Source organism: Paraburkholderia sp. WC7.3g, from assembly GCF_050436345.1.
Classification (GTDB): Bacteria; Pseudomonadota; Gammaproteobacteria; order Burkholderiales; family Burkholderiaceae; genus Paraburkholderia; species Paraburkholderia podalyriae.
Window position 1 is genome coordinate 4177598 of the sequence record NZ_JBNDMA010000002.1, and the last position, 53940, is coordinate 4231537.

General features: G+C 64.0%; 48 protein-coding genes and 1 tRNA gene (1 of these 49 running past the window's edge). 17 read left to right on the top strand and 32 right to left on the bottom strand.

The window, feature by feature from the left end:
* Together OKW43_RS30870 and OKW43_RS30875 are read right to left on the bottom strand one after the other, a co-directional pair.
* Positions 1 to 282, bottom strand: partial view of a PP0621 family protein gene (locus OKW43_RS30870; protein WP_429451605.1) — the 5' portion only. 27 nt of this gene lie to the left of the window's left edge; only the first 282 of its 309 coding nucleotides appear in the window; its start codon is at positions 280 to 282; its stop codon lies off the left edge, out of view.
* A gap of 10 nt (positions 283 to 292) precedes the next feature.
* The gene (locus tag OKW43_RS30875; protein WP_429451607.1) at positions 293 to 1216 is read right to left on the bottom strand and encodes a cytochrome C assembly family protein; all 924 of its coding nucleotides are present in this window, start codon (positions 1214 to 1216) and stop codon (positions 293 to 295) included.
* Between the two features lie 79 nt (positions 1217 to 1295).
* Between OKW43_RS30875 and ffh the strand changes: the two genes are divergently transcribed.
* On the top strand, positions 1296 to 2663 hold the full coding sequence (ffh, locus tag OKW43_RS30880; protein WP_187636721.1) for a signal recognition particle protein: 1368 nt from the start codon (positions 1296 to 1298) through the stop codon (positions 2661 to 2663).
* Positions 2664 to 2821: 158 nt separating this feature from the next.
* Positions 2822 to 3373, top strand: a complete 552-nt coding sequence (locus tag OKW43_RS30885) for a hypoxanthine-guanine phosphoribosyltransferase (RefSeq protein ID WP_187636722.1) — start codon at positions 2822 to 2824, stop codon at positions 3371 to 3373.
* Positions 3374 to 3463: 90 nt separating this feature from the next.
* Here the strand turns inward: OKW43_RS30885 and OKW43_RS30890 are convergent, their stop codons facing one another.
* Both OKW43_RS30890 and OKW43_RS30895 read right to left on the bottom strand, forming a co-directional pair.
* A complete protein-coding gene (locus tag OKW43_RS30890) occupies positions 3464 to 4063 on the bottom strand; it encodes a MarC family protein (RefSeq protein ID WP_187636723.1) in 600 nt (199 codons plus the stop codon).
* Positions 4064 to 4075: 12 nt separating this feature from the next.
* Complete coding sequence (locus OKW43_RS30895) at positions 4076 to 5812, bottom strand: proline--tRNA ligase (RefSeq protein ID WP_187636724.1); 1737 nt, start codon at positions 5810 to 5812, stop codon at positions 4076 to 4078.
* 305 nt (positions 5813 to 6117) lie between these two features.
* On the opposite strand from OKW43_RS30895, the gene OKW43_RS30900 reads away from it, so the two are divergent.
* Together OKW43_RS30900 and OKW43_RS30905 are read left to right on the top strand one after the other, a co-directional pair.
* Positions 6118 to 6867: an RNA pyrophosphohydrolase gene (locus OKW43_RS30900; protein WP_187636725.1), complete on the top strand. Its 750-nt coding sequence runs from the start codon at positions 6118 to 6120 to the stop codon at positions 6865 to 6867.
* Between the two features lie 76 nt (positions 6868 to 6943).
* Positions 6944 to 7501 (top strand): CNP1-like family protein, encoded by a 558-nt coding sequence (locus OKW43_RS30905; RefSeq protein WP_429451611.1) that lies wholly within the window; start codon positions 6944 to 6946, stop codon positions 7499 to 7501.
* A 131-nt stretch (positions 7502 to 7632) separates the two neighbouring features.
* Here the strand turns inward: OKW43_RS30905 and proB are convergent, their stop codons facing one another.
* The 4 genes from proB to rplU all read right to left on the bottom strand — a co-directional run bounded on the left by proB (position 7633) and on the right by rplU (position 10775).
* Positions 7633 to 8751: a glutamate 5-kinase gene (proB, locus tag OKW43_RS30910; protein ID WP_187636727.1), complete on the bottom strand. Its 1119-nt coding sequence runs from the start codon at positions 8749 to 8751 to the stop codon at positions 7633 to 7635.
* A 68-nt stretch (positions 8752 to 8819) separates the two neighbouring features.
* Complete coding sequence (cgtA, locus tag OKW43_RS30915; protein WP_187636728.1) at positions 8820 to 9941, bottom strand: Obg family GTPase CgtA; 1122 nt, start codon at positions 9939 to 9941, stop codon at positions 8820 to 8822.
* A 236-nt stretch (positions 9942 to 10177) separates the two neighbouring features.
* Positions 10178 to 10438 (bottom strand): 50S ribosomal protein L27, encoded by a 261-nt coding sequence (gene rpmA, locus OKW43_RS30920; RefSeq protein ID WP_008923994.1) that lies wholly within the window; start codon positions 10436 to 10438, stop codon positions 10178 to 10180.
* A gap of 25 nt (positions 10439 to 10463) precedes the next feature.
* Positions 10464 to 10775: a 50S ribosomal protein L21 gene (gene rplU / locus OKW43_RS30925; protein ID WP_007180329.1), complete on the bottom strand. Its 312-nt coding sequence runs from the start codon at positions 10773 to 10775 to the stop codon at positions 10464 to 10466.
* Positions 10776 to 11058: 283 nt separating this feature from the next.
* Here rplU and OKW43_RS30930 point away from each other — a divergent pair, with 283 nt between their 5' ends.
* The 9 genes from OKW43_RS30930 to OKW43_RS30970 all read left to right on the top strand — a co-directional run bounded on the left by OKW43_RS30930 (position 11059) and on the right by OKW43_RS30970 (position 19232).
* Complete coding sequence (locus OKW43_RS30930) at positions 11059 to 12051, top strand: polyprenyl synthetase family protein (protein ID WP_187636729.1); 993 nt, start codon at positions 11059 to 11061, stop codon at positions 12049 to 12051.
* 49 nt (positions 12052 to 12100) lie between these two features.
* Positions 12101 to 12177, top strand: a tRNA-Pro gene (locus OKW43_RS30935).
* A 221-nt stretch (positions 12178 to 12398) separates the two neighbouring features.
* On the top strand, positions 12399 to 13697 hold the full coding sequence (locus OKW43_RS30940; RefSeq protein ID WP_187636730.1) for an HlyC/CorC family transporter: 1299 nt from the start codon (positions 12399 to 12401) through the stop codon (positions 13695 to 13697).
* A gap of 147 nt (positions 13698 to 13844) precedes the next feature.
* Positions 13845 to 15101, top strand: coding sequence for a GspE/PulE family protein (locus OKW43_RS30945; protein WP_429451614.1), 1257 nt, complete (start codon positions 13845 to 13847; stop codon positions 15099 to 15101).
* Complete coding sequence (locus OKW43_RS30950) at positions 15098 to 16336, top strand: type II secretion system F family protein (protein ID WP_187636732.1); 1239 nt, start codon at positions 15098 to 15100, stop codon at positions 16334 to 16336. The genes OKW43_RS30945 and OKW43_RS30950 overlap by 4 nt, the downstream gene beginning before the upstream one ends.
* A 27-nt stretch (positions 16337 to 16363) precedes the next feature.
* A complete protein-coding gene (locus OKW43_RS30955) occupies positions 16364 to 17305 on the top strand; it encodes a prepilin peptidase (RefSeq protein ID WP_187636733.1) in 942 nt (313 codons plus the stop codon).
* 3 nt (positions 17306 to 17308) lie between these two features.
* Positions 17309 to 17923, top strand: coding sequence for a dephospho-CoA kinase (gene coaE, locus OKW43_RS30960; RefSeq protein ID WP_429451617.1), 615 nt, complete (start codon positions 17309 to 17311; stop codon positions 17921 to 17923).
* A gap of 226 nt (positions 17924 to 18149) precedes the next feature.
* Positions 18150 to 18905 carry a cell division protein ZapD gene (zapD, locus tag OKW43_RS30965; protein WP_187636735.1) on the top strand — a complete coding sequence of 252 codons (756 nt, stop codon included), beginning with the start codon at positions 18150 to 18152 and terminating at the stop codon, positions 18903 to 18905.
* A 123-nt stretch (positions 18906 to 19028) separates the two neighbouring features.
* A complete protein-coding gene (locus OKW43_RS30970) occupies positions 19029 to 19232 on the top strand; it encodes a DNA gyrase inhibitor YacG (protein WP_187636736.1) in 204 nt (67 codons plus the stop codon).
* Positions 19233 to 19319: 87 nt separating this feature from the next.
* Here the strand turns inward: OKW43_RS30970 and mutT are convergent, their stop codons facing one another.
* From mutT to secA, 4 genes are all read right to left on the bottom strand, one after another.
* A complete protein-coding gene (gene mutT / locus OKW43_RS30975; protein ID WP_187636737.1) occupies positions 19320 to 19754 on the bottom strand; it encodes an 8-oxo-dGTP diphosphatase MutT in 435 nt (144 codons plus the stop codon).
* On the bottom strand, positions 19751 to 20620 hold the full coding sequence (locus tag OKW43_RS30980; protein WP_184022871.1) for an ATP-binding protein: 870 nt from the start codon (positions 20618 to 20620) through the stop codon (positions 19751 to 19753). Before OKW43_RS30980 ends, mutT begins: the two co-directional genes overlap by 4 nt.
* Before the next feature lie 37 nt (positions 20621 to 20657).
* Positions 20658 to 21899: a bifunctional glutamate N-acetyltransferase/amino-acid acetyltransferase ArgJ gene (argJ, locus tag OKW43_RS30985; RefSeq protein ID WP_187636738.1), complete on the bottom strand. Its 1242-nt coding sequence runs from the start codon at positions 21897 to 21899 to the stop codon at positions 20658 to 20660.
* Between the two features lie 153 nt (positions 21900 to 22052).
* Positions 22053 to 24875 carry a preprotein translocase subunit SecA gene (gene secA, locus OKW43_RS30990; RefSeq protein WP_429451620.1) on the bottom strand — a complete coding sequence of 941 codons (2823 nt, stop codon included), beginning with the start codon at positions 24873 to 24875 and terminating at the stop codon, positions 22053 to 22055.
* Positions 24876 to 25160: 285 nt separating this feature from the next.
* Here secA and OKW43_RS30995 point away from each other — a divergent pair, with 285 nt between their 5' ends.
* Positions 25161 to 25643 carry a DciA family protein gene (locus OKW43_RS30995; RefSeq protein WP_187636741.1) on the top strand — a complete coding sequence of 161 codons (483 nt, stop codon included), beginning with the start codon at positions 25161 to 25163 and terminating at the stop codon, positions 25641 to 25643.
* 60 nt (positions 25644 to 25703) lie between these two features.
* On the opposite strand, the gene lpxC is transcribed toward OKW43_RS30995, so the two are convergent.
* From lpxC to coq7, 18 genes are all read right to left on the bottom strand, one after another.
* Positions 25704 to 26621, bottom strand: coding sequence for a UDP-3-O-acyl-N-acetylglucosamine deacetylase (gene lpxC, locus OKW43_RS31000; protein ID WP_187636742.1), 918 nt, complete (start codon positions 26619 to 26621; stop codon positions 25704 to 25706).
* A 285-nt stretch (positions 26622 to 26906) separates the two neighbouring features.
* On the bottom strand, positions 26907 to 27410 hold the full coding sequence (locus tag OKW43_RS31005; RefSeq protein ID WP_187636743.1) for a peroxiredoxin: 504 nt from the start codon (positions 27408 to 27410) through the stop codon (positions 26907 to 26909).
* Between the two features lie 259 nt (positions 27411 to 27669).
* On the bottom strand, positions 27670 to 28872 hold the full coding sequence (gene ftsZ / locus OKW43_RS31010) for a cell division protein FtsZ (RefSeq protein WP_184006597.1): 1203 nt from the start codon (positions 28870 to 28872) through the stop codon (positions 27670 to 27672).
* A 116-nt stretch (positions 28873 to 28988) separates the two neighbouring features.
* A complete protein-coding gene (gene ftsA / locus OKW43_RS31015) occupies positions 28989 to 30221 on the bottom strand; it encodes a cell division protein FtsA (protein ID WP_008921172.1) in 1233 nt (410 codons plus the stop codon).
* A 27-nt stretch (positions 30222 to 30248) separates the two neighbouring features.
* Positions 30249 to 31001, bottom strand: a complete 753-nt coding sequence (locus OKW43_RS31020) for a cell division protein FtsQ/DivIB (protein WP_187636744.1) — start codon at positions 30999 to 31001, stop codon at positions 30249 to 30251.
* Positions 31002 to 31024: 23 nt separating this feature from the next.
* The gene (locus OKW43_RS31025) at positions 31025 to 31972 is read right to left on the bottom strand and encodes a D-alanine--D-alanine ligase (RefSeq protein ID WP_376776422.1); all 948 of its coding nucleotides are present in this window, start codon (positions 31970 to 31972) and stop codon (positions 31025 to 31027) included.
* Between the two features lie 7 nt (positions 31973 to 31979).
* Positions 31980 to 33383 carry a UDP-N-acetylmuramate--L-alanine ligase gene (gene murC, locus OKW43_RS31030; RefSeq protein WP_429451624.1) on the bottom strand — a complete coding sequence of 468 codons (1404 nt, stop codon included), beginning with the start codon at positions 33381 to 33383 and terminating at the stop codon, positions 31980 to 31982.
* Positions 33380 to 34504 carry an undecaprenyldiphospho-muramoylpentapeptide beta-N-acetylglucosaminyltransferase gene (murG, locus tag OKW43_RS31035; protein ID WP_429451626.1) on the bottom strand — a complete coding sequence of 375 codons (1125 nt, stop codon included), beginning with the start codon at positions 34502 to 34504 and terminating at the stop codon, positions 33380 to 33382. Before murG ends, murC begins: the two co-directional genes overlap by 4 nt.
* The gene (ftsW, locus tag OKW43_RS31040) at positions 34501 to 35766 is read right to left on the bottom strand and encodes a putative lipid II flippase FtsW (RefSeq protein WP_187636748.1); all 1266 of its coding nucleotides are present in this window, start codon (positions 35764 to 35766) and stop codon (positions 34501 to 34503) included. Before ftsW ends, murG begins: the two co-directional genes overlap by 4 nt.
* Entirely contained in the window at positions 35763 to 37274 is a 1512-nt protein-coding gene (gene murD / locus OKW43_RS31045; protein WP_187636749.1) for a UDP-N-acetylmuramoyl-L-alanine--D-glutamate ligase, read from the bottom strand. Before murD ends, ftsW begins: the two co-directional genes overlap by 4 nt.
* 25 nt (positions 37275 to 37299) lie before the next feature.
* Positions 37300 to 38469, bottom strand: a complete 1170-nt coding sequence (gene mraY / locus OKW43_RS31050) for a phospho-N-acetylmuramoyl-pentapeptide-transferase (protein WP_187636750.1) — start codon at positions 38467 to 38469, stop codon at positions 37300 to 37302.
* Positions 38470 to 38484: 15 nt separating this feature from the next.
* The gene (locus tag OKW43_RS31055; RefSeq protein WP_429451629.1) at positions 38485 to 39897 is read right to left on the bottom strand and encodes a UDP-N-acetylmuramoyl-tripeptide--D-alanyl-D-alanine ligase; all 1413 of its coding nucleotides are present in this window, start codon (positions 39895 to 39897) and stop codon (positions 38485 to 38487) included.
* Positions 39894 to 41456: a UDP-N-acetylmuramoyl-L-alanyl-D-glutamate--2,6-diaminopimelate ligase gene (locus tag OKW43_RS31060; RefSeq protein ID WP_429451631.1), complete on the bottom strand. Its 1563-nt coding sequence runs from the start codon at positions 41454 to 41456 to the stop codon at positions 39894 to 39896. Before OKW43_RS31060 ends, OKW43_RS31055 begins: the two co-directional genes overlap by 4 nt.
* Positions 41453 to 43318 (bottom strand): peptidoglycan D,D-transpeptidase FtsI family protein, encoded by a 1866-nt coding sequence (locus OKW43_RS31065; RefSeq protein ID WP_187636753.1) that lies wholly within the window; start codon positions 43316 to 43318, stop codon positions 41453 to 41455. Before OKW43_RS31065 ends, OKW43_RS31060 begins: the two co-directional genes overlap by 4 nt.
* Positions 43315 to 43665, bottom strand: coding sequence for a cell division protein FtsL (ftsL, locus tag OKW43_RS31070; RefSeq protein WP_429451633.1), 351 nt, complete (start codon positions 43663 to 43665; stop codon positions 43315 to 43317). Before ftsL ends, OKW43_RS31065 begins: the two co-directional genes overlap by 4 nt.
* Entirely contained in the window at positions 43662 to 44615 is a 954-nt protein-coding gene (rsmH, locus tag OKW43_RS31075; RefSeq protein ID WP_429451635.1) for a 16S rRNA (cytosine(1402)-N(4))-methyltransferase RsmH, read from the bottom strand. Before rsmH ends, ftsL begins: the two co-directional genes overlap by 4 nt.
* Before the next feature lie 15 nt (positions 44616 to 44630).
* A complete protein-coding gene (gene mraZ / locus OKW43_RS31080; RefSeq protein ID WP_013090620.1) occupies positions 44631 to 45059 on the bottom strand; it encodes a division/cell wall cluster transcriptional repressor MraZ in 429 nt (142 codons plus the stop codon).
* 458 nt (positions 45060 to 45517) lie between these two features.
* Positions 45518 to 46156 carry a 2-polyprenyl-3-methyl-6-methoxy-1,4-benzoquinone monooxygenase gene (coq7, locus tag OKW43_RS31085; RefSeq protein WP_187636756.1) on the bottom strand — a complete coding sequence of 213 codons (639 nt, stop codon included), beginning with the start codon at positions 46154 to 46156 and terminating at the stop codon, positions 45518 to 45520.
* A 304-nt stretch (positions 46157 to 46460) separates the two neighbouring features.
* On the opposite strand from coq7, the gene OKW43_RS31090 reads away from it, so the two are divergent.
* On the top strand, positions 46461 to 47630 hold the full coding sequence (locus OKW43_RS31090; RefSeq protein WP_187636757.1) for a porin: 1170 nt from the start codon (positions 46461 to 46463) through the stop codon (positions 47628 to 47630).
* Between the two features lie 125 nt (positions 47631 to 47755).
* Here the strand turns inward: OKW43_RS31090 and OKW43_RS31095 are convergent, their stop codons facing one another.
* On the bottom strand, positions 47756 to 49429 hold the full coding sequence (locus OKW43_RS31095) for a long-chain fatty acid--CoA ligase (protein ID WP_429451638.1): 1674 nt from the start codon (positions 49427 to 49429) through the stop codon (positions 47756 to 47758).
* 149 nt (positions 49430 to 49578) lie between these two features.
* On the bottom strand, positions 49579 to 51657 hold the full coding sequence (locus tag OKW43_RS31100; RefSeq protein WP_429451640.1) for a molybdopterin-containing oxidoreductase family protein: 2079 nt from the start codon (positions 51655 to 51657) through the stop codon (positions 49579 to 49581).
* A gap of 187 nt (positions 51658 to 51844) precedes the next feature.
* Here OKW43_RS31100 and OKW43_RS31105 point away from each other — a divergent pair, with 187 nt between their 5' ends.
* Entirely contained in the window at positions 51845 to 53041 is a 1197-nt protein-coding gene (locus tag OKW43_RS31105; RefSeq protein WP_187636760.1) for a M20 aminoacylase family protein, read from the top strand.
* Positions 53042 to 53371: 330 nt separating this feature from the next.
* Complete coding sequence (locus OKW43_RS31110) at positions 53372 to 53833, top strand: hypothetical protein (protein WP_429451830.1); 462 nt, start codon at positions 53372 to 53374, stop codon at positions 53831 to 53833.
* Positions 53834 to 53940 lie beyond the last annotated feature (107 nt).

A 53940-nucleotide genomic window follows, 5' to 3' on the forward strand; every position in this document is an offset into this window, starting at 1 on the left:
CGCGCCGTGGCGCTGTGCGTGCGCGGCGCAGCAGAACGCCTGCCCGGCGACGCTGACCGAGTCGCTCTGCGGCGCATGCACGCCGCACTCGACGCAGCGGATCATCGGCTCGGCAAGCTGCGGCTGCCCGTTCGACGCATGCGCGCCGCCATTCGCGGCGCCGGCACCGTTAGCGCCACGGGCACCGGTGCGTTGCGCGGTGTGTGCGTCGTGGCGGCGCAGCGCCTTCACGAGCCATTGACCGACAATGAACAGCAGAATCAGCAAAAAGATTTGTCGCATGGGGACACGCTCACACTACAGGCCGGTGCAACAGCACCTCGAAAACAAAACGGCTGCCGACGTACGCGAGCAACAGCGCGACGAACGAGGCCAGCACCCAGCGCAATGCCGCACGGCCGCGCCAGCCGGACACCTTGCGCGCGGTCAGTAGCGCGCCGAACATCACCCACGAAAGAATCGCGAAGACGGTCTTGTGATCGAGCCGCAACGCGCGGTCGATCAACTGCTCGCTGAACAGGATGCCCGACAGCAGCGTCAGCGTGAGCAGCACGAAGCCGGCGCCGATCAGACGGAACAGCAGCTTCTCGAGCGTGAGCAGCGGCGGCAGCGTGTCGAGCCAGCTCGACCACCAGCCGTTGCCCGCCGCCGCGTGGCGCTGCACGAGAGCACCGCGCATCGCATGCAAGCGCCGCTCGACCGCCAGCATCAGCACCGCGTGCAGTGCCGCGATCGCGAACAGACCGTATGCGATATTCGCGATCAGGAAATGCAGCTTGAACATCGGCGCGGCCGCATACGGCAGCACGCGCACGCCGCCGAACGCGAGCGGCAGCAGCGAGGCGACGCACGCGAGCGGCAACACCAGCAGCCGCAAGCCGTCGAGCGGGAAGAAGAAACTCTCGATCCAGTAAATGCCGGCGCCGAGCCAGAACATCGCCGACAGCGCGAACGCGAAACCGAACACCATCGCGTTCTGCGGGAAGATCGTGGTATGCAGCAGCACGCCGTGAGCGAGCAGCGCGACGAACAGCAGCGCGCGCCCTGGCGCGCTCACGCCGGAGGCCACCGAAGCGCCCGCGCCGGCGGCATGAGCGGGCAGCGGCGGCACGCTCTCGAGCAGCGGCCGCGCAGCCGCGTGCCGATGCGAGCGCCAGCCGGCCACGGAAAGGCCGCCATAGAGAAGCGCGGTGAGGGCATACAGTACAATATCCATATTCGAAGTTTACACTAGGGCCCTGCTCCGCGACGTCTTGCGCTTCGCGCGCTGCGCGGGCTCACGTTCATCGCTCCCCATGCTCGACAATCTGACTCAACGGATGGCGCGCGTCGTCAAGACGCTGCGCGGCGAAGCCCGGCTCACCGAGGCGAACACCCAGGAAATGCTGCGCGAAGTGCGTCTCGCACTGCTCGAGGCCGACGTGGCGCTGCCCGTCGTGCGCGAGTTCATCGCGAAGGTCAAGGAGAAGGCGCTCGGCGAGGAAGTGATCTCCAGCCTGTCGCCGGGTCAGGCGCTCGTCGGCGTCGTGCAGCGCGAGCTGACCGCGGTGATCGGCGGCGATTACGAAGGCAAGGCCTCCGAGCTCAATCTCGCCGTCACACCGCCCGCAGTCATCCTGATGGCGGGCCTGCAGGGCGCCGGCAAAACCACCACGGTCGGCAAGCTCGCAAAACTGCTGCGCGAGAAGTACAAGAAGAAGGTGCTGACCGTTTCCTGCGACGTCTATCGTCCCGCCGCTATCGCGCAGCTGAAAACGGTGACCGAGCAGGTCGGCGCGGACTTCTTCCCGTCGGAGCCGAACCAGAAGCCGGTCGACATCGCGCGCGCTGCGCTCGACTGGGCCAAGCGCCACTATCACGACGTGCTGCTCGTCGACACGGCCGGCCGTCTCGGTATCGACGAAGCGATGATGAATGAAATCGCCGCGCTGCACGCCGAGCTGAAGCCGGCCGAAACGCTGTTCGTCGTCGACGCGATGCTCGGCCAGGACGCGGTCAACACCGCGAAGGCGTTCAGCGACGCGCTGCCGCTCACCGGCGTCGTGCTGACCAAGCTCGACGGTGATTCGCGCGGTGGCGCGGCGCTGTCGGTGCGTCACGTGACGGGCAAACCGGTCAAGTTCGTGGGTGTCGCCGAAAAACTCGACGGCCTCGAAGTGTTTCACCCGGACCGCATGGCGAGCCGGATTCTCGGCATGGGCGACATTCTCGCGCTGGTCGAGGAAGCGCAGCGTGGCGTCGACGTGCAGGCCGCGCAGAAGCTCGCCGACAAGGTCAAGAAAGGCGGCGACTTCGATCTCAACGATTTCCGCGCGCAACTCACGCAAATGAAGGGTATGGGCGGCCTGTCGTCGCTGATGGACAAGCTGCCCGCGCAGTTCCAGCAGGCCGCGGCCGGCGCCGACATGAGCCAGGCCGAGAAGCAGATGCGCCGCATGGAAGGCATCATCAACTCGATGACGCCGGCGGAGCGCGCCAAGCCCGAACTGATCAAGGCGACCCGCAAGCGCCGCATCGCCGCGGGTGCGGGCGTGCAGGTGCAGGAAGTCAACCGCATGCTGAACCAGTACGAACAGATGCGCACGATGATGAAGAAGCTCAAGGGCGGCAACCTGCAGAAGATGATGCGCGGCATGAAAGGCATGATGCCCGGCATGCGCTAAGCTGGATGGGAACGGCGCTCGCGCGCGCCGATGCGCGGCGCGGCTGACTTCGGCATCGTGCGGGTTTATTCTGTAGCGCATCGCGTCGCCTCTCGCAGGAATGTCCCCCGGGATGTTGCCTCCCACACCATGTATACAGTTACCGTCCGTCAGACGTCATGAACCGCGAAGAAGCCCTCCATATTTTTCAACGCTCCGAAGAGATCGTTTCGGCCTCGGACGTCACTGCGTCGATCGCCCGCATGGCGGCCGCCATCCGCGACGAGATCAGCGAGGACTTCCCGCTCGTTCTGTCGGTGATGGGCGGCGCCGCGGTATTCACCGGCATGCTGCTGCCGCACCTCGACTTCCCGCTCGAGTTCGACTACATCCACCTGACGCGCTACCGCAATACGACGAAGGGCAGCAACGAGATGCAATGGCGCGTCGCGCCGGCCGAGGCGGTCAAGGATCGTGTGGTGCTCGTGCTCGACGACATCCTCGACGAAGGTGAGACGATGGCCGCGATCCGCGACCGCATTCTCGCGATGGGCGCGAAGCGCTTCCTGTCCGCGGTGCTGTGCGAGAAGATCATTCCGAAGGCGAAGCCGCTGCGCCCCGATTACTGCGGCTTCGAAGTGCCGGACCGGTACGTGTTCGGCTGCGGGATGGATGCGAAAGGCTACTGGCGCAACCTGCCGACCATTCGGGCGCTGACCGAGGGGGCGTGAGCGGCGCATCCGCGAACCGGCGAAAAAAAGCAGCCTGGATGGCTGCTTTTTATTGCTGCGACGATGGCAACTCGCAAGCCGACTCCCGCTTCACAGCTTGTGCACGAAAGAGCGGATACCACCGAGCATCATCTCGACCGAAATCGCGACGAGTACGAGGCCCATCAGCCGCTCGAACGCCGCCATCACCCGTTCACCGAGCCGCGCCTGAATGCGCTCGGCGAGCATCAGCACGATCGCGCAGATGATCATCGTGACGGTCAACGCGCCGACCCACTCGAATGTCTTGCCCGGCGCCTGCGAGGTCAGCAGCATGACCGTTGCGAGCGCCGACGGGCCCGCCAGCGCCGGAATCGCCAGCGGCACGATCAGCGGCTCGCCGCCGCGCGCGTCGCCGCCGAACGGACCGTCCGGATGCGGAAACACCATCCGCAGCGCGATCAGAAACAGCACGATGCCGCCGCCGATCCGCAGCGACTGGTCACTCAGGCTCATCATGCGCAGAAAGCTCTGCCCGAGCACCATGAACACCAGCAGGATCGCAAACGCGATCGCGACCTCGCGCAGGATCACGATCGTGCGCCGCTCCGGCGACACACCCCGCAGACAGCTGACGAAGATCGGGATGTTGCCGAGCGGATCGGTGATCAGGATCAGCAGCACGGTCGCGGACAGGAAGGTGTACTCCACTGCCCGCTCCGCTTAGTTCGCGAGCGCCGCGCGCACTTTGACGATCACCGTCTGCGCGGCGTCCGCGACCGGCAGCAGCGTCGCTTCGGCATCGCGGCGGCCCTGATACTCAATCTTGCCGTCCTTCAGACCGCGGTCGCCGATCACCAGTCGATGCGGCACGCCGATCAGTTCCCAGTCGGCGAACATCACGCCCGGACGCTCGCCGCGATCGTCGAGGATCACGTCGATGCCGGCCGCGACTAGCTCCGCGTACAGCTTGTCGGCCTGCTCGCGCACCGCGTCGCTGCGGTCGTAGCCCATCGGGCACAGCACGACTTCAAACGGCGCGATCGACTCCGGCCAGATGATGCCCTTGTCGTCGAAATTCTGTTCGATCGCGGCGCCGAGAATACGCGTGACGCCGATGCCGTAGCAGCCCATTTCCATCGGCCGCGGCTTGCCGGTTTCGTCGAGGCAGGTCGCGTTCATCGCTTCCGAGTACTTGGTGCCGAGCTGGAACACGTGGCCCACTTCGATGCCGCGGCAGATGTCGAGCACTCCTTTGCCGTCCGGCGACGGATCGCCCTTCTTCACGTTGCGGATGTCGGCGACGACCGGCTCCGGCAGGTCGCGGCCCCAGTTCACACCGGTAATGTGATAGTCGACCTCGTTCGCGCCGACCACGAAGTCGCTCATGTTCGCGACCGTGCTGTCCGCGATCACCTTGACCGGCTTCTTCGTGTTGATCGGACCGAGATAGCCCGGCGGCGTGCCGAACGTCTCGACGATCTCGGCTTCAGTCGCCATACGGAAAATACCGAGGCCCGGTAGCTTGGCCGCCTTGATCTCGTTCAGATCGTGATCGCCGCGCAGCATCAGCAGCCAGATCGTCGGCTCGGCGCCTTCGTTCTCAGTGGCGAGCACGACCGACTTGATCGTGCGTTCGAGCGGAATGTTCAGCAGTTCGGCAACCGCCTCGCACTTCGCCTTGCCGGGCGTCGCGGTCTTCTTCATCTCTTCTGCCGGCGCCGCGCGCTCTGCGATCAGCGGCAGCGCTTCGGCTGCCTCGACGTTCGCCGCGAAATCCGAGGTCGGGCAATACGCGATGTCGTCTTCGCCGATATCGGCGATCACGTGAAATTCGTGCGAGCCGCTGCCGCCGATCGAGCCGTTGTCCGCCGCCACCGCGCGGAACTCGAGCCCGAGGCGCGTGAAGATGCGCACGTACGCGTCGTACATCTTGCGATACGACTCGCGCAGACCCTCAGCGTCCTTGTCGAACGAGTACGCGTCTTTCATCATGAACTCGCGGCCTCGCATCACGCCGAACCGCGGACGGATCTCGTCGCGGAACTTCGTCTGGATCTGATAGAAGTTGACCGGCAGCTGGCGATAGCTCTTGATCTGATTGCGCGCGATGTCGGTGACCACTTCCTCGTGCGTCGGGCCCATCACGAAATCGGCCTGCTTGCGGTCCTTGAAGCGCAGCAGCTCGGGACCGTACTGCTCCCAGCGGCCCGATTCCTGCCACAGTTCGGCCGGCTGCACGGCCGGCATCAAGAGCTCGATGGCGCCTGCCCGGTTCATTTCCTCGCGCACGATTGCTTCCACCTTGCGGATCGAACGCAGGCCGACCGGCAGGTAGTTATAGATACCGCCCGCGACGCGACGGATCATGCCCGCGCGCACCATGAGCTTGTGGCTGACGATTTCGGCGTCGGCGGGCGCTTCTTTGAGGGTGCCGATAAAGAAACGGGAGGCTTTCATTCAAAGTGTCCAAAAGCGGCGGCTTCCGGTGGGGACCGCCAAAAAAGGGTGAAAACATGGGAAAAATCGACACAGATCCGGTGGCGCAGCCGGTACGGTTCGCGCGACCGGCGGCGCGCTGCCCCCGCACGGCGCCGAAACCGCCGCGCAAAGCCTCTCTGACAAGGGATCGGCACGGAAAACCGACAGGCTACCGCAAACACGGGCTTGTTGCGGCGAATCGCTCCATCCTTATGCGTTCCGGTGCGTAGGGTCCGTTATCTGTTTATAATCAAAGCAATTTTAAAGGATTCGAAGGTGGTTGTATGCTGGATCGTGAAGGCTTTCGCCCGAACGTCGGCATCATCCTCTTGAACGCGCACAACGAGGTGTTTTGGGGCAAACGGCTCCGTGAACATTCCTGGCAGTTTCCGCAAGGGGGCATCAAATATGGTGAGACCCCCGTGCAAGCGATGTATCGGGAGTTACACGAAGAAACCGGGCTGCTTCCTGAGCACGTCAAGGTGATCGGTCGCACGCGCGACTGGTTGCGTTATGAGGTGCCTGACAAGTTCATAAAGCGCGAAGTACGCGGTCATTACCGCGGCCAGAAACAAATCTGGTTTTTGCTCCGGATGGTAGGACGCGACTGCGACATCTGTTTGCGCGCCACCGCCCACCCTGAGTTCGATGCGTGGCGTTGGAACGAGTATTGGGTGCCGCTCGACTGTGTGATCGAGTTCAAGCGGGATGTGTATCAGTTGGCGCTGACGGAGCTGTCCCGTTTCATGCGCCGGCCTGCGCCGCGTGCGGAAAGACCTGGCGGGCATCATGGGTCGCGTTATCCCCGGATAGCGTCGTCGATGCAAAGCCCGCCGGATTCCATGGTAGGCACGATGGTCACTACCGTCACGACCGTTAGTTCAGTCAGTGTCGAAACTTCGACGCGCGTGCTGGTCGTGCCGGATTGCGGTCCCGGCCCACGGGATGCGAACGTGAGACCGGAGCACGAGCGCGAAACGGCCGAAGCCGACGAGGCAGTCGCCCCGTTAGTCCGACGAGGCGTGCGCGATTAACCATTCCAGGCGGCGGCTCACGCCGCCTCTCTCTGGCGCGGCTTTCGAGCCGCGTCCGTCTTTCGAGGGAATCATATTGAAAGCATTTGCACTCGCCGTGGCGTGCGTCGCCACCGGCGCTCTGCTGGCAGGCTGTTCGAGCGCCGGCAAACCGACCAACAAAGACGACGGCGCGTTCACCTATCTGCTCGATCGCAAGAGCAACTGGGTTGAAAACAAGGTCGACACGTTGCCGCCGCTCCCCACCGACGCGAACCTGCTGCCATTCGAGGTCTCCGGCAATACGCCGTTGCAATTCGCGGTCGACCCGAAGTCGGTCAGGGTCGGCGATGACGGCGTCGTGCGTTACACGGTGGTCGTCACGAGCCCGGGCGGCGCGCGCAACGTCAATTACGAGGGCATTCGCTGCGACACGTATGAATGGCGCCAGTACGCGGGCCTGAACGCCGATCACGACGGCTGGGACACCACGGTCGCCAACCAGTTTTCGCGGATCGAAAACGGCGCGCTGAACGCGTACCAGGCCGCGCTGTATCAGGACTATATGTGCGCGAACAAGATTCCGACCGGCACAGCGCAGCACATCGTCGAGAATATTCGCTACAAGCGCACGCAGACGTCGCAGATTCATTGACTCCGTTTGCGCGGCACGCGCCTGGTTCAGGCGAGTTCCTTGCGCGTGACGACAAAAAGCCGTTCTAGCCTGCGCTGGAACGGCTTTTTTGCGGGCTCTTTATGTGAACGATGCGCGTGCCGCCTAGGAGATCAAATCAGCACGAGATTATCGCGATGAATCAGCTCTGGCTCGAGCATATAGCCGAGCACCGACTCGATCTCACCGCTCGGACGCCGCTGGATCAGCTTGGTTTCCGCGCTGCTGTAGTTCGTCAAACCACGTGCGACCTCGCGCCCCGACGCGCTCAGGCAGGCGATCACCTCGCCGCGCGCAAACGCGCCCTGCACGCCGACGATGCCGATGGGCAGCAGGCTCTTGCCGCCGGCGGTCAGTTTTTCGACCGCGCCGTCGTCGATCACTACGTGGCCGCGCACCTGCAGGTGATCGGCCATCCATTGCTTGCGCGCCGCCATGCGCGCGGTGCGCGCGATCAGTTGCGTGCCGATCGCCTCGCCCGCCGCCAGCCTCAGCAGCACGTCCGCCTCGCGCCCACTTGCGATCGCCGTATTGGCGCCGCTATGGGCCGCGCGCTTCGCGGCGAGAATCTTGGTCAGCATGCCGCCGCGGCCGAGACTCGAGCCCACTCCACCCGCCATCGCCTCCAGTTCTGCCGCGCCGGCGTCGGCCTGCTGGACGAGCGTCGCGTTCGGGTCCTTGCGCGGATCGGCGGTGAAGAGGCCTTGCTGGTCCGTCAGAATGATCAGCGCGTCGCCCTCGATCAGATTGGCGACCAGCGCGCCGAGCGTGTCGTTGTCGCCGAACTTGATTTCGTCGGTGACGACCGTGTCGTTCTCGTTAATGATCGGCACGACACCGAGTCGCAGCAGCGTGAGCAGCGTGGAGCGCGCATTCAGATAGCGCTCGCGGTCGGCGAGGTCGGCGTGCGTAAGCAGGATCTGCGCGGTCTGGATGGAATGCTCGGCGAAGCGGCTTTCGTACACCTGCGCGAGGCCCATCTGACCGACCGCCGCGGCCGCCTGCAACTCATCGATTTCACGCGGCCGCTTCGTCCAGCCAAGCCGCTGCATGCCCTCGGCGATCGCACCCGAGCTGACCAACACCACTTCCTTGCCCTGCGCGCGCAGCGCGGCAATCTGCGCGGCCCAGCGGCCGATCGCCGCATGATCGAGGCCGCGCCCGTCGTTCGTGACGAGGCTCGAACCGACTTTGATGACCAATCGCCGTGAATCTGCGATGACGGAACGCATTGTGCGCTGCCTCCCAAGATGATGCGTACGCATGTCGACGCCCGCCGCTGGCGCCGGCGCTCGATTTGTTATTCCTGCGGATCGGTGCCGGCTTCGCCGGTCGCGGCCGGTATTTGCGTCCCCTCGCGGAAACGCACGTCGGAGGCGAGGTCTTCGGCTTCGGCCGCGCGTTGCGCGTCGGAATGCTCGGCGAGGTAGTCGAACACCGCGTAGCAAAGATTTTCACAGCCCTGACCTGTCAGCGCCGAGATCTCGAACACCGGACCGTCCCAGCCGAAACCTTCGAGGAAAGCCGCCACGCGCGCTTCGCGATCGTCCTCAGGCACCATGTCCAGCTTGTTTAGCACGAGCCAGCGCGGCTTCTGGTAAAGCTCATCGTCGTACTTGCGCAGTTCGTTGACGATGGCCTTCGCTTCGACGACCGGATTGATCGATTCATCGAACGGCGCAATGTCGACGATGTGCAGCAGCAGGCCAGTGCGCTGCAGGTGACGCAGGAACTGATGGCCGAGGCCGGCGCCTTCCGCCGCGCCTTCGATCAGCCCCGGAATGTCGGCGATCACGAAACTGCGGCTCGGCCCCACGCGCACGACGCCGAGATTCGGCGCGAGCGTAGTGAACGGGTAATCGGCGATTTTCGGCTTCGCGTTCGATACCGACGAGATAAACGTCGACTTGCCGGCATTCGGCATGCCGAGCAGACCGACGTCGGCCAGCACCTTGAGTTCAAGGCGCACCATCCGGCGCTCGCCCGGCTTGCCGTCGGTCTTCTGACGCGGCGCGCGGTTCGTGCTGGACTTGAAATGCAGATTGCCGAGGCCGCCGGCTCCGCCTTGCGCGATCTGCACGCTCTGGTTGTGCTCAGTCAGATCGGCGATCAGTTCGCCGGTTTCCATGTCCGTGATGGTGGTGCCGACCGGCATGCGCAACGTGATGTCGTCGCCGCCCTTGCCGTAACAATCCGAGCCGCGGCCGTTTTCGCCGTTGCGCGCCAGATGTTTTTTGGCGTAGCGGTAATCGATCAGCGTGTTGATGTTGCGGTCAGCAACCGCGATCACGCTGCCGCCCCGGCCGCCGTCACCGCCATCGGGACCGCCGAACGGAACGAATTTCTCGCGGCGCATCGACGCGCTGCCATCCCCTCCGTCGCCGGCGATGACTTCAATCCTCGCTTCGTCAATGAACTTCATGCGTTACTCCATCCCGTGGTGTACTGCCCGATTCGATGCAGGGGGTTGATACTGATTGGATTCTGCTATTTTGCCGCGCGCGCCGTGCATTGATCAATCGACCGAACGGCATAGTCGCCGGCGACAAGCGGTTAGCTGCGCGGCTTCGCCGCCACTCGAAAGAGGCGCCGCAATAAAAAAGGCCCCGCGAACTTCGCGGGGCCTTTTCCGGTCCTGAAGCCCGTGCCTGATAAAACTCAGGCTGCCGGGACGACGGAAACGGTGTGCTTCTTCGCCGCGCCCTTCGTCGAGAACTGGACGTGGCCGTCCTTCAGCGCGAACAGGGTGTGATCCTTGCCCATGCCGACGTTCTCACCAGCGTGCATGCGCGTACCGCGCTGACGCACGATGATGCCACCAGCATTGATAGCCTGGCCGCCGTAAACCTTGACGCCGAGGCGCTTCGATTCAGAGTCGCGGCCGTTCCGGGACGATCCGCCTGCCTTTTTGTGTGCCATTTGATTTGCTCCTTAACCGATGCGCTTACGCGTTGATCGCGTCGATGCGCAGTTCGGTATAGTTCTGGCGGTGGCCGCCATGCTTCTGGTAGTGCTTCCGGCGACGCATCTTGAAGATCGTCACTTTGGCGTGACGACCTTGCGACACGACGGTAGCCTTGACGGAAGCCCCACTGACCAGCGGCGTACCGAACTTAATCGATTCGCCTTCGCCCACTGCGAGAACCTGGTCGAGCGTGATTTCAGCGTCAATGTCTGCCGGTATCTGTTCTACTTTAAGTTTTTCGCCGACGGCAACCTTGTACTGCTTGCCACCGGTTTTTATGACCGCGTACATTGAGAACCTCACTCTGTATTCATTTTTCCCACGCACCGCGCGCGGAAACTGTCGATTATACATAGAGTTAGCTGCTCGGTCAAAACCTGCTCACCAAACCGTCTACTGTCCGGCTTCTCGCTTTCTCACAGATGGTCGCATGCGGTAACCAGCGACGCGCGGTGCCCCGCAGACGGCCTCGGGGGCAGTCCTTGCGCCATGCGAAACGCATCCGCGCCGCACCCGACGACCCGGAAACGCCCCGATCACCTTATAATTCGCGGCACTACCCAATTCAGCCATCATGTCGTCGACTGCCACCCCCTCCCCCAACGTCGCCAGCCTGCTTGCTCCGATCGCCGAAGACATGCAGCAGGTCAATCGCGTCATCCGGCAACGTCTTGCGTCGGACGTGATGCTGATCAATCAGATTTCCGAGTACATCATCAGCGCCGGCGGCAAGCGGCTGCGGCCCGCGCTGTTGTTGCTGGTGGCGGGCGCGCTTGGCGACACGACGGGGCACCGGCACGAGCTGGCCGCGGTCGTCGAATTCATCCACACGGCCACACTGCTGCATGACGACGTGGTCGACGAGTCCGACCTGCGGCGCGGTCGCCAGACCGCCAACGCGTTGTTCGGCAATGCCGCGAGCGTTCTGGTCGGCGATTTTCTGTATTCACGCTCGTTCCAGATGATGGTCGGCGTGGGCAAGATGCGCGTGATGGAGATCCTGTCGGAGGCGACCAACATCATCTCCGAAGGCGAAGTTCTGCAGTTGTTGAACATGCACGATGCGGACGTCGACGAAGCCCGATACATGCAGGTGATCCGCTACAAGACCGCAAAGTTGTTCGAGGCGGCCGCTCAGCTCGGCGCGGTGCTGGCCGGCGCCGACGCGAAAACCGAAGCCGCCGCTGCGGAATACGGCCGCCGCATCGGTACCGCGTTCCAGATCATGGACGACTGGCTCGATTACACGGGTACGGCCGAGTCGATGGGCAAGAACGCCGGCGACGATCTGCGCGAAGGCAAACCGACGCTTCCGCTCATCTATCTGATCGAACGCGGTACGCCGGAGCAGTCGGCGCTCGCGCGCGAAGCAATCGAGCAAGGCGGCACCGACCGGTTCGATACGATTTTCGACGCGATCACGCGCTCGGGCGCACTCGACCACACTCTCGAGTGCGCGAAACAGGAAGCTCAGGCAGCCGCAGCAGCAATTTCCTCGTTTCCCCATTCCATTTTTAAAGAGAGCCTGCTAGAATTATGCTCTTACTCGACGGCAAGGCAGTCTTGAACGAGACTGAACCGGCGAATCAGTCCGAGTCGAGTCGGCAGTACCAAATCGGGGTGTAGCTTAGCCTGGTAGAGCGCTACGTTCGGGACGTAGAGGCCGGAGGTTCGAATCCTCTCACCCCGACCAGATTCACCTTGTTCACTCAGGTTTCAAAAACCGCCGCAGCATTGCTCGGCGGTTTTTTGTTTTGCGCGGCGAATTTCGCTGCTTCAATACTGCGCTGCGCCGCTGTCTTTCCCTTCTGGCGGCGCGCATATCGCAGCTCTCGCGGCAGCCGCCGTCCACGGCGGAACGCACAGCCCCCTCTGCTATATTCTCTCCATCCTTTCCCTTATTTTTCCCGACGCGTGGAACAACTTCCTTTATGGGCGCAGATCGGCGCCGTCCTTCTGCTGCTCGTCTGCTCCGCCTTCTTTTCCATTTCCGAGACAGCGATGATGGCGCTCAATCGTCATCGCCTCAAACATCTCGCCAGCAAAAACACGCTCGGCGCGAAAACGACCCAAGGCCTGCTCGCGAAAACCGATCAGTTGCTGAGCGTGATCCTGATCGGCAACAACCTGTTCAACACGATCATTCCGGTACTGACCACATCTGTCGCGTTGCATACGTTCGGCCGCAATAGCCTCGTGCTGTCGATAGCGACCGGTATCGTCGCATTCCTCATCATCGTTTTCGCGGAAATCACGCCAAAGATCGTCGGCGCGACGTTTCCCGAGAAAATCGCGCTACCCGCGAGCCTGCTGATTGCCCCGCTGATGCGCGTCGCAAGACCGTTGATCTGGTTCGTCAACCTGTTCGCCACCGGCATCCTGCGCGTGCTGCACATCAATACGAAGGGCGCGCGCGACCAGCGGCTGTCCACCGAGGAACTGCGCACCATCGTGCTCGAGTCGGGCAGCTTCATGCCGACCAAACACCGCAGCATCCTGCTGAACCTGTTCGACCTCGAAAACATCTCCGTCGATGACGTGATGATCCCGCGCCGCCGTATCGAGGCGCTCGACTTCGACGCCCCGTTCGAACAGATCCTGCATCAACTGGAGACCTGCTATCACAACAAGCTGATCGTCTACCAGGGCGACATCGACCGCGTGCTCGGTGTGCTACACGTGCGCAAGACGCTGTCAGCGCTGCACAACCAGGAGCTTGAACGCGATACCCTGCGCGAGCTGCTCGCCGAGCCGTACTTCGTGCCGAGCGGCACGCCGGTGTTCCAGCAGCTGCAATACTTTCAGGAGAGCCGGCAGCGGATCGCGCTCGTCGTCAATGAATACGGCGAACTGCAAGGTCTCGTCACGCCAGAGGACATCATCGAGGAGTTGATCGGCGAATTCACCACGTCGATTCCGCGTGGCGCCAGTTCGCGCGGCGGCTGGAACGAGGCGGGCGAATGCATCGTCGCGGGCAGCATGCCGTTGCGCGAGCTGAACCGCTGGCTGCAACTCGCGCTGCCCACCGACGGCCCCAGGACCCTCAACGGCCTGATTCTCGAAATCCTCGAAGACATCCCCGACGGCGACGTCTGCGTGCGCATCGGCGACACCAAGCTCGAAGTGATGCGCAGCGACGATCAGGCGATCCGCACCGTCAAGCTGTTCAAATCGCCGTCGCGCACGAAGACCGGTAAAGCACGGTCCAGCTGAACCTGTCGCCGGCGCTCGCTGATTCACAGTCAGCATCGCACAGGCTCGCGACACGCACCATTAGCCGAATGGCCGAATGGCATTCGGACGCCCGCAACCGGAAGATGAAGCCGTCATGTTCTACAGGCGGCTCATCACCGGTCTCTCATGCAAACACCCTTTGCCACCGCCGCGGCATTGCCGCGCCCACCCGCTGTCGACGGCGAAACCAGCGCAACGAGTCTGAACGATCCCGACAACGCCCCAGCCGTGCGTCTGTTGACCGACACGTTGCACGAAGCGACGCGGCGCAATGCGTCGGACATCCACATCGAGCCGGCCGAGCATGGTTGGCGTGTGCGGCTACGTATCGACGGCGTGCTGCATGAAATCCCGCGGCCGCCCGCGCATCTGCGCGACGCGTTCGTCACGCGTGTGAAGGTGCTCGCGCGCATGGACATCGCCGAGCGACGCGTGCCGCAGGACGGCCGGCTACGCCTCGCGACATCGCCAGGACGGTTCGAGGATTACCGCGTCAATTCGCTGCCGACGCTGTTCGGCGAAAAGCTCGTGCTACGGCGACTCGACGCGTTGCCCGCCGATCTCTCGCTCGATTCGCTCGGCCTCGATCCGGCACAGCGTGATACCGTCGACGCCGCGATCCGCGCACCGCACGGCCTGATGCTCGTCACCGGACCGACAGGCAGCGGCAAGACGCTGTCGCTGTACTGCTTCCTGAATCTGCTGAATGGCGAGGCGCGCAACCTCTGCTCAGTGGAAGACCCGGCCGAGATCCAGCTGGCCGGCATCAACCAGGTCAGCGTGCGCGAAAAAGCCGGACTGACTTTCGCGGTCGCGCTGCGGGCTTTCCTGCGTCAGGACCCGGACATCATCATGGTCGGCGAAATTCGCGACAACGAAACCGCCGACGTCGCCGTGAAGGCCGCCCAAACCGGTCATCTCGTGCTGTCCACGCTGCATACGAACGACGCGCCCGCGGCCATCGCGCGGCTCATCGATATCGGTGTCGAGCCGTACAACCTTGCAGCGGCACTGCGCATAGTGACCGCGCAGCGCCTCGTGCGGCGACTGTGCGTCGCGTGCCGCGCGCCCGCGCCGCATTCAGCGGCTGCGCTCCATGCCGCGGGCTTCGGCGAACATGCGCTCGACGGCTGGCAACCGTATGCGGCGACCGGCTGCGCGGTTTGCCACGGTATCGGCTATCGGGGGCGCGTCGGCATCCATCAGGTGATGCCGGTGTCCGATGCGATGCGCGAGCTGATCGTCGCAAGCGCGGGGGCGCACGAGCTGGCACGCCTCGCCCAGACCGAACAGGTCGCTACGTTACGCGACGCGGCGCTTGCGCGTGTGCGCGACGGCACCACAAGTCTCGCTGAAGCGCTCGCCGCCACGGAGGTCGCATGAGTACCGCCGCGCTGTCACCGACACAGCCGGTCGCAGCCGAACTGCGCTTCAAATGGCGCGGCGTCGACGCGGACGGCGTGCGCCGCAGCGGCACGCTGATCGCACCCGACGCGAGCGCCGCGCGCACGATACTCAAACGCGACAACCTCTTTATCGTCGAACTCGCAACGCAAGGGCCGGCGCCACTCCCGAAGACCAGCGCTGCCGATGTCACGCTATTCACGCGACAACTGTCCAGTCTGCTGCGTGCCGGTTTGCCGCTCGCGCCCGCGCTTGAGCTACTCGCGCAGGCGCCGACGTCGGGCCAGCGGCAAGGCATGCCGCGCATCGTCGGCACCGTCGCGCGCGACATCACCGCCGGCCTGCGCTTTTCGGCGGCCTTGCAGCGGCACTCGGCGCAGTTCAATGCGCTGTACTGCCAGCTCGTCGAAGTGGGCGAAGCGGCAGGTGCGCTCGTCACCGTGCTCGCCCGCCTCGCCGACGATCGCGAACGCGCCGCCGCGCAGCGCGCGAAAGTGCGCGCGGCTCTCACCTATCCGGTCGCGATCCTGCTGCTCGCGGTCGCGATTACCGCTGCGTTGCTGGTGTGGGTCGTGCCGACGTTCAAGCAGATTTTCGATGGCTTCGGCGCGAAGCTGCCCGCGCCGACGCAGTTCGTGCTGGCGCTCTCGACGGCCGCCGCGCGCTGGAGTGTGCCGCTGTTCGTACTGATGGTCGCAACGAGTTCGGCCATCTCGTTGGTGCTGCGCCGTTCGGCAAGCGCGCGCATCCGCTTCGGGCGCGTGTCGCTCAACCTGCCGGTGGCCGGCCCGCTGCTGCGCACGTTGTGCGCCGCGCGCTGGAGTCGCGCGCTCGGCACGTTGCTGTCCGCCGGTACACCGCTCGCCGACGCGTTCGATTCGCTCACGCAGGCGACCGGCAATGCATTCTTCGATCGTGCAACGGCAACCATCGCCATGAGACTGCGCCGCGGTGAACGACTCGCCGCGGCGATGCGCGCGGCCCACTGCTTTCCTCCCGAGGTCGTGCAGCCCGTTGCGGTCGCCGAGGAATCCGGCGCGCTCGACAGAATGCTGCTCGATGTCGCGTCGCTTGCGGATCGCCAGGTCGACGACAGGATCGGCACGCTATCGAGCCTGTGCGAACCGCTCGTGATCGTCGTGCTCGGCACGCTGGTCGGCGGCCTCGTCATCGCGATGTATCTTCCCATTATTCAACTCGGCAACGTGGTGTAGCATCGCAGCCGAATCCACTCCATCACCATGCAGGCTCCTCCTCCGCTCGTGTCACAAACTTCTTCCAGCCTGCTCGCGGGCTTACTGCCGGGCCGCTTTGCCAGCGATATCGGCGTCGCGTTCGCGAGCCTGCCCGCCGGCGTGCAGGTCGCGTTCGCGATCGCGCTCGGCCTCGTGATTGGCAGCTTCCTGAACGTGGTCGTGCATCGGTTACCGATCATGCTCGAGCGCGCGTGGCTCGCCGAAATCAACGAGGCCACCGACGAGCCGCAGCCCGACGACGGACTGCCCGCGCGCTACAACCTGTGGGTGCCCCGTAGTGCGTGCCCGCATTGCGGCCACGTGTTGAGCGCCTGGGAAAACTTGCCGGTGCTGAGCTATCTGCTGTTGCGCGGCCGTTGTTCCGCGTGCGGCACGCACATCAGCGCGCGCTATCCGCTGCTCGAAATTGCGAGCGCCGCTTTCGCGGCAGGCGCACTGACAGCGTTCGGCCCGACGCTGATGGCACTCGCCGCCTTCGGCCTGTGTGCGACGTTGCTCGCGATGAGCGCGATCGACATCGACACGCATCTATTGCCCGATTCCTTGACGCTGCCGCTGTTGTGGGCCGGCCTGATCGTCAATTTCAACGGCATGTTCACGAATCTGCACGACGCGGTGCTCGGGGCCATCTTCGGATATCTGGTGTTGTGGGCCGTACATTGGGTCTTCAGGCTCGTGCGCGGCTTCGAAGGCATGGGCTATGGCGACTTCAAGCTGCTCGCCGCGCTCGGCGCGTGGCTCGGCTGGCCCGCACTGCCGCAGATCGTGCTGATCGCCGCGGTGGCCGGTGCCGTGATCGGCCTCGCGGCGACGTGGCGCGGCCGTATGCGCTTCGAGGAGCCGCTGCCGTTCGGGCCGTTTCTCGCTGCTGGCGGTGCGCTCACGCTATTTGTCGGCACGCCGCTTTACCTGGCTCTCGGAGGCTGAACCATGTTCGTTGTCGGACTCACAGGTGGCATCGGTAGTGGCAAATCGACGGTGGCCAATCTGTTCGCCGTGCGCGGCGTACCGCTCGTCGACACGGACGTGATCGCGCATCGCATCACCGCGCCGCATGGCCTGGCGATGCCGCACATTGCCGCCGAATTCGGCGCGGAGTTCGTCGCCGCCGATGGCTCGCTCGATCGCGCGCGCATGCGCACGCTCGTGTTCAGCGACGAGACCGCGCGCAAGCGTCTCGAAGCCATCACGCATCCGTTGATTCGCGCGGAAACCGAGCGCGAAGAGCGCGAAGCGCAAGGGCCCTATGTGATCGTCGTGGTGCCGTTGCTGGTCGAGTCCGGGACATGGAAGAACCGGGTGAATCGCGTGCTCACCGTCGATTGCGCCGTCGACACGCAGATCGCGCGTGTGTTGAGCCGCAACGGCTTCAGCCGTGAGCAGGTGCTCGCGATCATCGCGCGCCAGGTCAAGCGCGAAGCGCGCCTCGCCGCCGCCGACGACGTGATCGTCAATGACAATGCGCCGCTCGAGGAACTCGAGGCGCAGGTGGACGCTCACCATCAAGCGTATCTGTCGCTTGCGAAGGGCGACGCCGAGTTATAGCGCGCGCCGGGCACAGGTCGGCCATTTCGCCGCGGGCATGAAGCGCATACGACGCCCTGTGAAGGAGAACTTTGCGCGCACGCGAGAGCCGAAGCGCTCAGGAACACCGTGAACTCACGAAAAAAGTTGCAAAAGCGCGCAGAAAAAGTGCGTGATTGCTTGGGTAGTCCCGCGGCATTAGAATGTTTTGCATTCCTGTCACCGACCACGCCCGAGGCGAGCCCGCTTGATCCTTTACGAGTACCCCTTCAATGAGCGAATCCGGACGCTGTTGCGGCTCGAAGATCTGTTCGAGCGTTTCACGTTCTTTCTGACTCAGGAAGACGCGAGGGAACATCACGTCGCACTGACAACGCTATTCGAAATCTCCGAAGTGGCGGGTCGCGCGGATCTGAAGTCGGATCTGATGAAAGAGCTCGAGCGGCAACGGCAAACGCTCGCGCCGTTTCGGGGCAATCCGGGCATCGAGCAGAGCGCGCTCGAAGCGGTGCTCGGCGAAATCGAGCAGACCCTCGCGGGTCTCACGCAGATGCAAGGCAAAACCGGCCAGCATCTTGCAGACAACGAGTGGCTCGCGAGCATTCGCAGCCGCGCAATCATCCCCGGTGGTACCTGCAAATTCGACCTGCCGTCGTATTACGCCTGGCAACAGTTGCATCCCGATCAGCGTCGCCAGGACATCGCCAAGTGGGTGACACCGCTTTTGCCGCTGCGCGACGCGGCCACGATCGTGCTGCGGCTCGCGCGCGAGTCGGGCCAGGCGTCGAAGGTCATGGCGATGCAAGGCAGCTATCAGCAAATGCTGTCGGGCCGCTCGTATCAATTGATGCAGGTTCGCATTGCTCCTGAATTGCGCGTGATTCCTGAAGCGAGCGCCAACAAGTACATGCTGTGGGTGCGCTTCACAGTGCAGGACGGCGATCTGCGGCCACGCGCGGTCGACGTCGACGTGCCGTTCCAGCTTACGCTGTGCAGTTTGTAACGGATGATCAACTACCGCCGCATCCAGAAGCGCACGCCGAATTTGACGGAACGCGCCTTTGAAGCGGCGCGAAATAGCCCTATATTCGTTACTTGTTCCGTTCGCGATTGACCGTCCGACCGTATGCCTACCGTCGTCAAATGTCCTACCTGCGGTAAAGATGTCCGCTGGACCCCTGAGAGCCGCTTCCGTCCTTTCTGCTCCGAGCGCTGCAAGCAGACCGATCTCGGCGCATGGGCCGCCGAAAAATACCGCATTGGCGGCAACGAACAGGAAGGGTCTTCGTCCGAAGAGGAAACCCCGCGCGGCGACTACAACCCGCACTGAGCGGGCCGGTAAAAAAGCCACGCGGACCGACGCTGCCGAGACAGCGCCCGCTACCGCCTGGCCTTTTCAACCACTTCGTTCAATCGATCACTTCTTCTCGGCCGCGAGCCACTCCAGCACCGGGATCGTGGCCGGCAGCAGCGGCGAGACATCCGCAGGCAAGCTCTGCCACGCGAAAGCCTGTCCTTCCCGCCCGTGTGGTTCGCCCGACCACTGCGTCACCTTGCAAAAGAAGAGGCGCACATAGGCGTGCGGATAATCGTGTTCGAGCGTATGCCACAGATGGCTCACCTCGACCTCGATTCCCAACTCCTCGTGCAACTCTCGCACAAGCGCGGCCTCGACCGATTCACCCGCTTCGAGCTTGCCGCCCGGAAACTCCCAGTAGCCCTCGTACGGCTTGCCGGCCGGACGCTGCGCAAGCAGATACCGCCCATCTGGCTGCATCAGCACGCCGACCGCGACTTCGGTGACCGGACGGCCCGCGCCGATTTTGCCGGCGTTCTCGCGTGTTTCGCTCATGCTGGCGTCTTACGGCCGGACCAGTCGCGCGCGAACTGCCACGCGACCCGCCCCGAGCGCGAGCCGCGTTCGAGCGCCCACACCAGCGCATCGCCGCGCGCCGATTCGATCTCGGCGTCGTCGCAACCGAAATGGCGCAGCCAGTGCGCGATGATCGTCAGGTAGTCGTCCTGCTTGAACGGATAGAAGCTGACCCACAGCCCGAAACGCTCGGACAGCGAGATTTTCTCTTCGACCAGTTCGCCCGGATGAATTTCGCCGTCCGAGGTGTGCTTATAGGTCTCGTTGTCGCTCATGTACTCGGGCAGCAGATGGCGGCGGTTCGACGTCGCGTAGATCAGCACGTTGTCGGACTGCGCCGCGACCGAGCCATCGAGCGCGACCTTCAGCGCCTTGTAGCCCGACTCGCCTTCTTCGAACGACAGGTCGTCGCAGAACACGACGAAGCGCTCCGGACGTTTGGCGATCAGATCGACGATGTCGCCGAGGTCGTGCAAATCGTCCTTGTCCACTTCGATCAGGCGCAGGCCGTCTTTCGCGTACGCGTTCAGACACGCCTTGATCAGCGACGACTTGCCGGTACCGCGCGCGCCCGTCAGCAGCACATTGTTGGCCGGCTGAGCGCGCACGAACTGGCGCGTGTTCTGTTCGATCAACCCTTTCTGGCGATCGATGTTCTGCAGGTCGTCGAGCGTGATCGGCGAAATGGCGTGCACCGGCTGCAAGTAGCCGCGCCCCTGACGCTTGCGCCAGCGGAAAGCGACCGCAGCCGACCAATCGATGTCCGGCGCGGCGGGCGGAAGCATCGCTTCCAGGCGGCCGAGCACGGCTTCGGCCCGGTTCAGAAACTGTTCGAGTTTGTCCATGGTAAGTAGGCGGCCCGCGGCCGCGCTTTGAACCTGATTACGAGCGGTAGTCGGCGTTGATGCTCACGTAGTCGTGCGACAGATCGCAGGTCCAGATCGTGGCTTGCGCATTGCCGCGGCCGAGCACGACGCGGATGCCGATCTCGCTCTTTTTCATCACGCGCTGCCCGTCTTCTTCGCGGTAGGTCGGGTTGCGGCCGCCGGCAGTCGCGACCAGCACGTCGTCCAGATACAGATCGATCTTGCCGACATCGAGATCGTCCACGCCGGCATAGCCGATGGCCGCGAGAATGCGGCCGAGGTTCGGGTCCGATGCATAGAAGGCCGTCTTGACGAGCGGCGAGTGGCCGATCGCGTAAGCGATCTGGCGGCATTCGCCGACGCTCGAACCGCCTTCGACATGCACGGTCATGAATTTGGTCGCGCCTTCGCCGTCGCGCACGATCAGTTGCGCGAGGTTCTGAGCGACGTCGGTCACCGCGTCGCGCAGCGCTGCATAAGCGGGCGAATCGGTGGACGTGATCGCGGACAGGCTCGATTTGCCCGACGCGATCAGGATGAACGAATCGTTGGTCGACGTATCGCCATCGATCGTGATGCAGTTGAACGAGCGGTCCGCGACGTGCTTCACGAGCTCGTCCAGCACCGGCTGCGCGACGGCCGCGTCGAACGCGAGAAAGCCGAGCATGGTCGCCATGTTCGGCTTGATCATGCCAGCGCCCTTGCTGATGCCGGTCAGCGTGACCGTGTGACCGTCGATCGTGACCTGGCGCGAGCTCCCCTTCGGCAGCGTGTCGGTCGTCATGATCGACTGCGCCGCGTCGTACCAGTTCGCTTCCTTGCGATTCGCGAGCGCGGCCGGCAAACCGGCCTTCAGACGATCGACCGGCAGCGGCTCGAGAATCACCCCCGTCGAGAACGGGAGCACCTGCTCGGGCGCGATGTCGGCGAGACGAGCGAGTTCCGCGCAGGTTTCGCGCGTCGCCGCGAGGCCCGGCTCACCGGTGCCCGCGTTCGCGTTGCCGGTGTTGATCACCAGCGCGCGAATCGGCTTGCCGCCCGCGCGCACGCGCTGCAGGTTCTCGCGGCAGACCGTGACGGGCGCCGCGCAGAAGCGGTTCTGCGTGAACACGCCGCCTACCGTCGCACCTTCGTCGAAGGAAATGACGAGCACGTCCTTCCGGTTCGGCTTGCGGATATTCGCTTCCGCCCAGCCGAGCGAGACGCCGGCTACGGGGTGGAGTTGAGGGGGATCGATCGAGGGAAAGTTGACAGCCATGGTCGCGACCTGTCGAAGAAAATGCCGGCGGACGCCGGCATCGGGGAAACGGAACTGATGATCCGGGCGTGCTGCCGGGTCACCCGCGAAATCAAAACGGCCAAGCGGCGCTCAAAAACGACACGGCGCGCCCGGAAGCGCGCCGCATCGCCATCAGGCGATCTTGCCGTGGCACTGCTTGTACTTCTTGCCGCTGCCGCACGGGCACGGGTCGTTGCGGCCGACCTTCGGCACGCTGTCGGTGTTCATGCGCACGGCCGCCTGCGGCGCGGCGCCGTGGCCGTGACCGTGGCTCATCGCGTCGCCGATCATCGCGGCGGTGGCCGCTTCGGCCGCGACGGGCGCCGCGGCGCCGGCTTCCGCGAACTCGGCATGACGGAATTCGACGTTCTCCAGATGACCGCCCTGCTCTTCCATCTGCTCCGCGGCCGCTTCGAGCTGCTCCGGCGACTGGATCTGCACGTTCATCACGATGCGCGTGACTTCGAGCTTCACGGCGTCGAGCATCGCAGCGAACAGTTCGAACGCCTCGCGCTTGTATTCCTGCTTCGGGTTCTTCTGCGCATAGCCGCGCAGATGGATGCCCTGACGCAGATGATCGAGCGCGGCCAGATGCTCGCGCCATGCGCGGTCGAGTGTCTGCAGCATGATCGAGCGCTCGAACGCGCTGAACGATTCGCGGCCGACCAACTGGACCTTCGCCTCGTACCCTTCGTCCGCGGCGGCCTCGACCGCTTCGAGAATCTCTTCCACGCTGATCGAGTTCGACTCGTTGATCATTTCCTGGATCGCGAGGTCGAGCTGCCATTCGTTGCGCAGCACTTCCTCGAGCTCGGGCACGTCCCACTGCTCTTCGATGCTGCCCGCCGGCACGAACTGATGCACGATGTCGCTGATGACACCGTGACGCATCGCCGTGATGGTCTCGGTGATGTCGTTCGCTTCCAGCAATTCGTTGCGCTGCTGGTAGATCACCTTGCGCTGGTCGTTCGACACGTCGTCGTATTCGAGCAATTGCTTACGAATATCGAAGTTGCGCGCCTCGACCTTGCGTTGCGCCGATTCGATCGAGCGCGACACGATGCCCGCTTCGATCGCCTCGCCTTCCGGCATCTTCAGCCGGTCCATGATCGCACGCACGCGATCGCCCGCGAAAATGCGCAGCAGCGGATCTTCCAGCGACAGATAGAAGCGCGACGAACCGGGGTCGCCCTGACGGCCCGCACGGCCGCGCAACTGGTTGTCGATACGGCGCGACTCGTGACGCTCGGTACCGATGATGTGCAGACCGCCTGCGGCCTTCACCTGATCGTGCAGCGTCTGCCATTCGTCGTGCAGCTTCTGGATGCGGCGCTGCTTTTCGTCCTCGGCGAGCGTTTCGTCCTGCTCGATGAACGACGCCTGCTTCTCCGCGTTGCCGCCGAGCACGATGTCCGTACCACGGCCGGCCATGTTGGTCGCGATCGTGATGCGCTGCGGACGGCCCGCCTCGGCGACGATCTCCGCTTCGCGCGCGTGCTGCTTCGCGTTCAGCACTTCGTGCGGCAAGCTGACCTGCTTTAGCAGATGCGACAGCAGCTCCGAGTTCTCGATCGACGTCGTGCCGACCAGCACCGGCTGACCGCGTTCGAAGCACTCGCGAATGTCGCGGATCACCGCGTCGTAGCGTTCCTTCGCGGTCTTGTAGATCTGATCCTGCTTGTCGATCCGCTTCGGCGGACGGTTGGTCGGGATCACGACCGTTTCGAGACCGTAGATCTCGTTGAATTCGTACGCTTCGGTGTCGGCCGTGCCGGTCATGCCGGCCAGCTTCGCGTACATGCGGAAGTAGTTCTGGAACGTGATCGATGCGAGCGTCTGGTTCTCGCTCTGGATCTTCACGTGCTCCTTCGCCTCGACCGCCTGGTGCAGACCGTCCGACCAGCGGCGGCCGGCCATCAGACGGCCGGTGAATTCGTCGACGATGATCACTTCGCCGTTCTGCACGACGTAGTGCTGATCCTTGAAGAACAGCGTGTGCGCACGCAACGCGGCGTACACGTGGTGCATCAGCGTGATGTTCTGCGGCGCGTACAGGCTTTCGCCGTCGCCGATCAGGCCCCACTCAGAGAGCAGGCGCTCGGCCTTTTCGTGGCCCGACTCGGTCAGGAAGACCTGACGGCCTTTTTCGTCCAGCGTGTAGTCGCCCGGCTTCTCGACGCCGGTGCCGTCCGCCTTCTCTTCACCGATCTGGCGCTCGAGCAGCGGCGGCAGCGCGTTCATGCGCACGTAGAGTTCGGTGTGATCTTCGGCCTGGCCGGAGATGATCAGCGGCGTACGCGCTTCGTCGATCAGGATCGAGTCCACCTCGTCGACGACCGCGAAGTTCAGGCTGCGCTGCACGCGCGCGTCGGTCTCGTAGACCATGTTGTCGCGCAGGTAGTCGAAGCCGAATTCGTTGTTGGTGCCGTAGGTGATGTCAGCGGCGTACGCTTGCTGCTTCGCCGTGTGCTCCATCTGCGACAGGTTGATACCGACCGACAGACCGAGGAAGTTATACAGACGCGCCATCCATTCCGCGTCGCGCTGCGCGAGGTAGTCGTTGACCGTGACCACGTGGACGCCGCGGCCCGACAGCGCGTTCAGGTAGACCGGCAGCGTCGCGACGAGCGTCTTGCCCTCACCGGTGCGCATTTCGCTGATCTTGCCGTAGTGCAGCGCCATACCGCCGATCAGCTGCACGTCGAAGTGGCGCATCTTCAGCACCCGCTTGCTGGCCTCGCGGCAGACCGCGAACGCCTCCGGCAGGATCTTGTCGAGCGATTCGCCGCTCGCGACGCGCTGGCGGAATTCACCCGTTTTGGCGCGCAGTTGGTCATCCGTCAATTGCTCGATCTGCGGCTCGAGCGCATTGATCGCCGCGACGGTCTTTTGATATTGCTTGACTAGCCGCTGATTACGGCTGCCAAAAATCTTCTGTAGAAAACCGGTGGTCATCGGATCGGTGTCTGCGTCGCGGCTTCGGCTGGCTCGCGGTGTGCGCTTCGCGCCTACCGCGCCTCGGTCGGAAAGTCCTCGGCGGCTTAGTCCAAGAGTGAATTCGAATCGGGCATTTTAGCACGCGCCTCCGGCTGCGCTCGTGTCACAGGCTTGACGGCGCCGGCCTCCGCCAGCCCCGCCCGGCAATCTCCAGCGCGCCGCGGACCGGTTTGGCGAGCTGCCCGCGCGGTACAATCTCGGGGTGAGCGCGCATGGGGCGAGCTCGGGTCGTCAATCCCAAACATGAGCCGTTTTTCGTCCTTTTCAAGGCCGCCGAAGCAGTTCGATCGGCGCCGCCCGCAACCGCTTGCCGAGGTACTCGGCCGCACGGATGCGTTCGCCGCGCTGCGCGCGGGCGTCGAGCAGATCGCCGCGCTCGAGAAGGATCTGCGCGAGCTGCTGCCCGATTATCTGGCGACGAGCGTCGAACCCGGCTTCATCAAGGAAGGCGTACTGGCTCTGTTCGCCGCGCATAACGCGCTCGCGGCCCGTCTGCGGCATCTGGAGCCGCGGCTGCTGGCGGATTTGCAGCAGCGCGGCTGGCCCGTGCAGGCGCTGAAGATTCGCGTGCGGCCTCAGCCGCTGAAGGAACCGCCGCCCGTCAAGCAGGCGCGCATGACGCCGGCCGGCGCCGACGCGCTGCGGGCGTTGAGCGAATCGCTCGCGCCATCACCGCTGCAGGAAGCACTCGCGCGCATGGCCGCGCGGCATCGGCGCAATCGCTGAACACTCAACGAAAAACGGCCCCGCGGGGCCGTTTTCATCTGCTTGCCAGTCACACCGGCGTTATGCGAACGCCGTCTGCGTTTCGTACGCGAAGCCGCGCGGGGCCTTCTGTGTGTCGTCGAATGTGACGATTTCGTACGAGTCTTCGTGCGCGAGCAGTTCGCGCAGCAGCGCGTTGTTCAGACCGTGGCCCGACTTGTACGCGGTGTACGACGCGAGCAGCGGGTGACCGACCACGTACAGGTCGCCGATCGCGTCGAGCATCTTGTGCTTGACGAACTCGTCCTCGTAACGCAGGCCGTCGTTGTTCAGGATGCGGTATTCGTCGAGCACGATCGCGTTGTCCATGCTGCCGCCGCGCGCGAGGCCGAGCTCACGCATCATTTCCACTTCATGCGCGAAGCCGAACGTGCGGGCACGCGCGATTTCGCGTACATACGACGTATTGGCGAAATCCACTTCCAGCGCCTGGCCGGTTTTGTCCACAGCCGGGTGGCGGAAGTCAATCGTGAATTTGAGCCTGAAGCCGAAGTACGGATCGAGGCGTGCGAACTTGTCGCCGTCGCGAATTTCGACCGGCTTCGTGACCTTGATGAATTTCTTCGGCGCGTTCTGTTCTTCGATTCCCGCCGACTGGATCAGGAACACGAACGAACCCGCGCTGCCGTCCATGATCGGGATTTCCTCGGCGGTGACCTCGACGTAAAGATTGTCGATGCCAAGACCGGCGCAGGCGGACATCAGATGCTCGATGGTCGACACGCGCGCGCCGTCTTTCTGCAACACCGAAGCCAGACGCGTATCGCCAATCGCCATCGCCGACGCAGGAATGTCCACCGGCGTGGGCAAATCCACGCGCGAAAACACGATGCCAGTGCCCGGCGCCGCCGGACGGAGCGTCAGATTGACTTTGCGGCCGGAGTGCAAGCCGATGCCGACAGTCTTGACGATCGATTTGATTGTGCGCTGCTTCAACATGGTGGTCTTCTATTCGATTGAAAATCCTAATCAGGACTTTTTAATTCATAGCACGAATTATACTCCAATCCCCAAACCATCGTCTTTGCGAGGAACGTATCAAACTGTTTCGCTGCATTACCAGCGGGGCACAGCGACGCAAAGCGTGATGGGCCGATGCCCCGGAACGGAGGCGTTTCCGGTCATCGGCCCGCGTAACGGCCTGTCACAAAAGCGTCGCAATCACCGTTGCCATGGCGCCACGCGGCATAAGCGCGGGTCGCGGCGAAGGTGCGAGCTCAGCAACTAGCTCAACGTGGCGAGAATACTCGCCGCATCGCTGACTTCGAATTTGCCGGCAGCCTCGACGTTCAGCGTCTTGACCACGCCGTCGTCGACCACCATCGCGTAGCGCAGGGAACGGACTCCCATGCCGCGCGCCGACAGATCCTGCTCCAGACCAAGCGCCCGTGTGAAAGCCGCACTACCGTCCGCCATCATGCGCACCTTGCCCGAGGTGTGCTGATCGCGTCCCCACGCGCCCATGACGAACGCGTCGTTGACGGACACGCACCAGATTTCGTCGATGCCGGCAGCGCGCAACTGCTCGGCATGCTCGACATAGCCCGGTACATGTTTGGCCGAACAGGTCGGCGTGAACGCGCCGGGCAATCCGAAGATCGCCACGCGCTTGCCCGCCGTCTGCTCGCGCACGTCGAAACTGTTCGGTCCGATCGTGCAGCCCGCCCGGTCGTCTTCGACGTACTCGAAAAGCGTCGCGTCGGGCAGCTTTTCACCTTCCTTGATCATGCTCAGTCCTTTGCATCGATGCGAAGCACGCTCGCACGTCCTCGTGTCGCAGTGAATTCCGGTTCGGCCCATTCAACTCCAGGCCATGCCGTTCGGCGGCAGTCACTCCGTCCGCTTCGCTAATTCGCAGAGGGTAGTTGCCCCTGCCGCGAATCAGACGATACGCGACCTGCTTGCCGTTCACCCGCCACGCTCGTGCATTCGTCCGCCAGCGCTGCACTGCGGCACAACTCGCAGCGCGGCAACGAAGCCCGTGCGCTCAGTCCGCCTGCTTGCGCAGGAATGCCGGAATGTCGTACGTATCGACGCCCTTTTCCTGCAGCGCCTGCACATGCGAGGCCGCCGTGTCGCGCGACGTGCGCCACACTGCCGGCGTATCGAGCGCGCCGTAGTCGGCCGTGCTGGCATGGCCTGCCGCCGGTGCGTACGCCGCATGCGCCATCGCGCCGATCGGCTGGTTGTCGGTGCCGGTGCGCAGCAGCGTCATCGGTGCCGATTGCTGCTTCTTCGCCGCGCGGCCGAGGCCCGTTGCGACGACCGTCACGCGCAGCGCGTCGCCCATCGCATCGTCGTACACGGCGCCGAAGATCACCGTTGCATCTTCCGCGGCATAGCTCTTGATCGTGTTCATCACTTCGCGCGTTTCCGACAGACGCAGCGAACGGCTCGACGTGATGTTGACCAGCACGCCACGCGCGCCCGACAGATCGACGCCTTCCAGCAGCGGGCTCGCGACGGCCTGTTCGGCCGCGAGACGCGCGCGATCGACGCCGGCAACGGTCGCCGTGCCCATCATCGCCTTGCCCTGCTCGCCCATCACGGTCTTCACGTCTTCGAAGTCGACGTTGACGAGACCGTCGACGTTGATGATTTCCGCAATACCCGCGACCGCGTTGTTCAGAACGTCGTCAGCGCACTGGAAGCACTTGTCCATCTCGGCGTCGTCGCCCATCACCTCGAACAGCTTGTCGTTCAGCACGACGATCAGCGAGTCGACGTGATCCTCCAGTTGCTGCGAACCGGCTTCCGCCACGCGCATACGCTTGCCGCCTTCGAATTCGAACGGCTTGCTGACGACGCCAACGGTCAGAATACCCATTTCCTTTGCGATCTGCGCGACGACCGGTGCCGCGCCCGTGCCGGTGCCACCACCCATACCGGCGGTGATGAACACCATGTGCGCGCCGCGCAGTGCGTCGGCGATACGCTCGCGTGCTTCCTCAGCGGCGGCGCGGCCCATTTCCGGCTTGGCGCCCGCGCCCAGACCCGTGTTGCCGAGCTGGATCACCGCGGTGGCGCGCGAACGCGACAGCGCCTGCGCGTCCGTGTTCATCACGATGAAGTCGACGCCTTGCACGCCTTTGTTGATCATGTGCTGAACGGCATTGCCGCCAGCGCCACCGACTCCGACGACCTTGATGATGGTGCCGCTCGTTTCGGTTTCCAGCATCTGGAATTCCATGTTGCCTCCGTCAAGATAAAAAGTTACCGCCACTCGGCGTTATCCGGCAGGAGATCGGGCAACCCCCTGTCGCGCGCCGGCCGCCGGCACCAGCGCGAATTTCTCGAAACCCGTGGTCAGAAGTTGCCGAGGAACCAGTCCTTCATGCGCGAGAACACCTGTCCCATCGACCCCGACTGCACCGCAACCTTGCGCCCGCGCATACGCTGCGAGCGTCCTTCGACGAGCAGGCCCATCGCCGTCGAATAGCGCGGATTGCGCACGACGTCGGCGAGACCGCCCGCATACTCTGGTACGCCAATGCGCACCGGCTTCAGGAAAATGTCCTCACCAAGCTCGACCATGCCGATCATCATCGACGCGCCGCCCGTCAGCACGACGCCCGAGCTGAGCAGTTCCTCGTAACCCGACTCGCGCACCACCTGCTGCACGAGCGAAAACAGCTCCTCGACGCGCGGCTCGATCACGGCCGCCAGCGCCTGGCGCGACAGCGTGCGCGGACCGCGCTCGCCGAGACCCGGCACTTCGATCATCTCGTCCGGATCGGCGAGCGCCTGCTTGGCGATGCCGTAGTCGACCTTAATGTCTTCGGCATCCGGCGTCGGCGTGCGCAGCGCCATCGCGATGTCGCTCGTGATCTGGTCGCCGGCGATCGGAATCACGGCCGTGTGGCGAATCGCGCCTTCGCTGAAGATCGCGATGTCCGTCGTGCCGCCGCCGATGTCGACCAGCACCACGCCTAGTTCCTTTTCGTCTTCCGTCAGCACCGCGAGCGACGACGCGAGCGGCTGCAGAATCAGGTCGTTCACTTCGAGACCGCAGCGGCGTACGCACTTGACGATGTTCTGCGCCGCGCTGACCGCTCCGGTGACGATATGCACCTTCACTTCGAGACGGATGCCGCTCATGCCGATCGGTTCGCGCACATCTTCCTGACCATCGATGATGAATTCCTGCGTGAGGATATGCAGCACCTGCTGGTCGGTCGGGATGTTGATCGCCTTGGCCGTTTCGATCACGCGCGCGACGTCCGCCTGCGTGACTTCCTTCTCCTTGATCGCGACCATGCCGCTCGAATTGAAGCTGCGGATATGGCTGCCGGCGATGCCGGTGAACACGTTCGTGATCTTGCAGTCGGCCATCAGCTCGGCTTCCTCGAGCGCGCGCTGAATCGACTGCACGGTGGCTTCGATATTCACCACCACGCCCTTCTTGAGCCCCTTCGATTCGCTCTGGCCGAGACCGATCACCTCGTAGTGACCCTCGCCCTTCAACTCGGCGACGATGGCCACTACCTTCGACGTCCCGATGTCGAGGGCGACCAGCAGATCCTTATAGTCTTTACTCATAGCGTGCTCAGTGCGTGTGATGTCCGTTTACTTCTTGCCCTTGTCGGATTCGCTGATGAAGCGCATGCCAGCGGCACGAATCGCGAAACCGTTCGGATAGCGCAAGTCCGCATACTCGATATCCTTTCCCCAACGTTGCGTCACCGCGCTCCATGCCGCGGTCAGGCGTTTGCTGCGATCGGCCAGCGTGTCCTGATTGCGTTCGCGGCCCAACTCCACCTGCGTGCCGTTCGACAGCTTCACCGTCCACGCGTAGCGCGGCGACAGCGTCACTTCCTCGGGCGTCTCGTGGATCGCCGAGAACCACTTCTGGAAGTCGTGATAGCGCGCGACGACTTCCTTCGCCGTACCGTCCGGGCCGTCGAACGCCGGCAGGTCTCCGTCGAGCTCGCCCTGGTTCGCGGTGAACAGCTCGCCGTCGACGCTCACCAGCTGATCGCTGCCCCACGTGCCAAGCGGCTTGTACTCCTCGAGCGTGACAGCCAGTGCATTCGGCCACACGCGCCGCACGCTCGCGTGACGCACCCACGGCATCTGCTCGAACGCCTGCCGCGCGACGTCGAGATCGACCGTGAAGAAGTTGCCCTTCAGGCGCCCCACGACGCCGGCGCGCACCGTCGGCGAATTGATGTGCTCGGTGTCGCCGTCGATCTGGATCTCGCGCAGCGCGAAATTCGGGCGCTGGATCAGCCAGTAACCGCCCGCCGCCAGCAGCACGAGCACCAGCAATGCGTGCAACGCATTGCTGGCGAGATTGAGCTGGCGAACGTTGTTCCACATGGTGTTGCTTGCGATTGCCTTGGTTAATCCTGCAGCGTCAGCGCCAACACGCCGACCACCAGTTCCTGATAGCTGATGCCGACCGCGCGCGCCGCTTTCGGCGGCAGCGAGTGATCGGTCATGCCAGGCGCTGTATTCACTTCGAGGAAGTACGGCTTGCCTTCGCCATCGAGCATGAAGTCCGCGCGGCCCCAGTCGGTGCAGCCGAGCACGTCGAACGCGCGGCGCGCGAGCACCTTCAGGCGCGCTTCCTCTTCGGCGCCGAGACCGCACGGAATCAGATACTGCGTGTCGTTGGCGACGTACTTCGCGTGGTAGTCGTAGAACTCGCCGGCCGGCACGATGCGGATCACCGGCAGGTCCAGATTGCCGGCGATGCACGCGGTGTACTCGCCGCCGCCTTCGATGCTCTTCTCGACCACGACGATCCGATCGTGCTTCACGGCTTCGATCAACGCGGCCGGCAGCGCGTCCGCGCTCTTCACCTTGATCACGGCAACACTCGAACCTTCGCTCGCCGGCTTCACGAACAGCGGCAAACCGAGCTTCGCGACGATCTCCCTGGCGCGCGCTTCGTAGTCGTCACCGCGCAGCACCGCTTCGAACGGTGGCGTCGGAATGCCGAGTTGCTGCCACACGAGCTTGGTGCGGAACTTGTCGAGACCGAGCGCCGAGCCGAGCACGCCGCTACCGGTGTAGCGGATGCCGTAAAAGTCGAGCGCGCCCTGGATCTGGCCGTTCTCGCCGTAGCCGCCATGCAGCGCGTTGAACGCGCGCACGAAGCCTTCATCCTTCAACGCGGACAGCGGACGCTCCGCCGGATCGAACGGATGCGCGTCGACGCCGGCGTCGCGCAGACCTTGCAGCACGAGACGCCCGGAATTGAGCGACACCTCGCGCTCGGCGGAATCACCGCCAAGCAGCACTGCGACCTTGCCAAATTTTTTCGCGAGTTCTTCCGAATGAATCATGTTCATGTCACACCTTCTGTTCCTGAGCGAGCCGAACCGGCACACCGCCGATCGAACCCGCGCCCATCGTGATCACCACATCGCCGTCGCGCACCACCGTGGACAGCGCGTCCGGCACTTCGTCCACCGTGTCGACGAACACCGGTTCGACCTTGCCCGCCACGCGCAGCGCGCGCGCCAATGCGCGGCCGTCCGCGGCAACGATCGGCGCTTCGCCGGCCGCATAGACTTCGGTCAGCACGAGCGCGTCGACGGTCGACAGCACCTTGACGAAATCCTCGAAGCAGTCGCGCGTGCGCGTGAAGCGGTGCGGCTGGAACGCCAGCACCAGACGCCGACCCGGGAATGCGCCGCGCGCCGCCGCGACCGTGACGGCCATTTCGACCGGGTGATGACCGTAGTCGTCCACCAGCGTGTAGCAGCCCGCGGCCCGGCCGTCGACGACAACCGACACTTCGCCGTAGCGCTGGAAGCGCCGGCCGACGCCGTTGAAATCCGCGAGCGCTCGCTGGATATCGGCATCTTTCACTTCGAGTTCAGTCGCAATTGCAATGGCGGCCAACGCGTTCTGCACGTTGTGCTCGCCCGGCAGGTTCAGCGTGATGTCGAGCGGCGCCGCGTCTTCGCGCATCGCGGTGAAATGCATGCGGCCTTCGCGCGCTTCGACGTTGACCGCGCGCACCTGCGCATCGGCCGCGAAACCGTAGCGGATGATCGGCTTCGATACGAACGGCAGGATCTCCTTCACGTTCGGATCGTCGACGCACAGCACCGCGATGCCGTAGAACGGCAGACGGTGCGTGAATTCGATGAACGCCTGCTTCAGACGCGCGAAGTCATGACCATAGGTGTCCATATGATCGGCGTCGATGTTCGTGATGACTTCGATCACCGGGAACAGGTTCAGGAACGACGCGTCCGATTCGTCCGCCTCGGCGACGATGAAGTCGCCGGTGCCGAGGCGCGCATTCGCGCCCGCGCTGATCAGCCGCCCGCCGATCACGAAGGTCGGATCGAGCCCGCCCGCGGCGAGCACGCTCGCGACGAGCGACGTGGTCGTGGTCTTGCCGTGCGTGCCGGCAATCGCGATGCCCTGCTTCAGACGCATCAGCTCGGCGAGCATCACGGCGCGCGGTACGATCGGAATGCGGCGATGACGCGCGGCCAGCACTTCCGGGTTGTCGCTGCGCACCGCGCTCGACACCACCACCGCGTTCGCGCCCTCGATGTTCTCCGCCGTGTGCCCGATCGAAATGCGCGCGCCGAGTGCGGCGAGGCGCTCGGTGACCGCGTTGCCCGACAGATCCGAGCCGCTCACCTGATAGCCGAGATTGACGAGGACTTCGGCGATGCCGCTCATGCCGACGCCGCCGATGCCGACGAAATGAATGTGTTTGACGATGTGTTTCATTGCTTTCCTTCTGGGTTCACGCCCGCCGTCAAACCCGCACCCGCCACCGTCGCGCAGATCTGCGCGACCTGTTCGGTGGCGTCCGGTTTCGCGAGCGAGCGCGAACGCTCCGCCATTTGCGCGAGACTTTCCCGCGTCTGGCTGCGCAACCAGTCGGCGAGCTTTTCCGCCGACAGATCGCGTTGTTGCACGACCAGCGCCGCGCCGTTGTCGGCGAGGAACGCTGCATTAGTGGTCTGGTGATCGTCGACCGCGTACGGGAACGGCACGAACAGCGCCGCGACGCCGACCGCCGAAATCTCCGATACCGTCATCGCGCCCGAGCGGCAGATCACCAGATCGGCCTGCGCGTAGGCGCTCGTCATGTCGTCGATGAACGGCACGAGCGAGACGTCCGCGCCCGCCTGCAAGCCCGCGGCCGCGTAGTTCTCGCGCAGCGCGTCGATATGCTTGGCGCCCGCCTGATGCACGATGCGCGGCCTCTCGTTGGAGCCAAGCAGCGCGAGCGCGCGCGGCACGACTTCGTTCAGCGCGGCGGCGCCGAGACTGCCACCCACGACGAGCACGTTCAGCGGACCGTTACGCTGCGCGTAGCGTGCTTTGGGTGCATTCGCGAGCGCAAGTTCCTCACGAATCGGATTGCCGGTCCATTCGCCGTGCGGCAGCGCATTCGGAAACGCGACCAGCACGCGCTTCGCGAGCTTTGCGAGCACCTTGTTCGCGAGACCCGCGATCGAATTCTGTTCATGCAGCACGAGCGGCCGGCCGCTCAGCGCGGTCATCAGCCCGGCCGGGAACGTGATGTAGCCGCCCATGCCGAGCACGACGTCGGGCTTCACGCGACGCAGCACGCTCAAGCTCTGCGTGCACGCGCGCAGCAGGTTCACCGGCAGCATCAGCTTGGTCTTCAGACCCTTGCCGCGCACGCCGCCGAAGCGCACGTACTCCATCGCAATGCCATGCTTCGGTACGAGCGTCGCTTCCATGCCAGCGGGGTTGCCAAGCCATACGACTTTCCAGCCCCACGCCTGCATCAGATGCGCGACCGCGAGCCCCGGGAACACATGTCCCCCGGTGCCGCCGGCCATCACCATCAGCGTGCGTTGTGGCAGAGCCGTCATACCTTGCCCCCGCGCATCAACACCCGGTTCTCGTAGTCGACCCGCATCAGCACCGCGATCGCCACGCAGTTCAGCAAAATGCCCGAACCGCCGTAACTGACGAGCGGCAAGGTCAGACCCTTGGTCGGCAGAAGACCGAGGTTCACGCCCATGTTGATGAAGGTCTGCGCACCGAACCAGATGCCGACGCCCTTCGCGACGAGACCCGCGAACGTGCGATCGAGCGCGAGCGCCTGACGGCCGATCTCGAACGAGCGGCGCACGATCCAGTAAAACATCAGGATCACGACCAGCACGCCGACGAAACCCAGCTCCTCGCCGATCACCGCGAGAATGAAGTCGGTATGCGCTTCGGGCAGATAGTTGAGCTTCTCGACGCTGCCGCCGAGCCCGACGCCGAACCACTCGCCGCGCCCGAACGCGATCAGCGAGTGCGTCAACTGATATGCCTTGCCCTGCGCGTAGCGATCGTCCCACGGATCGAGGTACGCGAAGATCCGCTCGCGACGCCATGGCGACGCCCACACTAGCAACGTGAACGTGCCCACCGCGGTCGCGACGAGGCCGCCGAACAGCTTGCCGTTCACGCCGCCGAGGAACAGCACGCCCATTGCGATCGCGGCGATCACCATGAACGCGCCCATGTCCGGCTCGAGCAGCAGCAGCATGCCGACCAGACCGACCGCGACCGCCATCGGCAGGAAGCCCTTCGCGAAGCTGTGCATGTATTCCTGCTTGCGGACCGTGTAGTTCGCCGCGTAGATCGTCACCGCGAGCTTCATGATTTCCGACGGCTGCATGTTCGTGATGCCGAGCGGAATCCAGCGGCGCGCGCCGTTCACGCCTTTGCCGACGTGCGGAATCAGCACGATCACGAGCGCGACGAGCGAGATCAGGAAGAGCTTCGGCGCGTACTTGTCCCACGTCGAAATCGGAATGCGGAACGACGCGACGCCGACCGCCGCGCCCATCAGCACGAAGACGATCTGGCGCACGAGAAACGCCCAATCACGATACGACGCGTACTTCGGCGAATCGGGCATCGCGATCGACGCCGAGTACACCATCACGACGCCGAGCCCGAGCAGCGCGACGACGACCCACAGCAGCGAATGATCGTAGTCGAGCATGCGCGAGCGCAGCGGCCGCACGCCGTTGACCGCGCTCGCGAGACCGCTGCCGCCCGTGCGGGTGGACGTACGGGTGGCGGCGCCGTTGCCGCCGGCGGCATCGCGCGAGCCGAAACGTTCCGACCAGCTCATATCATCGTCCCCCGTTCGGCCGCGATATCTTCGACCGTGCTGCGGAATACCGCCGCACGGTGTGCGTAACCCTTGAACATGTCAAAGCTCGCGCACGCGGGCGACAGCAGCACCGCATCGCCGGGCTGCGCGAGCGCGGTGGCCGCGCGTGTCGCGTCTTCCAGCGTCGCGTGATCGGTCATCGCGACGCCGCAATGTTCGAGCGCTGCGCGAATCTGCGGCGCGTCGCGGCCGATCAGCATCACCGCGCGACACCAGCGCATCACCGGTGCGGCGAGCGGCTCGAATTGCTGGCCCTTGCCGTCACCGCCGGCGATCAGCACGACGCGTTGCGCGAGACCGTCGAGCGCGGCGACCGTCGCGCCGACGTTGGTGCCCTTGCTGTCGTCCACGTAGTCGATGCCGTCGATCGACGCGATCAGTTCCACGCGGTGCGGCTCGCCGCGATACTCGCGCAGGCCGTGCAAGAGCGGTGCGCCGGGCAGGCCGATCGCGCGCGCGAGCGCGTACCCGGCCAACGCGTTGGCGGCGTTGTGCAAGCCACGGATACGCAGCGCGTCCGCGGGCATCAGACGCTTCAGCGCAATGTCGGGCGTGGCGGCCGCCTCGTTCTTGCGGCGGCGCTTCGGCGTGATTTCGTTGCTCGCGTCGCGATCTTGCGCTTCGACGAGCCACACCATGCCGTTGTCGCGCAGCAGGCCGTAGTCGCCGTCGTTCTTCGGCTCGGTCACGCCGAACGTGACGATCTCGGCGTCGCCGCCTGCAGGCGCGAGCGCCATCACGCGCGCGTCGTCGCGGTTCAGCACGCGCACCGTCTGTGTACCGAAGATGCGGCCCTTCGCGGCCGCGTATGCGTCGAGTCCGCCGTGCCAGTCCAGGTGATCCTGCGTGATGTTCAGCACGGCCGCCGCGTCAGGCGTAAACGTATGCGACGTCTCCAGCTGGAAGCTCGACAGTTCGAGCACCCACACCTCGGGCAGCGCGGTCTGGTCGATCGCTCCGGAGAGCTTGTCGAGCAGCGACGGGCTGATGTTGCCGGCCACCGCGACCTTCTTGCCCGCGCGTTCGCACAGCAAGCCGGTCAGGCTCGTCGTCGTGGTCTTGCCGTTCGTGCCGGTGATCGCGATCACCTTCGGCGCGTAGCCGGACTCGCCGAGCGTGCGCAGCGCCTGCGAGAATAGTTCGAGCTCGCCCCACACCGGAATGCCCTGCTCGCGCGCCGCCGTAATCAGCGGCAGCAGATCAGCGGCCAGCGGCGACAGTCCCGGGCTGATCGCGACCAGCTCGACGCCTTCGAGCAGCACCGGCGAAAACGGACCGCCGACGAAATCGGCATCGACGCCATGCGCTTCAAGCGAGGACAGGTTCGGCGGCACTTCGCGCGTATCGGCCACGCGCAGCCGACAGCCGTGCCTAGCGCACCAGCGCGCCATCGCGAGACCGGATTCACCCAGTCCCAGCACGAGCACCATCGGCTTTTGCCGATCCCGAAACTTCTCGCCGAACATCGCCTGCTTCCTTAAATACTGCTGCTTAACGCAATTTGAGCGTGGACAAACCAAATAGGCACAACATCAACGTGATGATCCAGAAGCGCACGACCACTTGCGTTTCCTTCCAGCCCGACAATTCGAAATGGTGATGCAGCGGCGCCATCTTGAAGAACCGCCGCCCTTCGCCGAACCGGCGCTTCGTGTATTTGAACCACGTGACCTGCAGCATCACCGACAGCGTTTCCGCAACGAAGATGCCGCCCATGATGAACAGCACGATTTCCTGACGCACGATCACCGCGACCGTGCCGAGCGCGCCGCCGAGCGCGAGTGCGCCGACGTCGCCCATGAACATCTGCGCCGGGTGCGTGTTGAACCAAAGGAAGGCCAGACCCGCGCCGCCCATCGCCGAACAGAAAATCAGCAATTCGCCCGCGCCGGGAATGTGCGGAAACAGCAGGTACTTCGAATAGACCGAACTGCCCATCACGTAGGCGAACACGCCGAGCGACGCGCCGACCAGCACGACCGGCATGATCACGAGGCCGTCGAGGCCATCGGTCAGATTCACCGCGTTGCTCGCGCCGACGATCACCAGATACGTGAGCACGATGAAGCCCCACACGCCGAGCGGGTAAGTGATCGACTTGAAGAACGGCACCAGCAGATCGGCGCGCGCGGGCAACCCCATCGACAGGCCGCTGCGCACCCACGCCATGAACAGGTCGAACACGCGCACATTGCTCGCCTCGGAGACGCTGAACGCGAGATAAACCGCCGCGAACAGGCCGATCACCGATTGCCAGAAATACTTCTCGCGCGACGACATGCCGCGCGGGTCCTTGTAGACGACCTTGCGGTAATCGTCGACCCAGCCGATCACGCCGAAGCCGAACGTGACGAGTATCACGATCCAGATGAAGCGGTTGGTCAGATCGGCCCACAGCAGCGTGGCCACGGCGATGCCGAGCAGGATCAGCACGCCGCCCATCGTCGGCGTGCCCGATTTGACGAGGTGAGTTTGCGGGCCGTCCTTGCGAACGGCCTGGCCGACCTTCATCGCGGTCAGCTTGCGAATGACCGCCGGGCCGCAGACGAGCCCGATCAACAACGCGGTGATGGTCGCCATCACCGCGCGAAACGTCAGATAACTGAACACGCGCAAGAAGCTTGCGTCATTCTGCAGCCATTGCGCCAGCGCCAGTAGCATGCCTGGATCCTTCTTTTAATGTGCGGCGGGCGTCGAGCCCGCGGCGTTGGGTTGTGGACTCGTAACGGCGTCCACCACGCGCTCCATCTGCATGAAGCGCGAGCCTTTCACGAGAAGCGTTGCGGCAGCGCCGAAGCGGGCCTGCTGCAGTTGCGCGATCAGCGCGCCGACATCGGCGACGTGGTGCGCGAGCGCGCCGTATGCGGTGCAGGCGTCGCGCGACGCGTCGCCCATTGCATACAGCGCGTCGATACCGCGCTCTTTCGCATACGCGCCGATTTCGCGATGAAACGCCGGGCCGTTGTCGCCGACTTCGCCCATGTCGCCCATCACGAGCACACGCGGCGATGCACACGACGCGAGCACGTCGATCGCGGCGCGCATCGAATCGGGATTCGCGTTGTAGGTGTCGTCGATCACGGTCGCGCCCGCGAGCGTGCCGAGCGCGGCCTGCTTGACCTGCAGACGGCCCTTCACCGCGCCGAACGATTCGAGGCCGCGCTGGATCGCGTCGAGCGACACACCCGCTGCCAACGCGGCCGAGGCCGCCGCGAGCGCGTTGTGCGCGTTGTGATTGCCAAGCACCTGCAGCGTGACGTCGAGATGGCCTTGCGGCGTGCCGATGGACAGACGCTTGCCGTCGAACCTGCCCTTCACTGCCGCTTCGGTGGTGCGCTCCGCGCTGTTCAACGCGAAATCGATGATGCGACTGCCGGTCGCGGCGACGCGCCAGATGCTCGCGTATGCGTCGTCCGCGGGGAATACCGCCGTGCCTTCCGGCGACAGCGTGTGAATCACGCTCGCGTGTTCGAGCGCGACCGCTTCGACGGTCGCCATGAATTCCTGGTGCTCGCGCTGCGCGTTGTTGACGACGGCGACCGTCGGCTCGGCGAGCTTCGCGAGCTGTTCGGTTTCGCCTGGATGGTTCATGCCGAGTTCGACCACCGCGAGCCGATGCGCGGCGTGCAGACGGAACAGCGTGAGCGGCAGGCCGACGTCGTTATTGAAATTGCCCGCGGTCGCGAGACGCGCATCCGTGCCGACCGCGGCCGCGAAGATCGACGCGATCATTTCCTTGACCGTGGTCTTGCCGTTGCTGCCCGTGACCGCGACGAGCGGCAGATCGAACTGACGACGCCAGCCGCGCGCGAGCGCGCCAAGCGCTGCGCGCGTGTCGGCGACGCGGATCGCGGGAACGCTCCAGTTCAGCGGCGTGCGCGTGACGAGCACGGCCGCGACGTTGCGCTCGGCCACTTGCGGCAGGAAGTCGTGCGCATCGAAACGATCGCCCTTGATCGCGATGAACAGATCGCCGGGACCGGCGCTGCGGCTGTCGGTCGACACGCGCTCGAAGCGCACGCCGTCGTCGCCGACGACGCTCGCGCCGGGGATCTGCGCGGCAGCTGCCCGTAGCGAGAACATGGTCATTCGCCACCTCCGCGTGTTTGTGTCGCCCGCGCGGCGAGCGCGAGGCGCGCGTGGTCCTGATCGGAGAAAGCGCGTTTCTTGCCCATGATTTCCTGTGTGGCTTCGTGCCCCTTGCCGGCCAGCACGATCACGTCTTCGCCCGCCGCGCCGCGGATCGCCTGCAGGATCGCGCTCGCGCGGTCCTCGATGCGGCGCGCCTTCGAGGCGTCCCGCATGCCCGTGACAATCTGCTCGATGATCGCGAGCGGATCTTCGCTGCGCGGGTTGTCGCTCGTCACGACGACGTTGTCCGCGAGCCGCTCGGCGATCGCGCCCATCAGCGGACGCTTGGTCGCATCGCGGTCGCCGCCGCAGCCGAACATGCAGACGAGTTCGCCGCCGCGCGCCGTCGCGATCGGGCGCAGTGCTTCGAGCGTTTTTTCGAGTGCATCGGGCGTGTGCGCGTAATCGATCACGACGAGCGGTTCGTCGTTCTGCGGACGGCCGCCCAAACGCTGCATGCGGCCGTTCACCGGTTCGAGCTTCGCCAGTTCGGCGAGCGCCGCGTCGAACGGCACGTCGGCGGCGAGCAGCACGCCGAACACCGCGAGCAGATTGCTGACATTGAAGAGGCCGAGCGTTTGCACTTCGACTTCGGCGTTGCCCCAGTCCGACGTGTTCAGATGAAACGCGGTGCCGGTTGCGGTGGCACGCACGTTCGATGCGGTGAGCCACGCGTCGGCTTGCGATGTGCGTTCAGCGTCAGCGCTGTGTTGTCCGGCCTCGATGCCATAGGCGATCGTGCGCGCGTGACCACGCGTGCTCGCGAGCAAACGCCGGCCGGCGGCATCGTCGCGATTGATCACGGCCGCGCGCAACTCGGGCCAGGCGAACAGGCGCGCCTTGGCGGCTTCATACGCATCGAACGTGCCGTGATAGTCGAGATGGTCCTGCGTCAGGTTCGTGAACACTGCGATGTCGAAAGCGGTACCGTTCACGCGCCCCTGATGCAGCGCATGCGACGACACTTCCATCGCCACCGCCTGTGCGCCCGCGTCGCGCAATTGCGCGAGGCTGCGTTGCAATTGCGGTGCGTCGGGCGTCGTGAAGCCGGTGTGCACGAACTGGCCGACGAGGCCGGTGCCGAGCGTGCCGACGATCGCGCAGCGCGTGCCGAGCGCGGACAGCGCCGCGGCGACCCACTGGCTGCACGAAGTCTTGCCGTTCGTGCCGGTGATGCCGACCGCGAGCATCGCGTCGCTCGGATCGCGATACCACGCGCTCGCGATCGTGCCGGCGAGTTCGTTCAACGCCGGCACCGCGTGGGCGACGGATGTATCGAGCGTGCCGCTGAAGCCTTCGGGTTGCACCAGCACGGCGGCCGCGCCGCGCTCGCATGCCGCGTCGATGAACGCGCGGTTGTCCGCGCCGTCGACCGCGTACGCGAAGAACGCGTCGCCGGCCGCGAGCGAGCGCGTGTCGGCGTGCAGATGCGCGCCTGGCCGCACGTGCGCGTGCAGCCAGGCGAGGGCGTCGGCGATCTGCCGGTGCGCTGGATGTTGCTCGCGCAGCGCGCTCATCGCACGACTCCTGGATGGTTTTTCGGGTTGGCGGAAATGGTCATCTTCTTCACGCCGGGGCTCGTCGACAGCTTTTTGGCCTGGGACTGCGTGACCGGCGCGCTGGGCGCGGCCGGCGCCGAATCGTCGGATACGACCATCTGCTTGACGGGCATGTCGGGCGGCACATTCAGCGCGCGCAGCGTATCGCCGACGATGCCCGAGAACACCGGACCCGACACCTGGCCGCCGAAGTGGCTGCCCGCGGTCGGCTCGTCGACCGACACTGCGACGACGATGCGCGGATTCGGCATCGGCGCCATGCCAACGAACGACGCTCGATATTTGGAGTGGTCGTAGCCGTGCGGCCCGTGCTTGTACGCGGTACCGCTCTTACCGCCGACGCGATAGCCGGGCACCGCCGCATCCGGCGACGTGCCTTGCGGCGACACCACGGTTTCGAGCATCGCGCGCACTTCACGCGCGGTGGTCGGCGAAAAGATCTGCGGACCGGTGGCCGGCTGGTCGCCCGGCGCGTGGAAAATCGTCACCGGCATGATTTCGCCGTCGTGCGCGATCGCGGTGTACGCGCGGCCGAGCTGGAACAGCGACACCGACAGGCCGTAGCCGTACGACATCGTCGCCTGCTCGATGCGGCGCCAGCTCTTCCACGGACGCAGGCGGCCCGCCGCCGCGCCCGGAAAACCGACCTTCGGCGCCTGGCCGAGACCGACGCTGGTATACATGTTCCACATCTCTTCGGGCCGCAGCTGCATCGCGATTTTGGTTGCGCCGATATTGCTCGACTTCTGGATCACGCCGCCGACCGTCAGCACGCCGAAGCCACTGTCGTCGGTAATCTGCGCGCCGTCGAGTACGAAGTGGCCGTTGCCCGTATCTACCAGTGTAGTCGGCGTCACGCGGTGCAGATCGAGCGCGAGCGACACCGTGAACGGCTTCATGATCGAGCCCGGCTCGAACGTGTCGGTCAGGATGCGGTTGCGCAGCTGGTCGCCGGTCAGGTGCGAGCGGTCGTTCGGGTTGTAGGTCGGGTAGTTGACGAGCGCGAGCACTTCGCCGGTGCGCACGTCGATCACCATCGCCGCGCCCGCCTTTGCCCTGGATTTCTCGACGGCCGCTTTCAGGTTGGTATAGGCGATGTACTGGATCTTGCTGTCGATCGACAGATCGACGTCCTGGCCGTTGTGCGGCACGACCTGCTCGTCCACGTCCTCGATGATGTGGCCCATCCGGTCCTTGATCACGCGACGGCTGCCCGACATACCCGCGAGCAGCTTCTGGTCGCCGAGCTCGACGCCTTCCTGGCCCTCGTCCTCGACGTTCGTGAAGCCGATCAGGTGAGCGGTGATCTCGCCTTCCGGATAGAAGCGCTTGTATTCGGCGCGCGAGTAAATGCCGGGGATGTCGAGCGCAACGACTTTGTCGGCGACGTCGACCGGCACCTGGCGCTTCACATAGACGAAGGTCTTGTCTTCCGACAGCTTCGCGCGCAGCTCCTTCGTGGTCATGCCGAGCAGTTTGCCGAGCGCGTCGAGCTTGTCGGCGCCGAGATCGTCGGGCACCGATTCGGGAATCGCCCAGATTGCTCGCACCGGCAGACTCGTGGCGAGCACGAGGCCGTTGCGGTCGAGAATCTTGCCGCGCGTGGCCGGCATGTCGATGCGGCGCTGATAGCGGATTTCGCCCTGCTTCAGATAGAACGCATTGCCCGGGCCCTGAATCCAGAACGCGCGCGCGGCCAGCGCGACGAACGCCATGAACAGCAGGAACACGACGAGCTTCGAGCGCCACATCGGCAGGCGCACCGACAGAATCGGATTGGCCGAAAACGCAACGCTCTTGTGGGCCGACGATTTTTTCATCGCGTGGCTCCGCGACGGGTCGCGACCGGCGTCGAAGCCGGCGCGGAAGTCGGAATGGGGGCGTCGATCGCCGTCGCGGCACCCGGGTCGAGCGTCAGGTACTGGGTGCGGCCGGTGATGACCGATTGCATCTTCAGCGAGGCGGTGGCGATCTGCTCGATGCGCGAGGTCTTGGACAGCGCGCTCTGCTGATATTGAAGCTGCGAATAGTCCTGCTGCAGCTGACGCTCCTGCGACTGCGCGCGCTGCAGCTGGATAAAGATCTGACGCTGCTGATTGGTCGCGTTGACGACCGACAAGGCACAGCCCATCACGATGATCAGCAGGAAAATATTGAGGCGGTTCATGGCGCGATCCGCTCCGCCACACGCATCACGGCAGAACGGGCGCGCGGGTTGTCGGCGACTTCGGCGTCGCTCGCGAATACGCGGCCGATGATTTTCAGCGGAGGGCTCGGCAGGTCGACCGCGCGGATCGGCAGACGGCGGTCGACCGCCGGCGTGCTCGAGTGCGCCTGCATGAATCGCTTGACGATCCGGTCCTCGAGCGAATGAAAGCTGATGACCACCAGCCGCCCCCCTTGCTCCAACAACGACAACGCTGCCTCTAGAACGACTTGCAGCTCCGCAAGCTCTTGATTGACGTGAATCCGTATAGCCTGAAAGGTGCGGGTTGCCGGGTCCTTGCCCTTCTCACGGGTTTTGACGACGTTAGCCACGATTTGGGCAAGCTCGCCCGTGCTGACGAGAGGCCCAAGACGGTCGGACTCTGCCCGGCGAGCAACAAGCGCCTTTGCAATCTGAAAAGCAAACCGTTCTTCCCCATAATCTCGTATCACCTCCGTCAATTCCTGCACCGTGGCCCGCGCGAGCCAGTCAGCCGCGGATTCGCCGCGCGTCGGGTCCATCCGCATGTCGAGCGGGCCGTCGGCGCGGAAGCTGAAGCCCCGCTCCGGATCGTCGACTTGCGGCGACGATACGCCCAGATCCAGCAACACCCCCGACACACGCCCTACTCCGCGCTCCGCCATCGCGGCGCGCAGTGAAGCAAAACTCTCGTGCACGATGGCAAAGCGCGGATCGACGATCTTCTGCGCCGTCGCGATCGCGAGCGGATCTTTATCGAACGCGATCAGTCGCCCCGCTTCACCGAGCCGCTCCAGCACGAGGCGGCTATGACCGCCACGGCCGAACGTGCCGTCCACATAGGTGCCGTCGGCGCGCGTGACCAGCGCATCGACCGCTTCGTTCAACAGCACCGTGCGATGCTGCAATTCGTTTCTCATCGCAGGTGCCATATAAATAAGCCGCGATCAGAACGTGAAATCTTTCAACGCGTCGGGCATGCCCTCGGCGATCGCCGCCTGTTCCTTCGCGGCGTAGATCTGTGCATCCCACAACTCGAAGTGACGGCCCATGCCGAGCAACGTCACTTCTTTCTCCAGCGAGCCAGCCGCGCGCAACTCCGGCGACACGAGCACGCGGCCTGCGCCGTCCATATCCACATCCATTGCATTGCCGAGAAAAATGCGCTTCCACCAAGCCGCGTTCATGGGCAGCTTGTCGACCTTGTCACGGAAGATTTCCCATTCGGGGCGCGGAAAGAGCAACAGGCAGCCGTCCGGGTGCTTGGTGATCGTCACCCGGCCCTCTGCCTGTGTTTGCAGCGCATCCCGATAACGAGAGGGAATCGACATCCGCCCTTTCGCATCGAGCGTCAGCGCCGACGCCCCTTGGAACACTTCGCTCTCCCCTATTGCGACGCCATTTGCGTCGCTCGCCCGGTCCGTGAAAATCTACCCGAAAGTGATGTCGGGAGCACACAAAAATACACTTTCTCACACTGTCTCCCACTTTAGAGTAACGCTAATCATGGGTCAAGGGAGCGGCCCGCTTTTCGAGCGGATTTTGTTTGCTAGAACAAGGACTTAGCGCGACTCCTTCACGTCCCGGATAAAAACGGAAAATCGTTATAAATGAATGAGCTAGTGCAACTTGTGAAGGTGATACGTGAAAAGTGCGAGGAAACAGCACGGATTGAAAGAGATCGTTAAGGACGTCTGGAAGGGAAAAGATGGCGTTGCGGGGACGGATGACGAACGGCGCGCGCGGCGCCGTCCCATTTGCGAAGAAAGCGTTCAGCGACAGTGCTAGCGATACATGCGGTGCTCCGGTCGGCGCAGCGAAGCGTCAGACAGGCTCATATGTAATAAGCGGTGCGCGTCATTACCTTCGACATCGCGCGCATCAACGCACGCGCCGGAAACGGCAACTCGATGCCGCCCGCGTCCATCGCGGCCTTGCCGTGCCGCGCTTCATCGACGCGCATCTGCTCGACGATCGCGCGCGATTCATGGTCCGCGACCGGCAACTGATCGAGATGACTGTCGAGATGCTGCTCGACCTGACGCTCCGTTTCGGCCATGAAGCCGAGACTCACGCGATCGCCGAGACGTCCCGCGGCGAGACCGATCGCGAGCGCGCCGGTGTACCACAGCGGATTGAGCAGACTCGGACGCGAGTCGAGCGCTTCGAGGCGTTTGGCGGTCCACGCCAGATGATCTTCTTCTTCCGATGCGGCGTGATCGAACATGGCGCGCAATGAAGGCGAGTCGGTGGCGAGTTTCTGCGCCTGGTAAAGCGCCTGCGCGCACACTTCGCCGACGTGGTTCACACGCATCAAACCCGCCGCATGCGCGCGCTCCGCGGGCGAGAGTTCGGACGCCTCGGCCGTCGCCGCGGAGGTCTGCGCAAGCGGCAGCGGACGGCTCATCCGCGAGACTCCCGTCAGTGAGCGTAAACCCCGATCAAACTCGCCAATCAACTCGTCCAGCAACATAAAGCGCTCCCTGATTCGACAACCGCCGCAGGGTTCAGGAAGGTCCGTGCGACAAGGCCTTGCGACGCGAAACTCGCTTCCGGCAAGCACGAATCCGCATGAAACGGGCGGTTAATTTCGGATTCTAGACCATGTTGCGTAAACGAAACAGCAGCCTTCCGGCGCGGCTCCTTTTTCTTTGTGCCATGTATGCCTTTTGTTACATTACGTGGCAACTTCTCGCGAAGTTGGACAAGCAAGGACGTCAGCACTAACTAAATATTTCGCCTTGTACAAAAGATTCGTATTCCTTGGAGATCATTCGATGAAAAAGTCGCTTCTCGCTCTCGCAGCCTTGGGCGCGTTCGCAGGCGTCGCTCATGCTCAGAGCAGCGTGACCCTGTACGGCATCGTTGACGTTGGTATCAATATGAACACCAACTCGGGCGGTAAGCATCTGTACAACATGTCCAGCGGTGTCCTGCAAGGCTCGCGTTTCGGCCTGCGTGGCACTGAAGATCTGGGCGGCGGTCTGAAGGCCCTGTTCGTGTTGGAAAACGGCTTTGACACGACGAACGGCAAGCTCGGTCAAGGCGGCCTGATGTTCGGTCGTCAGGCATACGTCGGTCTGTCGAGCCACTTCGGCACGGTCACGCTGGGTCGTCAGTACGATTCCGTCGTCGACTACGTGGGTCCGTTCGAATCGGGTGATCAGTGGGGCGGCTACATCGCCGCTCACCCGGGCGACATCGACAACTTCAACAACGCGTATCGCACCAACAACACGGTCAAGTACACGAGCGCGAACTACGGCGGCCTGACGTTCGGCGGCACGTATAGCTTCGGCGGCCAGGCAGGCAACTTCTCCGGCAACCAGATCTGGTCGTTGGGTGCAGGCTATAACAACGGTCCGCTGCAATTGGGCGTTGGTTACCTGAACGCACGTACGCCGGCAGCGACGGGTGGTCTGTTCAACAACGGCGGCACGACGACCGCCGCTGCTGCTGCTGTGACGACCCCGGTCTACGCTGGCTTCGCATCGGCTAACACGTACCAGGTCATCGGCGCGGGCGGTGCTTACACGTTTGGCGCGGCAACCATCGGCCTGACGTATTCGAACATCCAGTTCGGCAACCTCGGCAAGACCTACGCGTCGCCGTTCACTGGCCAGAAGGCAACGTTCAACAACGGCGAAATCAACTTCAAGTATCAGTTGACCCCGGCACTGCTGGTCGGCGCGGCGTATGACTACACGCGCGGCACGCAGATCGAAGGCAACTCGCGTGCTCAGTACCATCAGGGCGCACTGGGCGTGGACTACTTCCTGTCCAAGCGTACCGACGTGTACCTGGTCGGCGTGTACCAGCACGCTCTGGGCGACACGGTCAACACAGCGGGCCAGGTGGTCACGGCAACGGCCGCCATCAACGGCCTGACCGGTTCGACGACCAACAACCAGTTCACGGCTCGCATCGGTATCCGCCACAAGTTCTAATAAGTCGTCAATACGCAGTTTGTCTCAAGGCGCCTTCGGGCGCCTTTTTTTATGCGCGGGTTTTAAGAGGGGCAACAAAAAGCCCGGCGCACTTTCGTACGCCGGGCTTTTCATTCCTTGCTCGCTCAAGCCCGGCCGTCGCGCAGTTCGCGGCGCAGAATCTTGCCGACATTGCTCTTCGGCAGCTCGGTGCGGAATTCGACGACCTTGGGCCGCTTGTAGCCGGTCAGCTGCGTTTTGCAGTACGCGAAGATCTGTTCGTCGGTCAGCGACGGATCCTTCTTCACGACGAACAGCTTCACTGCCTCGCCCGAATGCTGATCGGGCACGCCGACCGCCGCGACCTCGAACACGCCCGGCAGCTTTGCGACGACGTCCTCGACTTCATTCGGATACACGTTGAAGCCGGACACCAGAATCATGTCCTTCTTGCGATCGACGATCTTCACGAAGCCGTCCGCGCTCATGATGCCGACGTCGCCCGATTTGAAGAAGCCATCCGCCGTCATCACCTTGGCGGTTTCGTCGGGCCGGTTCCAGTAGCCCGCCATCACCTGCGGGCCGCGGATGCAGATCTCGCCGGGCTGACCGGGCGGCACTTCGTTGCCTTCGTCGTCGCGGATCGAGACTTCGGTCGACGGCAGCGGCAGGCCGATCGTGCCGTTGTATTCGGTGGCGGTGACGGGATTGCAGGTCACGCAAGGCGACGTTTCCGACAGCCCGTAGCCCTCGACGATCGGCGTGCGCGTCAGCTCGAACCAGCGCTTCGCGACCGCCTCCTGCACCGCCATGCCGCCGCCGTTCGCGGTCAGCAGCTTCGAGAAGTCGAGCTTGTGGAAGTCGGGGCTGTTCAACATCGCGTTGTAAAGCGTGTTGACCGCGGGAATCGTCGTGATCGCATACCCCTCGAGCGACTTGATCATGCCGGGAATATCGCGCGGATTCGGAATCAGCACTCCGAGACCACCGGTGCGGATCGTCAGCAGCCCGCACACGGTCAGCGCGAACACGTGATATAGCGGCAGTGCGACGACCGTGATGAACTGATCGATATCCGTGCGGTTTGCGCGCACCGGATTGAGCCAGACCTCCGACTGCAGCACATTCGCGATCAGGTTCCGGTGCAGCAGCGTCGCGCCCTTGGCCACGCCGGTGGTGCCGCCCGTGTATTGCAGAAACGCGATGTCGTCGGGCCCCTGCCGGACCGGCTCGAACGTCAGGCGCGCGCCCTCCGAGACCGCGTCGTTGAACCTGACGTGCCCGGGCAGACTCCACGTCGGCACCATCTTCTTTACCTTGCGCACGACGAAGTTCACGAGCGGGCCTTTGATGCCCATCAGGTCGCCCATCGCCGCGACGACCACATGCCTGATCGGCGTATTGCGCACGATTGCCTGCAAGGTCCCCGCGAAATTCTCGAGCAGGATAATCGCTTCAGTGCCGCTGTCCTTCAGTTGATGTTCGAGTTCGCGCGGCGTGTACAGCGGATTCACATTCACGACCACATAGCCCGGGCGCAGAATCGCGGCGATCGCGACCGGATACTGCAGCACGTTCGGCATCATGATCGCGACACGCGCGCCGCGCACAAGCCCCTTCGACTGCAGCCACGCCGCGAGATTGCGCGAAAGTTCGTCGAGTTCACCGTAGCTTATCTGCTTTCCCATGCACACGAACGCCGGCTTCGCGCGGTGTTCGCGAAAGGCTTCGTCGAGCAACTCGGCCACCGACGAATAGCGTGTCGGGTCGATCTCTGCGGGAACGCCGGGCGGATAAGATTTCAGCCAGATTTTCTCCATGCTGCAGCGTCTCCTGAATTATTTTCGAATGGTCGTGCTAAAAGCGAATCGTAGCATGGCATATTGCGGCCAATGGCCAAAGCGATGAGGTTAGACGGCGGCCTCGAACTCGTCAGGCTGGTCGCCAGCTTCAAGGTGCGGCGCGGTTTTCAGGCCCGCTCGACTTCGACGAGACAGTCATAAAACGTCGCGGAACCGCCGAGATCGGTCAGCGCCTGGCTCGTCAGCTGGTTCGCGTTGCGGCCGTCCGGCGCGAGCTTCTTCCACCAGATCGACAACCCGACGACCAGGCCTTCGCGAGCCCGTTCGGTCACGCGGGCGCGCGCCTGCATCGAGCCGCGATCGTTGAAGATGCGCACCTGATCGCCGTCACCGATGTCGCGTGCGTGCGCGTCGACCGGGTGGATGTCCAGATGCGGCTCGCCTTCCGTCGCGCGCAGACTCTCGATGTTCACGAAGGTGCTATTCAGGAAGTTGCGCGCGGGCGGCGAAATCATCGCGAGCGGATAGCGGGCCGCCAGTTCGGGCGCGCCGTCGGCCGATTCGTAGGGTGGCAGATAGTCCGGCAGCGGGTCGAGGCCCTGCTGTGCCAAGCGCTCGCTATAGAACTCGCACTTGCCGGATGGCGTGCGAAAACCGCCGTCGGCAAATGGCGCGTCGGGCAGATTGAGACGGGCCCAGCCGGCTTGCTTCAGCGTCGGCCAGTCGACACCGTCCAGCGTCTTGTCGTCCCAGCGAAATGCAGCTCGAGCGACGGCTTCGTCGCTGTCGAAGAGCGCCGGTTCTGTCAGGCCCATGCCGCGCGCGAGGTCTCGGAAGATCTCGGTATTCGGGCGTGCATCGCCGAACGGCGCGATGGCGGGCAGGTTGACCATCACATGCGTGTGGCCGTATGACTTGTGCACATCGAGATGCTCGAGTTGCGTCGTGGCGGGCAGCAGCAAGTCGGCATAATCCGCAGTGTCGGTCTGGAAATGCTCGAGCACGATCGTGAACAGATCCTCACGCGCAAAGCCGGCCGCGACGCGTTCGGAGTCCGGTGCGACCGCGACCGGATTCGAGTTGTAGACGACGATCGCCTCGACCTTGGGGCCGAACGTGGCGTCGCCGGGATGCAGCAATGCGTCGCCGATCGCATTCATATTGATTACGCGGCTCGGCTTCGACGGCCAGCCCGGCATCAGGTCGGGACGCTGCAATGCATGCGAGTCGACCGGCGCCCAGCCGCTCGACGACAACAGCGCCCCGCCCGCGCGCGCGCGCCATGCGCCCGTCAGCGATGGCAGACAGGCGATCGCGCGCACCGCATTGCCGCCGCCACGCACCCGCTGCAGACCGTAGTTCAGGCGGATCGCGGCTTTTTTCGTACTGGCGTAAAGTCGCGCAAGATCGGCGACTTCCTGTTCTTCAACGCCACAAATCTCACTCACGCGTGACACTGGATAGCTGAGCGCGCGCACCTTCAAGTCGGCGAAGCCCAGCGTATGCGACGCGATGTATGCGTGGTCGAGCAGATCCTCGGTGATCAGCACGTTCATGATGCCGAGCGCGAGAGCCCCGTCGGTGCCGGGCTTCAGCGCAATGTGTTGATGACATTTCTCCGCGGTCAGCGAACGATATGGATCGATTGCGATCAGCCGCGCGCCGCGACGCTTGGCTTCCTGCGCGCGCGTCCAGAAATGCAGGTTCGATGCGATCGGATTGGCGCCCCAGATCAGGATCACCTCGCTCTCGGCGAAAAACTCGGTGTGCATACCGATGCCGGCGCCGTACGTGTATTTGAGGCCCGCAGCGCCCGCGGCCGCGCAAATCGTGCGATCTAACTGCGATGCGCCCAGCTTGTGGAAGAAGCGTTGCGCGATGCTGTCGCCCTGCACCAGGCCCATCGTGCCCGCGTAGCTGTAGGGCAGAATCGCTTCCGGCGCACGATGGGCAATTTCGCCGAGGCGGCTTGCGGCAAGGTCGAAAGCTTTGTCCCAGCTGATCGGCTCGAAGCGTCCCTCGCCCTTGCGGCCGACGCGCTTCATCGGCGTCGTCAATCGGTTGGGATGGTACACACGCTCCGCGTAGCGAGCGACCTTCGTGCACAGCACGCCCTGAGTCGGCGGATGGTCGGGGTCGCCGGCGACCTTGATCGCCCGTCCGTTGTCGACGGTCACGCGCATCGCGCACGTGTCGGGGCAATCGTGCGGGCACACGGCGCGCGCGAATTCGGTCGGGGCGTTCATCGGCGATCTGTCCTGGTGAGCAGTGAGCGGTACGAAAGAATGGAATTTTATTACGTCAACAGCCGGCCGACCTGGATGGTGCCGCCAAGAAAGCCTTCGGCGTAGAATGAATTATCCGAAGTGCCCGGGCCGACCTGGTCCGCAGCGATGTCACGCTAGCCAAGCACCAACGCTTAATCACTCCATCATGAAACTCATCCCCGAAATTCAGGCCGCTCGCGGCGAAATCCAGACCCTTCGACGAACCATCCATGCCCACCCGGAGTTGCGCTATGAAGAGACGGCGACTGCTGATCTCGTCGCGCGTTCGCTTGAATCCTGGGGCATCGAGACCCACCGCGGTTTGGGCAAAACCGGCGTGGTCGGCGTATTGAAGCGCGGAAACGGCGCGCGTGCGATTGGTCTGCGCGCCGACATGGATGCGCTGCCGATCCAGGAACTCAACAGCTTCGATCATCGCTCGAAAAACGACGGCAAGATGCACGCATGCGGCCACGACGGACATACGGCGATGCTGCTCGGCGCCGCGCACTATCTGGCCAAACATGGTGATTTCGACGGCACGATCGTGTTCATTTTTCAGCCGGCCGAGGAAGGGGGCGCCGGCGCGAAGGCCATGATGGACGACGGCTTGTTCACCCAATTCCCCGTGGACGCCGTGTTCGGCCTTCACAACTGGCCAGGCATGCCGGCGGGCCACTTCGGCGTGACCGAAGGCCCGATCATGGCGTCGAGCAATGAATTTCGCATCGAAATCAAGGGCGTCGGCTCGCATGCGGCGCTGCCGCACAATGGCCACGATCCAGTCTTTACGGCGGTGCAAATTGCTAGCGGGCTGCAAAGCATCATCACGCGAAACAAAAAGCCGCTGGATACCGCGGTGTTGTCGATAACGCAGATACATGCCGGCGATGCGGTCAACATCGTGCCGGATGTCGCATGGATCGCTGGGACCGTGCGGACCTTCGCCGCCGAAACGCTCGACCTGATCGAGTCACGCATGCGCAAGATCGCGCAGAGCACAGCCGAAGCATACGATTGCTCTGTCCAGATCCACTTCCACCGGAACTATCCTCCGACGATCAATAGCAGCGAGGAAGCGCGTTTTGCGGCGTCGGTCATGAAAGAGGTCGTGGGCGCGGAAAATGTCGATGACGCGGTTGAACCGACCATGGGTGCGGAGGATTTTTCGTTCATGCTGCTGGCGAAACCGGGTTGCTACGCGTTCCTGGGCAACGGCGTTGGCGGCCACCGAGAAGCCGGCCACGGTGCGGGCCCTTGTATGCTGCACAACGCGAGTTATGACTTCAACGACGAGCTATTGCCGGTCGGGTCGACGTATTGGGTTCGGCTGGCGCAAAAGTTTTTGGCGCAGGGGAAGTAGTGAATTGGTGAAGCACTGAGGCGCGTGGGGATATGCAGCTAATCTGTACGGTTCGCCCTTGCCTGGAAGGTGCAATCATCGGCTGCGAAGGACACGAATGACCGCCATTGTCCCAAACAGCGGGGAGACGGACACGGCGTCTCGGACCGTCGAGCTGACCGCCTGGCGCCAGAACCGACGGCATCCATTGGAGTGGAAACGATCGGTTGTCGAGCAGTTGATTGGGGGCGGGGCCGCAGTCGCCTGTGAACTGGCAAAGCGCAATGAAGGCTCAACCTTTTGCGAAGCGCGCCGTTATTGCATGTGCTCAGGCAAACCCCTCGGATCTCCATGGCACAACCGATTCCTTTCCGCAACAGTGGCGCTGCCCGCGCGCGGCATGTCAAGGCCATGCTGTTGCCTATCGCACGCGAGATCGCCGACGATCTCGCGTTGCGAGTTCATCTGTCGCTCGATGCGCTGCGCCGCGGCGTCGGCACGAAGAGCGACGCACAGACTCTCACGCAGATCATGCTGCTGACCAGTTACCTGGCCGATGCCGGCTTCGGCCCGATGAGCGATGAAGAGCTCCACGACGCGGACCGGGCCTCGGCGATGGTGTTCGACGCAGGCCGGGAACGCAACGAATGGAAGCTGGACGAGGCGGGGTTCGAACTCTTTGCATCGATCGCAACGAGTTACGACCGGCAACTGCATCGCGCTCCGCTTTGGGCGATTACGGAGGCCAGTGAAAGACTTGACCGCTTTATCGCAGGTGAACCAGATCGGGCGCCGGCGCGTAAGCGGGCTTAGCGATTGTTGGAGAAAGTGCTGACCACCGGAGCCAGAAGGACACGGACGTTGGGCGAACGTATCGGAAACCGACGGGTTACGCGGATGCACTGCGGATTGGAAAGTGA

What these genes read in the sequence shown, in the direction of transcription:
- OKW43_RS30875 (WP_429451607.1), bottom strand. Translation starts at nt 1,216, where the DNA reads ATGGATATTGTACTGTATGCCCTCACCGCGCTTCTCTATGGCGGCCTT.
- ffh (WP_187636721.1), top strand. Translation starts at nt 1,296, where the DNA reads ATGCTCGACAATCTGACTCAACGGATGGCGCGCGTCGTCAAGACGCTG.
- OKW43_RS30885 (WP_187636722.1), top strand. Translation starts at nt 2,822, where the DNA reads ATGAACCGCGAAGAAGCCCTCCATATTTTTCAACGCTCCGAAGAGATC.
- OKW43_RS30895 (WP_187636724.1), bottom strand. Translation starts at nt 5,812, where the DNA reads ATGAAAGCCTCCCGTTTCTTTATCGGCACCCTCAAAGAAGCGCCCGCC.
- OKW43_RS30900 (WP_187636725.1), top strand. Translation starts at nt 6,118, where the DNA reads ATGCTGGATCGTGAAGGCTTTCGCCCGAACGTCGGCATCATCCTCTTG.
- proB (WP_187636727.1), bottom strand. Translation starts at nt 8,751, where the DNA reads ATGCGTTCCGTCATCGCAGATTCACGGCGATTGGTCATCAAAGTCGGT.
- cgtA (WP_187636728.1), bottom strand. Translation starts at nt 9,941, where the DNA reads ATGAAGTTCATTGACGAAGCGAGGATTGAAGTCATCGCCGGCGACGGA.
- rpmA (WP_008923994.1), bottom strand. Translation starts at nt 10,438, where the DNA reads ATGGCACACAAAAAGGCAGGCGGATCGTCCCGGAACGGCCGCGACTCT.
- rplU (WP_007180329.1), bottom strand. Translation starts at nt 10,775, where the DNA reads ATGTACGCGGTCATAAAAACCGGTGGCAAGCAGTACAAGGTTGCCGTC.
- OKW43_RS30930 (WP_187636729.1), top strand. Translation starts at nt 11,059, where the DNA reads ATGTCGTCGACTGCCACCCCCTCCCCCAACGTCGCCAGCCTGCTTGCT.
- OKW43_RS30945 (WP_429451614.1), top strand. Translation starts at nt 13,845, where the DNA reads ATGCAAACACCCTTTGCCACCGCCGCGGCATTGCCGCGCCCACCCGCT.
- OKW43_RS30950 (WP_187636732.1), top strand. Translation starts at nt 15,098, where the DNA reads ATGAGTACCGCCGCGCTGTCACCGACACAGCCGGTCGCAGCCGAACTG.
- OKW43_RS30955 (WP_187636733.1), top strand. Translation starts at nt 16,364, where the DNA reads ATGCAGGCTCCTCCTCCGCTCGTGTCACAAACTTCTTCCAGCCTGCTC.
- coaE (WP_429451617.1), top strand. Translation starts at nt 17,309, where the DNA reads ATGTTCGTTGTCGGACTCACAGGTGGCATCGGTAGTGGCAAATCGACG.
- OKW43_RS30970 (WP_187636736.1), top strand. Translation starts at nt 19,029, where the DNA reads ATGCCTACCGTCGTCAAATGTCCTACCTGCGGTAAAGATGTCCGCTGG.
- mutT (WP_187636737.1), bottom strand. Translation starts at nt 19,754, where the DNA reads ATGAGCGAAACACGCGAGAACGCCGGCAAAATCGGCGCGGGCCGTCCG.
- OKW43_RS30980 (WP_184022871.1), bottom strand. Translation starts at nt 20,620, where the DNA reads ATGGACAAACTCGAACAGTTTCTGAACCGGGCCGAAGCCGTGCTCGGC.
- argJ (WP_187636738.1), bottom strand. Translation starts at nt 21,899, where the DNA reads ATGGCTGTCAACTTTCCCTCGATCGATCCCCCTCAACTCCACCCCGTA.
- secA (WP_429451620.1), bottom strand. Translation starts at nt 24,875, where the DNA reads ATGACCACCGGTTTTCTACAGAAGATTTTTGGCAGCCGTAATCAGCGG.
- OKW43_RS30995 (WP_187636741.1), top strand. Translation starts at nt 25,161, where the DNA reads ATGAGCCGTTTTTCGTCCTTTTCAAGGCCGCCGAAGCAGTTCGATCGG.
- lpxC (WP_187636742.1), bottom strand. Translation starts at nt 26,621, where the DNA reads ATGTTGAAGCAGCGCACAATCAAATCGATCGTCAAGACTGTCGGCATC.
- OKW43_RS31005 (WP_187636743.1), bottom strand. Translation starts at nt 27,410, where the DNA reads ATGATCAAGGAAGGTGAAAAGCTGCCCGACGCGACGCTTTTCGAGTAC.
- ftsZ (WP_184006597.1), bottom strand. Translation starts at nt 28,872, where the DNA reads ATGGAATTCCAGATGCTGGAAACCGAAACGAGCGGCACCATCATCAAG.
- ftsA (WP_008921172.1), bottom strand. Translation starts at nt 30,221, where the DNA reads ATGAGTAAAGACTATAAGGATCTGCTGGTCGCCCTCGACATCGGGACG.
- OKW43_RS31020 (WP_187636744.1), bottom strand. Translation starts at nt 31,001, where the DNA reads ATGTGGAACAACGTTCGCCAGCTCAATCTCGCCAGCAATGCGTTGCAC.
- OKW43_RS31025 (WP_376776422.1), bottom strand. Translation starts at nt 31,972, where the DNA reads ATGATTCATTCGGAAGAACTCGCGAAAAAATTTGGCAAGGTCGCAGTG.
- murC (WP_429451624.1), bottom strand. Translation starts at nt 33,383, where the DNA reads ATGAAACACATCGTCAAACACATTCATTTCGTCGGCATCGGCGGCGTC.
- murG (WP_429451626.1), bottom strand. Translation starts at nt 34,504, where the DNA reads ATGACGGCTCTGCCACAACGCACGCTGATGGTGATGGCCGGCGGCACC.
- ftsW (WP_187636748.1), bottom strand. Translation starts at nt 35,766, where the DNA reads ATGAGCTGGTCGGAACGTTTCGGCTCGCGCGATGCCGCCGGCGGCAAC.
- murD (WP_187636749.1), bottom strand. Translation starts at nt 37,274, where the DNA reads ATGTTCGGCGAGAAGTTTCGGGATCGGCAAAAGCCGATGGTGCTCGTG.
- mraY (WP_187636750.1), bottom strand. Translation starts at nt 38,469, where the DNA reads ATGCTACTGGCGCTGGCGCAATGGCTGCAGAATGACGCAAGCTTCTTG.
- OKW43_RS31055 (WP_429451629.1), bottom strand. Translation starts at nt 39,897, where the DNA reads ATGACCATGTTCTCGCTACGGGCAGCTGCCGCGCAGATCCCCGGCGCG.
- OKW43_RS31060 (WP_429451631.1), bottom strand. Translation starts at nt 41,456, where the DNA reads ATGAGCGCGCTGCGCGAGCAACATCCAGCGCACCGGCAGATCGCCGAC.
- OKW43_RS31065 (WP_187636753.1), bottom strand. Translation starts at nt 43,318, where the DNA reads ATGAAAAAATCGTCGGCCCACAAGAGCGTTGCGTTTTCGGCCAATCCG.
- ftsL (WP_429451633.1), bottom strand. Translation starts at nt 43,665, where the DNA reads ATGAACCGCCTCAATATTTTCCTGCTGATCATCGTGATGGGCTGTGCC.
- rsmH (WP_429451635.1), bottom strand. Translation starts at nt 44,615, where the DNA reads ATGGCACCTGCGATGAGAAACGAATTGCAGCATCGCACGGTGCTGTTG.
- coq7 (WP_187636756.1), bottom strand. Translation starts at nt 46,156, where the DNA reads ATGTTGCTGGACGAGTTGATTGGCGAGTTTGATCGGGGTTTACGCTCA.
- OKW43_RS31090 (WP_187636757.1), top strand. Translation starts at nt 46,461, where the DNA reads ATGAAAAAGTCGCTTCTCGCTCTCGCAGCCTTGGGCGCGTTCGCAGGC.
- OKW43_RS31095 (WP_429451638.1), bottom strand. Translation starts at nt 49,429, where the DNA reads ATGGAGAAAATCTGGCTGAAATCTTATCCGCCCGGCGTTCCCGCAGAG.
- OKW43_RS31100 (WP_429451640.1), bottom strand. Translation starts at nt 51,657, where the DNA reads ATGAACGCCCCGACCGAATTCGCGCGCGCCGTGTGCCCGCACGATTGC.
- OKW43_RS31105 (WP_187636760.1), top strand. Translation starts at nt 51,845, where the DNA reads ATGAAACTCATCCCCGAAATTCAGGCCGCTCGCGGCGAAATCCAGACC.
- OKW43_RS31110 (WP_429451830.1), top strand. Translation starts at nt 53,372, where the DNA reads ATGGCACAACCGATTCCTTTCCGCAACAGTGGCGCTGCCCGCGCGCGG.